This is a genomic window from Enterococcus sp. DIV2449a, from assembly GCF_051711225.1.
GTDB lineage: Bacteria > Bacillota > Bacilli > Lactobacillales > Enterococcaceae > Enterococcus_D > Enterococcus_D casseliflavus.
In genome coordinates this window covers 792781-850451 of the sequence record NZ_JBIOME010000001.1, presented here as the reverse complement: position 1 = coordinate 850451, position 57671 = coordinate 792781, and the positions used below count along the sequence as shown (strand labels likewise).

Genomic DNA, 57671 nt, shown 5'->3' with positions numbered 1-57671 from the left:
CAGATAGTTTGGATTATACCGTTTGTCTATTGCTGATTCGTCATTTGCTCGCCGAAAAACAACCTGTCCCTGCGTTACGCTATCTGTTTATCGATGAAGTCCAAGATTATACGCCAGCACAAATTCAGTTTCTATTATGTCTTTTTCCTATGACCTCTTTTACCCTCGTGGGGGATCAGCAACAGGCGATCTTTACAAGTGCCATCACCGTATCAGAAATCCAAACGTTGTTTCAACAACAGGCGAAATCCCTCGAAACGTATCAGCTGACTACGAGTTATCGGTCTAGCGGTGCAATCACGCGGTTATTTGCCCAAATGCTACCAAAAGAAACCAATTTAAACATCTCTGCCGTTCGACCAGAAGGAAAGTTGCCACAGTTTTATGCCAATCTGCCTGACGTTGCGTTAGTAGACATAGTAAAGGAACTTAAGCAACCAGTAACGATCATCACCAAAGATAGTCGATCCAGTGAGGAGCTCAAACAGTTCTTCGATAAACAGGCCGTGTCATTTCATGGAACGGTTTTACCGATTCATCTTGCCAAAGGATTGGAATTTAAGCAGGTCCTCTTATATGATGTCTCAGAAGAAAATTATCATACCGATCAAGACCGACGAATTCTCTACACGGCGATTTCTCGTGCAATGGAAGAACTGGTGGTAACTTCAAAAGGAACCTTTTCGCCGTTTCTCCCTCCTTGCTAGTAGAACGAAAAACCTCCTATTTTCTATAGAATCTTGATAAGATTTGAGAGAACCCTGTCTTGCCTCTCTGAGTAGTTCTCTTATCTGACTGATTTAGAAAGCTATCGATCAAATAAAAAAGCATCAACGCGATTGCGTTGATGCTTTGCTTTTGAATTGATTAGCGATGGATGTAAGTATATCCAGATGCGCTCATTGTTGCAGTGTTTGGTCCACCAGGACTGTCAAAGCCCATTCCGCCTTGAGAGATTGTGATGGTATTGTTTGATGGGTTGTATGATTCAACATAGGCTACGTGTCCATAAGTTGGATCAGCAGTCCATTCGCCACCAACTGATTGACCAGCGGCAAAGACTACAACGGCACCGGCTGCTGGTGTACCATTGACAGTGTATCCATCAGCTGCAGCTGACGCACCCCATTGTGCACCATTACCCCAGTAAGTACCTACCCAAGGAGCGCGGTTTTTCACGTACCAAGTACATTGACCCCAAGCATACATGTTACCTGAGCTTGAATGATCTTTTCCACCGCCAGTAGAAATACTTCCGGTAGAATTATTATTTGATGAAGAGTTTGAATCTGAGTTACTTGAGCTTGAATTGCTTGAACCAGTGTTTGAAGAGCCTGCGTTCGATGAACTTGAGCTGTTAGAACTGCTGGTATTGCTTGAGCTTGTGTTGCTTGAAGAACTACTTGTTGCTGTTTCAGTAGAAGCTGTTGTATTCTCTGTCGTGCTTTCAGTTGATTGAGCAGCAGCTTCTTGTTGTGCTTCTTTCAAAGCAGCAGCTTGTCTTTCTTCTTCTGCTTTTTGAGCAGCAGCAGCTTCTTGTTGTTCTTTCAAGATACGTGCTTTTTCAGCTTCCGCTTCTTGTTTTTTCTTATTCAATGCATCTTTGTCTTTTTCAGCAGTCGCTTGTTCTGCTGCTAAGTTTGCTTTCAAGACATTTAAGTCAGCTTGTTTTGCTGCGATGGCATCTCTTTGTTGGCTAAGTTCTGCTTGGTTCGCAGCAACTTCTTGGATTTTGCTTTCGTTTTCTTTGACTTTGTCTTCAACATCTTGTTTGTCTTGTTTTTGTTGTTCAACTAAATCATTGTTTGCATTGACGATCGTTGTCATCGCTTGTACGCGACCGATAACATCCGTTAAAGAATCTGCTTCTAAAACAGCATCAATGAAATTGGTGCTTTGACCGTTAACTTGCACATCACGGGCTTGCTTTTGGATTGCTTCTTCACGTTTGGCAATACGCAATTTCAATGTTGCGATTTTGTCTTGCAATTTCTCAGCTTCTTGACCTAACTCAACTTGTTTCGCTTCTAATGAAGCAACTTTTGCACTCACTGTTTCAATTTCTGCTTCTAGAGAATCGATTTGTGATTGGGCGTCAGCTTGCTGACCTTTAAGAGAATTGATTTTTTGGTCTTGCTGCTCGATTTGATCATCAATGGAATCTGCAAATGCTAATGCAGGTGCTGCAACTGCTGTTAATGTTAGTGAACACACCATTAATGCTGATAACAAACTATTCTTCACTCGTTTTTCCTCCGACTAGCTGGTTGATTTGACAGATGAACTGCCTTTATAAAAACTTAATTTTGTCTAAGAAAGTTTAATGTTCGATTTAACGACAAATGAATTCTACCATAATGATATGACACACAGATAAAGGAAATGTTACAAAAATGTTTCAATCTAACACTCCCTTTATCTCAACGATAAATAACAGGACAATTAAAGACCGTTAAATCAACGTTTCTGAATAAATTACCGCATTTTCTTTTCATTTTCATCATCTAAAATAAATTCAATTCATGTTATCTTTATCAAAAGTAAGGCTAATTATTCAAGGATTATAACTTGATCACAATTATTTTAATAAGAAAAACTATGAAAACAAGAAATCATTCAAAAAAAGACCATTTATGTGACAAGATCCCTATTCCTTTCTATAATAAATAAAACAAGCGAGGAGGGAATCGCGATTCGTACACACAAAAAATGGTTTTGGCCATTGGCACTACTTACACTTTTTGTCACCTGTTTCCTGTTATTCTTTCAATTTCGTAAGGTGCATGAAGCCGATACTCCATTGCAACAGGCGAGCAACAGTGAGTTTTGGCTCTTAAGTGATATTCATTTTCTTTCCTCCACGCTCCATGATAACGGCGCAGCCTTTCAGACCTTCACAAAGGGAGCTGCTGGCAAAGAGATGACGTATCAAGAACAATCGATCGAGGCCTTCATCGCTCAAGCCTTAAAAGAGAAACCCACGGGAATTATTTTGACCGGTGATATGACGCTCAATGGCGAGAAAGCAAGTGCTCAAGAGTTGGCAAGATTGCTTGAACCAATGCAAGAAGCTGACATTATGGTTTTAGCATTACCTGGCAACCACGAGATTTACAATGGTTGGGCGCGAGCATTTAAAGGTGAAAAGGAATACTACGCAGATCAAATCAGTCCTGAGGATTTTCAAACGATTTTTGCTGAAGGTTACGAAAAAGCCAACAGTATCGACAAGTCTTCCCTTAGCTACAGCATTCAGTTAAACGACAAGTATCGTCTCTTTTTGCTCGATTCATGTATCTACGATTCTGAGGTTAATTGGGATGATCCTACTACGAATGGTGAGTTGAAACCGGCTACTCTAACTTGGTTGGAGGAGCAATTAACCCTGACGAAAGAAGCGGAGCAAGTACCACTGGTCTTTTTGCACCATAACTTGTTTGGTCATAATGAACTCTTACAAGACGGTTATGTTCTCGACAACGCCTCTGAGACTGTCGCTTTGTTGGAACGCTTCAACGTGCCAGCCGTTTTCTCTGGTCATATCCACATTCAAGACATTAACGAAGGGAATGATTCGCTTTATGAAGCAGTTACTGGGTCTTATTCAACGGCAGAATTAGGCTACGGCGTCCTTTCTCTTTCTGACAAGGAAATCAACTATGAAGCTCGCCAGATTGATCTCGATGCTTGGGCGGCTGAAACGAAGCAAACTAATGAACAGTTGCTGAACTATCAAAACTACCAGAAAAGTATTTTTGAAAAAGACACCAACCAACTGGTCCGTGACCAATTGTCCGCAGTGTCTGAACTGTCAGATGCCCAGATGACAAAACTTTGCACGTTTGTCACGAAGTTGAACACTGCCCTTTTTACTGGCAATGATACTTACTCAGCCGAAGAAAAAGCTGCCATCAAAGACTCCGAGGAGTATCAGTGGTTAGCGACCTATTCTTACTTTTTGAAGCAATATGTCGATTCAATGCTGGACGATCAAACCGATGATCGCAAGCTGACGATCCCCCTCACAGCAGAATAAAGCCAAAAAGTGTCTTCTTCCTTTCTTTTAGGAAAAAGACACTTTTTCTTTTCTAATGAACGATAGCCCTCTCGTTTGGGTAAACGAGAAGGCTATCTGACGAGTCAATATTTATTCTTTGAAAGTGCAGCATACTATTACTACTATTATTTATTTCTCATTTAAACGATACAATCCCTAACCTCTATTGTATCCTTGTAACTCTGAAGTTACGCCAGGTTTGAATAAATTTCTTCAAAACAAGTAACGTGTGGTACAAAAATATTTGTCGCTTATCAATAACTATACCACGCAACTAGGCGCCGACGGAAGTAAACTAACTCATTCTTAATCATTACTTAAACAAAAGGTATTGTTTTCAAACAGTGTTGCTCCTTTAAGAATTCTACGTGAAGCGATCAACCTTCCTGTCATGCATATCTGCTAACCATTCCTATAAGGGAATTCCTTTTATTCAATAGGCAAGTCGTGCTGTTTTAAGAAAGATAATTTATCCCAGTAGCCTCTTTGAAATAAAATTTTATCATTTACTATTTGAAAAAAACCGCAACCTCTCAAACCTAAGGGGTCACGCCATTCTAAAATTGCCCATTGTCCATCTTCGAAAATGTTCTCAACGATACAAACCATTTTTGCGTTAGAAAAATCTTGCTCAAACATCTGCTTGATCGCTTGTTTCCCAACAACTGGCTCATTGGCAACCTGGTGGTTTATTGCATTCTCATCATATAATTCTGAAATAATTTCAACATCTGCCTGATTAAACGCATCAACCCATTGGCAAAGTATTTCTTTTGGCTTCATATAAATCCCCCTCGAAATGTAATCATCTTTGTTCCAATCGCAATAAAAAAAGTAGCTAATTTGTACCAATATATTCTACTTTTACAATTCATTCAAGACAATATCGATGAAACGAATAAGAAATATCGATCTTTCACATCGATTACTCTTGTATATGTACGGGGTACCTGAATCGTGGCATGTTCCGCTTTACCTGTTTCTTTATTCCATTCACGTGAGTCATGCCATTTGAATCACTAGTAATCATTGCTTTTAATGGTAGCAACGCTACTAAACCTATTCAACCACTTTATTAATTTATTGAATAAGGTATACAACCCCTCTTTCTTTTTATACGCTTATCATCGAATGACAAATCCTGGGTAAGTAAACCGCGACGCTTAGGGCTAGTTGAATAGTGAAATCAAAGATGTACTATTTACCATGTTAGGTCCTCAAAACCTGCAACTATTCTCTTGTAGCAGATCATCAACACCCGATCCATTTCAATATTTATATAAAATAAAACAAAAAAAGCGAGAACCCAATGGATTCTCGCTTGTTAACGTCAATTAACCTTTAACGATGTTTGTTGCTTGTAAGCCACGTTGGCCTTCTTCAACGTCGAAAGTCACTGCTTGACCTTCTTCTAAAGTTTTGAAGCCGTCGCCTTGGATAGCTGAGAAGTGAGCAAATACATCATTGCCGTCTTCACCTGTAATAAATCCAAAACCTTTATCTGCATTAAACCATTTTACTGTACCGTTATTCATAAACGTATACCTCCATATTACACATCGACTGTGTTTATTTGTTTGTAATAGAAAATGATGTGTAATTGAAGTGTGTATCAATAGAAAAGATAAACAAGTATTAACATATCAGAACTTTACCTATTCATCATAGCATGGTTAAAATAAAATAGCAAATAAAGTTGGCTTTTTTTCTTGATAAAAAGGTAAATTGTTAAGAAACCTTATGATTAAGCCCAGCAATTGCTTTATCTGGAAGAATCAAAAATCAAAGAGTTGCGCCGTTTGAAGCAATTACTTTTTTGTACCAATCAAATGACGCTTTCTTGATGCGTTTCTTTGTGCCATTGCCTTCATCGTCTTGGTCGACATAGATAAAACCATAGCGTTTCGACATTTGTGAGGTTGAGGCACTAATGATATCGATGCAGCCCCATGCCGTATAGCCAAAGACCTCGACGCCATCATGCAACGCTTCATTGATTTGTTCAATATGCTGACGCAGATAGTCGATTCGATAAAAATCATCGATGGTGCCATCTTCGTTTACGACATCTTCTGCTCCCAAACCGTTTTCGGCAATAAACAAAGGTTTTTGGTAGCGGTCATAGAGTTGATTCAATGCTGTTCGCAACCCTTTGGGATCGATCTGCCAGCCCCATTTGCTGCTTGGCAAATAGGGATTTTTAATCCCACCAGTGATCAGATTCCCGACAGCACTTTCCAAGCGTTCTGGATGCGCGCTGACTGCGCTGGACATATAGTAACTAAAGGAAACAAAATCAACAGGGTTTTCTCGGATGATTTCTAAGTCTCCTGGTTCGATCACCAATTCCACTCCTTTTTCTTCAAACATGCGGTTGGCATATGCTGGATAATAGCCTCTTGCCTGCACATCACTGAAAAAGAGTGAGGTTCGTTGACTTTCGACTGTTTTTTGGACATCGTCCGGATCACAGCTGTACGGCGTTAATAATTGATAGCTGATCATACAGCCGACCTTGGCATCGGGAATCAATCGATGGCAATAGTCAGTCACGATTGCGCTGGCGACAAATTGATGGTGCGCCCCTTGGTACTTGTCTTGTTCAATATTAGGATGACCTTCTTCAATGATCCCGACACTAACATATGGATGGTGTTTGACACAGTTGATTTCATTAAAAGTTACCCAGTATTTGACTTTCTTTTGGTATCGCTCAATCACCGTCTTGGCAAAACGGACATAAAAGTCGATCACTTGCCGGTTTGGCCATCCTCCATACTCAGTCACTAAATACAAAGGCATCTCATAATGGGATAGTGATACCACTGGTTCGATCCCATACTTCAAACACTCATCAAAGACTGCGTCGTAAAATGCCAATCCAGCTTCGTTTGGCTCTACCTCATCCCCCTTTGGAAAGATCCGTGTCCAGGCAATTGACATCCGATAGGCTTTGAAGCCCATCTCAGCAAATAAACGAATGTCTTCTTTAAAGTGATGATAAAAATCGATTCCCTGTCTTTTCGGATAGTATTTCGTGCTGTTTGGATCCTGTGCTTCTGCAACTTGCTGATGAGTCATCATATGCCATTGGTCAGTCCATCGTTCTTTCGGCATTGAGGAATCGAATAGATAGACATCAGAAACCGACAAGCCTTTTCCATCGATTCCAGAACCTCCTTCAACTTGGTTGGCAGCTGTTGCTCCTCCCCAGAGGAAATCTTTTGGAAAATAACTTTTCATTTTACTTGCCGCCTTTCAAAAATGATTCGTACGCCAACGCTTCCCCATTCGTGGCGATCACTTGCTGATAATACGCAAAACTAGCTTTTTTCTTGCGGGAAAGATCTCCGCTACCATCATTTTGCTTATCAACATAGATAAAGCCGTATCGTTTTTCCATCTCTCCTGTCCCCGCAGAAACGATATCGATCGGTCCCCACCATGTATAGCCTAGAATCGCTGCGCCATCTTTGATCGATTCCGCCATTGCTTCTACATGGTCTTTCAAATAGGCCATCCGTTCTTCATCGACGATCGATCCATCTTCATTGACAACATCCTTTAAACCAATTCCATTTTCAACGATAAATAATGGTTTTTGATAGCGATCAGTCAATTCGCTGCAAACATAGCGTAATGCCAGCGGATCGATCGGCCATCCCCAAGCAGTTTCTTTTAGGTAAGGATTCTTTTTCCCTAGTAATCCGCCAGTATTGCCTAAAATTTTCATGCCTGCTTCATGCAATGAGCTGCGGTAAAAACTAAAGCCTAAATAATCGCAGGTCCCCGCTTTAATGATCGCTAGATCTTCATCTGTAATGTCCAGCAACAGATGATTATCCTTCACGATGCGGTCGAAGTATTCCGGATATGCTCCTCGCAATTGCACATCACTATAGAACAAGGAACGACGGCGCAGTTGATACGATTCAAAAACATCTTGCGGGTTGCACGTTGCAGGGTAAATCGGACTCAGTGACAGCATACAGCCAATCTGATTGTTTTCATCTACTGCCTTCCCATTCAGAACTGCTTTGGCACTTGCAACAAACATATTATGACTTGCTTGATAAAGTGCCTGTAATTTTTCTTCTTCAGTCTCGAAAGAAAACACATCGATACCTGCTGCGAGTAACGGGATCGTATGGGTATGGTTGATTTCATTGAAAGTCATCCAATATTTCACTTTCCCTTTGTAGCGTGCAAAAACCACTTTTGTATACCGATCAAAAAAATCGATCAGTGCACGATTTTGCCAACCACCATATTTCGTCACCAAATGCAGTGGCGTCTCAAAATGAGCTAATGTAACAACTGGTTGGATCCCTTTTTCATTCAAGGCATCAAATAAATCATCATAAAATTGTAAACCTGCTTCATTGGGTTCCGTCTCATCCCCATTCGGAAAAATGCGACTCCAAGCAATTGAGGTACGCAAACACTTCAAGCCCATTTCCGCAAACAGTTCAATGTCTTCTGGGTACCGATGATAAAAGTCGATGGCTTCATGGCTCGGATAAAAGTTATCCTCTTCAAGCTGCAGTGAAACTTGCTCAATACGTTTTTCACCAACTGGTAAAATATCTGCTACACTTAATCCTTTTCCTCCTTCCAAATAAGCTCCTTCGGCTTGATTTGCGGCGATCGCGCCGCCCCATAGGAAATTTTTTGGAAATACACTCATGAAATCGCTCCTTTTAATAAATCATTTGCTACCAAAGCGGTAACGTCTTTTTTCGCTTGATCCACAACTGTCAATGCATCTTCTTTGATCACACTGGTAAAGACCAACATGGTTGTCGGATCATATCCTTTTTCGATAATTTTTGCTAAGTCAAAGGTGCCAATTTTTTGCCCCTTCACGACTTGATCCCCTTGTTTCACCGAAATCTCAAACACGCCTTTTGCTAAATCAACCGTGTCTAAGCCGATATGAACCAACACTTCCGTCCCAGCAGCTGATTGGATCCCAAAAGCATGTCCAGTTGGAAAAACTGTCACAACCGTACCAGTAAGTGGCGCATAAATATCGCCGGCTGATGGATAAACGGCTAATCCATCCCCCATTGCTCGAGAAGAAAATACTTCATCTTTGACATCATCAAGCGTGATCGCTTCACCAGCAACTGGTGTCATCACTTGCAGCCCTGCACCTTCTTCTAAAACAGGTTCTACCGTTTCTTCAAATCCTAATACATAGGTCAAAATAGCAGTACCGAAGAACGCAAAGGCAATGCCGATCAAATAGTACACAAAGGTGTCCCCAAAGAAAGCTGGCAATGTCGTCAATGCTGGGAAAACATAGACGATGGCCTTGGTTTGCATCATTCCCATAAACGCACCAGCAAGGGCACCAACGATGGTTTGAGCAATCAACGGCTTTTTAAATTTTACCGAAAGTCCATAGACGATTGGCTCTGTAATTCCTCCAAGCAATGCTGGAAGCAAAGAAGATAGCGCCAGGCCTTTGGTTTCTTTTCTGCGAGAGCGTAAAAACACACCTAAAGCAACCCCAGCACTCGCAAATGTTGCTGCTGCGATCATCGGGCGCAGCGTATCATAGCCATATACAGCTAGGTTATTGACCATAATCGGTACAACACCCCAATGGATCCCGATCATTACTAAGAATGTCCAACCGCCACCGATCAACAAGCCAGCCAACAGCCCGCTCTTGTCGCTGATAAAGTTCATGGCATTGCCTAAACCGTCCCCAAGCATTACACCGACCGGTCCAATGATCAAAACGGTCAAAGGCACCATGATCAAAAGAGCTACTAGTGATAGAGCAAAAATCTCGATACTCTTAGGAATGATCCGTTTGAGTAGTCGTTCCAAGTGCGAGTAGATATAGATCGAAACGATCGCTGGAATCACGGTACCCGAATACCCCATCAACACAGCTGGGATGCCAAAGAAATCGACCGTCACACCGTTTTCCGTCACCATTGCTGTAAAATTCGGCTCCAGCAACGCCCCAACGATTGCTAAAGCAATAAACATATTGACTTTGAAAATCCGCGCTGCACTGATCGCTAAAAATAAAGGCAAGAAATAAAAGACACTATTGCCAGCAGCAGCTAATATTTTATAGGTGCTTCCTTCCGCATCCATCAAATGATAGGTTGTAAAAACAACTAGCAAAGCTTTCAACATCCCTGCCCCTGCAAGAGCAACAATGATTGGATTAAAGATCGCAGACAATACATTGAAGAATCGGATAAATACATTGCCTTGTTTTTCTGTTGATTCTTCGGCATCCCCATCACTTTCCAAAGCATTTTGGATCGAATACTTACTCATGATCGTTTGAAAAACATCCGCTACATGATTACCGATCACGACTTGAAACTGGCCATTTCCTTCAATGACAGACAATACCCCATCAAGCTGCTGAATCTTATCCTTATTTTTTCGTGCCAACTCGACATCTTTCAACTTAAAACGCAATCTAGTGATGCAATGATACAGGCTAACGATATTTTGTTCCCCACCGACCTGTGCTATAATTTCACTAGCAAGTTTTGAATAATCTTTTGCCAAATGACTCACTCCCGTGTTTGATTTATAAAGCGCTTTATGGCGTTACTATAGCAGATTTTTTTCTCTCACCTGCGAAAGTTCGCAATTTGGAAACTGCTTACAAGAAAGGAAAGAAAATGGGCCTCTTAATCATTCGTTTATTGAATCTTTTAAATAATGCACCCACTGATTCCACCAACTACTATATCGGTTTGACCATGATCAACCATTATGATCAGATCCAAACTCTAAGCATTGGTGAATTCGCTGCTCTTTGCCATGTGTCAAAGTCAACCGTTTCAAAATTCGCTCGCACCTTGGGCTTTGATGATTATGGCGATCTAAAAGACAACGCTGCCTTTATCGAAAACCGCTTCAACAATCCCCTGAATTATCGTTCGAATATTTTGTCTGCCTTAGAGCAAGAGGGCGTAGACTCCTATTTTGACGCAGTTGTACAAGACATCGATTATCTGCGTCATCATCTTGATCTGCCAGCCATCGAACGGGTCGCAAAAGCCATTGTGACGCATAAAAATGTCTTTGCTTTTGGAATTTTATTCTCAGAATCGGCTGCTATTGATTTCCAGATCAAACTAGCATACAACGGCAAGTTCATTCGGACCTTCCAAGACGATCTCGTACAGGAAGAAATCATCAAGACCGCTGATGAAGAATCGCTGTTTATCATTTTTACCAACTCCGGTGACTACCTAACGAAACAGCAAATTCGAAATGGAACACCACGGAAAGATTTCTTCGATCGAACCAAAGCCAAAGTCATCGTGATCACCGCTAATCCACAGATCTCGGAACTGCCCTTTGTCCAAGAAGCAATCATCTTCCCTCACCAAACCCATTTTCAAACCCATGCTTTTATGTATCAGTTCATCATGGATTTGATCGTATCGAAGTTCAAGCAGTTGACGGATCGAAAGCGCATGTAGTAATGACCCTCCATTATAGAAGAAGGGCATTTCTTCCATAATGGAGGGTTCTTTGTGAATAAGATGTCTCATTCATTCGTAAGCGTCACTCATTTATTCCTAGTTTCTTTGAAATTTTTTTAATCCTAGGCTGCTATTTATTAAATTTCTCCTCATTTATGTTTTTTGTTTCACAAACTTCACCTCGGTATGGTATAATCATTTTGTTTTTAAGAAAACTATGGGAATACAAAGGAGAAGGAAACATGAAAAAAACTAAAATCACTTTAATCGCTGCATCATTGCTTATGGGAGGCACTCTTTTAGCTGCATGTAGTTCAGATAACGATACAGCTGCAAGCTCATCATCATCAACAGCAGCTTCAACTGCTGCATCAACTGAATCATCAGATGACGTTGTTTCAACTGCTTCTATCAGTGACCAAACTTCAGTGATCGAAAAAGCATTGAGCGCAGATGGTAACTGGATCGTTGCTGTAACTGGCGACATGACATTTGATAACGATGTAACCGTTGATGGCGAATTCCACGACAAAGGTGACGACTCTGCTGATATCTACCGTAAATTTGCATTGTACTCACAAGATGAAGACCGCAACGTAACAGCTGAATACACAGTAACTGTTCCTAAATTAATCGTTAACTCAGAAAACTTCAACATCGTTCACGGTGTAATCAAAGGTGACGTTGAAGTGAATGCTAACGGCTTTGTATTGAACGGTGCAAAAGTTGAAGGTAACGTAACATTCACTTCAAAAGAATTCCAAGATTCAGCAACACTTGACGAAGATGGCGCTTCTGTAACAGGTGACGTAACAGTTAGCGAATAATCTTTCACTGGATTTCTGTGAAATAGATGAACAAAAAACGAGGTTGGCAAGTCGATCGTTGATCCCTTGCCAACTTTTTTTGTTTTTTTATAAACAATTGCATCCGCTCTCATTACTAACATTGTGTAAGTAAGAACAAAGCCCAAGAAAAAAAAACTGGCTTGCTTACGCAAAACCAGTTTCTTCTTTAGGCGCTTATTCTTCAATAACTGCCCACTTGTAGTCATATTGCGCACCAGCACCGTGTGATACGACCCCTTTTACTTTTGGTGCACGTAAATGAGCTTCAACGTTTTGGTACACAGGGATGACCCCTTGTTGATCCATAATGATTTTCTCTGCATCTAACAAATCTTGCCAGCGAGCATCTGGATTGCCAGCGTTTGTCGTGGCAGACGATTTCACTGCTGCATCGTACGCCTCACTTGTCCAACGACCGCGGTTGTAGGAATTGTCGGTAACAAACAAATCAGTAAAGCTGCTAGCATCCGCATAGTCAGCTCCCCAACCACCCATGACGACATCAAAGTCACCTGAGTTTGAACGATCTAAACGAACGGAGAAAGGAACAGGACTTAGGCTAACTTTCACCCCATCCAGCGTGTCTTGAATCGCACTTTGAATATACTCAATGGCCTTTTTGGTTGAATCTGTATCAGAAGCCAAAATTTCAAAGCTCAAGGAATCGATTCCTAACGCCTCTTTGGCTTTTTCCCAATGTTCTTTGGCCTTTTCTTGATCGTATTCAATGACACTTTCCGCTTCATCGACAAAATCAGTATTATCAGTTGGGTTAAAGGTCATTCCTTTTGGTATCAATCCTGTGGAAGCCAATGAACCGTCCCCTAAAATCGATGTCACTAATGCATCACGATCGATGGCATAAGAGATTGCTTTACGCAGATCCTCATTGCGGAATGGCGAATCTTCTTCGCGCTGATTCAACTCGATATAGGAAGTACGGGCTAATGGTTCTGACACAAACGCTTCATCATTGGCCATTTGCTGTGCCAATTCTCCTGTTAAGATGACGTCGTCTGCTTGCCCATCTTGGAATAGATTCAAGGAGGTCGATGATTCTTTTACGACACTAACATTGATGGTATCAAGTTTCACCGTCTCTTTGTCCCAATATTGGTCGTTCTTTTCATATGACCATTCTGTATCGGTTCCTGGCCCATCAAAGCCAGCCAACACAAAGGGTCCATTGTAAACAGCATTGTCGCTCGTTGAAGCATATTGATCACCGTTGTCTTCTACGACTGCTTGGCTTTGTGGGAAGAAGGATGGAAATGCCAATAAGTATTGGAAGTATGGCGTAGGTGTCGTCAGCGTGATTTCTAATTCATAGTCACTGACTGCTTTGATCCCTAATTCTGAGGCATCTTTTTCACCTGCTGTTATCGCTTCGGCATTGGTTACGGGCGCAAATAAGTACGCATACTCAGAACCTGTTTCCGCACTTACGGTGCGTTGCCAACCAAACACATAATCCGCTGCCGTTACTGGTTCTCCATTTGACCATTTGGCATCTTCTCGTAGTTTCAATTTATAGGTCAGACCATCTTCACTGACTTCCGCTAATTCGGCGGCACCTGCTGGTTCGGGCTTACTATCAGCATCTAAGCGGTACAACCCTTCATACACATTATTTAAAGCACTGAAACTGATCGTATCGGTGGCTAAGGATAGATCGGCACTCGGCATTTCTTGTTGAACCACAACATTAAAAATTTGTTCGGCAGCTGCTGTCCCACTACCACTTGAACTTTCACCTGTACTTGATGTCCCTCCTGTTGAGCAACCTGCTAATACGATTCCACAAACAGCGACGACACCATATCCCCATTTTTTCTTCATCTTACCTACCCCTTATGAAAATCCAAAATTTTCAGAATTATTACAAAACTCTGAATGTAAATAAGATTTTAATAAATATTAATTATAAAAGCAAGCTATTTTTCTCATTTTATTATTATTTATTTTTTATGTTAACACTGCATGTTATTATTTATGACACAAAAACAAAAAACACAAAGCGAAAAAGATCTCGCTTTGTGTTTTTTTATCTTTGGATAGAAACGTGGATTACTCCATTTTATAGCTTTGACGCGTCACTTTCCCCTCTCGTACCGTAGCGATAATAGTTGGCACAGCCCCAATCGCCGTAAAGAGATAGACCAGACCTAAGTTCCCGTAATATTGACTCGCTTCCAAATATCCTTCACGAATCAAATCAGGTAAAATACGGAAGGCATAGAAGACATCAACGTCCGTGTAATAATTTGCTACACTGATCGACCAGTCGATACGATTCCCGACATAGACCATGATGATCATGACGATAATACTACTAATAATACCTTTTGTGCTGAGTTTTCCACCTAATAATTCATACCCTTTGATGGCACAGATCGCCATCGCGATCCCAGACAATGCAGCAACATACCCCAGTTGTCCTAATAAAATAATTGCGCCGGCACCAATCAGTGAGCCAAGAAACGCACCCACGGTTCCAGCTAACCAATTTTCTTTTTTCTGCCCTTTTTCCCGTTCTTGCGCAAGGACTGCTTCTTGTTGTTTCTTAAAGCAAGCTTCACAGGCAATGACGGGAGCGCCGCCAATAGCATACAGCGAAACCGGCTCAGTGACCGCGCCGCAGAAGGTACAAGCATTTTGGAAGCCTTTCGTCTTCAAAAAATTCGTCAACTGGTCCAACGCAGTACGTAACTTGTCCACGGTTTTCCCTGCAGTCATCGCTCCGCGTAATGTATAGGCAACTTGATATCCTTGGATCACACAGTCGATGATCTCTTTTGACTCACTTAGAACTTCTTTGACTTCTTCTTGGTTGGGAAGTTCGCCATCTTTGCTAAGTGAAAAATGAGCCACTAGAGAATAACTATTGTTATTCTCTTGAACTAAAAAAAGTTTATAACTATGATACGTTCCATAAATCACCCCAGTGGAAGTATCAACGGAGAGCCCCAACGGCTCGGCAAATTTGGTCAATGTCTTCTCGATCTTCTTATTCATTTTTCTCCTTCTTTCCAACAAACACTTACCTTTTTAGGTATAGCTAAAAGTTTAAGGAGAGTAGAAATGAAAGTCAATCAATTTGTTCAAAAAACCTAGTTTTTTTATCTATTCTGTGACAAATCGCCGCAATGCATCAGCAACCCCATGGTCTGTATTGCTAGCCGTCACAAAATCAGCTTTTGCTTTGACCAATTCGGGCGCATTCTCCATCGCAACACCAATACCAGCTGAAGCAATCATTGGCAGGTCGTTAAAATTATCGCCGATCGCTAAGGTTTGCGCCAGCGGCACTTGAAAATAGGCCGCCAATTCATTTAGCGCCTTATCTTTTCCCACAGCTTGATGAGTGACTTCCAAATAATTCTCTTTGGATAAGTAAAAGGCGCTTTCTAAAAATCCAGCTTTCTGGCAGGCAGCATGAAGCGCTTGGATTTCTGCCGTTGTGCCGATCAAAAGAAACTTATGAACCTCAAAAGCTTCTTGTGCCAACAGTTGTTCTAATGAAGTATCTACAGGAGTCTCTTTGGTGATCGCCGCTTCTGCTCGTGCCCATTGGTCCACTCTTTCGCAATACCACTGATCACCAGAGTAGACATTGATGGAAACACCAGGAAAATCAGCTTTGATGCGCGCAACCAAAGTTTTTGCTTCTGCTTTTTTGACCTCATGACTGAAAATCGGTACCAGTGTGCCCTTTTGATCGTACCCTCCAATCAGGGCACCGTTGTAACAAGCCAAGGGCCAGTCTTCTATCCCTAATTCTTGAGCTATCGGTAGCATTCCTTTCGGGGAGCGAGCGGAAGCCAAAACAAAAGGAATCGCTTGCTGCTTCAATCGTTTGATTTCTTCAATCAAATCCAGATCGATTTGATGCTTATGATCCAAGATCGTCCCATCAATATCACTTAAAATAAACCCTATCTGCTTTTTTTCCAAATAAACCATCCTTTCCCATTCCCCATCCTTTTTACGAAAGCGGGTTGAGCCATCGCTTTCGACCAAAATAAGCGCCGTTTCCATAAAACGAAAACAGCTTCCTTGACCTTCTTTGCTTCCAGTTTACCATACTAGCCAATGAAAAAAGAGTGCATCGCTGCACTCTTAGGAAGTATAGATATAAAACTCGATTTCCTTCTTAATCGGTTTTTTGATCCAGCGTTTCACAGCAGCTGCCCGCTTCAAGCCCATATGCTCATAAAAACCGAAATTACAGGTGGTATCGGTATAAAGGAAAAACGGAGCCGTTTTGTCCTGCTGGACCATCGCTAAAAAGGAAGTAAAGAGCTGCTTGCCTACACCCAATCCTTGTGTTTTGGGACTAACGGCAAACAAACCAACTTCGGTCTGAAAAGGAGTTTGTAAGTCTTTCAACATCGCTTGATTTAACTCAGCCACCTCCTTGGCATAATGCAGCAGCGTGTTTCTCCCTTCTTTCGTAAGCAGTAAGCAGCCAGCATGCCAAATCGTTTTCCCCCAATAGCGCGCTGGATGAAGCTTCTTCCCGCTTTTACTGTCTGCTAACAAGATGCCGACAGCTTCACCATTTAAAAGAGCCACCCGCGAATAGGTCGCACGGGCAAGTTCATAACACAAAAAGACATGAGCAAAGTGCTTGGCGGTCTTCTTGTCAAATTGCTTGTCGTAGTTCCAGCTATCAATAATTACTTGCACAAGCGCAGGCAGATCTTCTCGTTTAAATGGTCGATATGTTACTTTTTTATTCATTCTATCTTCCTCCCAGTAGTTGACTATCCTTAGTATAAAGTTTACAGTAACTGTAAAGTCAAGGAGGAGTTTCATGAAAACCAAATTAAAAGTATCGGAAATGGCACGCTTCGCGCGGATCAATCCTCGGACACTCCACTATTATGACGAGATTGGGCTATTTCAACCAAACAGCAAAGACGAGAACGGGTATCGGTATTATTCCCTTGATCAACTTTTGGATCTCGGATTGATCCTGTCATTGAAAGAATTATCGATGCCCTTAAAAGAGATCCAAACAGCGCTGCAGGGGGATGCCGAGACCATGAGAAACTTATTGGAAGCCAAGCGGCAAACCATCGATGAAAAAATTCAGCAGTTGACCAACATCAAAAAAATCATCGAACGAAAAGCTGCGGATTTGCGCCTGGCTGCAGAAAAAACTTCCCCCTTCACCTTGAAGGAACAGCCAGAGGAATATTTCTCCCTTAGTCCTAGATTAAACGGCAGCTCCATCCCAGAGATGATCACCCAAGCCTACGACCTTTTGATGGCACAGCCTTATCTTTTTTCGAATAACGAGTACGGTTTTATGATTCGGACGAACAAAGACGATACGCAAGACATCGACTACGTTTACGTGCGGCAAGAAGAGCCGCAAGGGACTTCCTTCGTGAAACCAGCAGGATGCTATTTAACCGCCATTTATCAGGGGGATGACGAAGGATTGAAGCAGTTCTATCAAAAACTCAAGCAGCTGATTGCGACGCACCACTGGCAAATCGATGACTACTTCTATGAACGATCGATCCACGAAACGACCCTTAGCAACGAGCAAGCTTATTTGACAGAGATCCAAGTTCGGATTTTATCCAAGGAATAATGATTCGTTCAAACTGCGCTAAAAAACAAATAAAAAACGCAACGACAACGAGCAGCTTCTTTCGCCTCGTTGTCGTTGCGTTTTATTTAAATCAAATGGTTTTCTTTCAACAGATCGCCAATGTAGGTATGTTCGGTTTTCTTAACGAAGCCTTCCAAGAGTTTCCGTTCGATAAACGGCAGCTCCATTTCTGTAATTTTTTTCTTATCGGTCAGATAATAGACAGCTTTGGCCAAAGTACGTAGATCATAAGCGGAAGCAAACACTTCTGGTACCCCACGTTCCACAGCTAATAGCTGATAAACAGCCTCCATTGCAGTCCGAACGGAATATTCTGTTGTAAAAACAGTGTCTCGTTCAGTCTCTGCGAAATTACCGATAAAAGCTAAGTTTTTGGAGCCATTTGGAATAACCAATGGCCGATCCCCTGGTTCACGCAGCATGAAGTAAGAAGTGATAAACGGCATGTAGACTGGAACTGCCACACTTGATTCTTTTGAAATGCGTTGGATTTCTGCTTCTGGCACGCCTAAATGGTAAAGCAGTTCTTGCACGATTTCTTGTCCAGAACATTGTTCAATTGGTTTTTTGATGTAGTTCCCTGGTGTATTTGACAACAAGCCATACACCCATGTGATCGTTTGTTGGTCTTTTTGTTCTTTAAAGTGCGGTTGGCGATGGGTCGCAAAGCTCATCATCCAATTGGAATCTTTGATGGTGATGATCCCGCCAGTGACGATTCTGCCTGTTCGTAACTTGCGATGGGTCAATTTTTCTAAATAAGGTTCCACATCAAAATTTTGCCAAGTCACGGTTGCCGAAACAAACCAGCTTTCTTCAGGTAAGTTTTCATAAAAGACTTCTGGATGACCAAACTCAGGCGATTGCGCCGCCAAGTTTTTCCATAAACGCCAGCTGCCACCAGGTGCTTTTGAGATAGGCGCTGGAGTATAATGGTCCCCTTGCGTGGAACTTTCAGTGATCGATCCGTTGGTAACAAAGACCAAGTCATCTTCTGATAAAGGAATTTCTTCGATTGCTCCCGCTTTTTCCAGCACAAGTTTTTGAGCAACTTTTTCCTCGCCCACGATCCGAACATCGATATTGCTGACGGTGCATTCATATTGGAAGTCAACTCCTTGTTCTTCCAAATAAGCAAGTAGTGGTTTGACCAATGACTCATATTGGTTGTAACGGGTAAATTTTAACGCAGTAAAATCAGGCAAGCCATCGATATGGTGCACAAAACGCAACACATAGCGGCGCATTTCAATCGCCGAATGCCATTTTTCAAAGGCGAACATCGTACACCAGTATAGCCAAAAATTAGATTCAAAGAATTCTTCGCCAAAAACATCTTCGATTTTTTTCCCGATCAATTGATCTTCTGAAGTCATAAATAATTGGGTTAATTCTTTTTGTGCTGTAGCAGACAAGGTAAATTCTCCATCATCTGCTGCTCGTTGGCCGCGATTGTGGATGATCCGACAGTTAGACGAATTTGGATCATCGTGGTCCAACCAGTAAAACTCATCTAGCACCGAAGAATCTTCCACCTCCAAAGATGGAATCGAGCGAAATAGATCCCACAGACACTCAAAATGATTTTCCATTTCTCGACCGCCGCGGGTCACAAATCCATCATGGGGAATGAATTTTCCGTCTAATGAACCGCCTGATAAAGAAAGTTCTTCAAGGACGTGGATTTTCTCACCCGCCATATGGCCGTCACGGATCAAGAAGACTGCCGCAGCAAGTCCTGCTAATCCCCCACCAACAATATAGGCTTCTTTCTTTTCGACATCTTTCGGTTTTCTGCTTCTTGCAAAAGCTTCGTAATTTCCGTTCGTATATCTCATGTAGATCCCTCCTAATATTGGTACGTTTTTATGGTATCAGTAACTATTTTTTTTGACAAAAATTTGTACTAGTAAAAACAAGTGATTTTGACAAATCGGCCTTTTTGTCAAAAAAACAGGGCAAAGGCCCACCTTTTAAAAAGATCTGCGCCCAACCCAAAAAGCGCCCCTAAGAAAACTGATGGCAGCTTTCTTAGGGGCGTTTCTAACAAAGGACAAACCCTTTGCTTTTTCAATGAAACATTTATTTCACTCGTAGAGCGAAGCTAGCAGTCGAAAAGCCTGATTGTGCTTCGGTGACTGTATAACCCGTGCTTGGCGCATGGATATAGCTTGTATTACTGGTAGCGATCGCTACGTGGTAGGTATTCCCTTTTTGACCCCAGAACAGCAAGTCGCCAGCTTGTGCTTGCGAGACAGGAATGATTGTCCCTGCGCTTTCTTGTGGGACTGTCCAATCACCGATGTTTTTGCCCGTCACTTTTAAGAAGACGTAGCGTGTAAACCCGGAACAGTCGAAGACATCTGGTCCTTTGCCTCCCCATTGATAAGGAGTGCCGATATGTTTTCTAGCTTCTGCAACGATCGCTGCTCCGTTCACGCTCATCGGAACATTGGTATTGCCTGCGTTGTTATTGTTGCCAGGAGTCGTTGCACTGACTTCCTTCACATACGCTGCAGATACCCAGCCACCCGTTGATAACTTATACCAAGTGGCATTGCCATTGACTGACGTTCCTTGTTTTTGAGCGACTGCTTTGAAGGTCGCATTGCTGCCCAAACTGCTGACTACACTTGCAGAAGTCGATGCATTTGAGCGGACATTCATACCAGTGGTTGTTTGGAACGTTTTATTGATGGCTTGCTCACTCGCATTGCTTGAGCCGTTTGATGAACCAGTGTTGCTTGAACCTGTGTTTGAATTATTGTTATTACTTGTATTTCCAGAACTAGACGTGACGTCACGTACATATGCCGCTGTGATCCAGCCACCAGTCGATACTTTGTACCAAACATTGGTGCCGCCAACGGATGTGCCATTTTTCTGGGCAACGACCTTCAGCGTCGTGCTGTTGCTTAGGCTGCCAACGACACTACCACTTGTTGAGGCACTCGAACGGACATTCAATGCAGCTGTTGTTTTCACGTTCTTGTTGATAGCCGTTTCTGCAGAAACACTTGTATTGCCGCCAGAAGAACTATTTCCTGTCGAACTGCTGGAAACATCTTTGACATAGGCCGCCGTGATCCAACCGCCTGTGGACAATTTGTACCAAGTGGTCGTGCCATTCACCGACGTTCCACTCTTTTGTGCAACGACTTTCACCGTCGCATTGCTGCTTAGTCCACGTACGACACTAGAACTAGTCGTTGCATTTGAACGGACGTTCAATGCAGTGGTCGTTTTCACTGATTTCGAAATTGCTTTTTCCGATGAAGACGACGAATTGGACGAGCCTGTATTGGCAGAAGAAGAGCCTGAAGTGCTTTTCACATAAGCCCCTGAGATCCAGCCGCCTGTTGATAGCTTATACCATGTTGTATTGCCATTCACTGAGGTACCGTTCTTTTGAGCCACCGCAGTGATTGTTGTATTTGCTCCTACACCACTTACGATAGAGGCACTTGTTGAAGCATTTGAACGAACATTCAGTGAAGCTGTTGTTTTAAATTGTCGATTGATCGCCGTTTCAGCTGACGATCTGGCAAGAGTAGCAGTTGTGTTGGTTGATGACGAAGCGTTTGTCGTTTCGGTCGCATGAGCAAGAGACGTAAAGACACCTGAAGTCGATGCTAACGCTGCTGTGATACCCAATCCTTTTTGTACGAAAAGGGACCGTTTTTGTTTCACTAAACGCTTACGTTTGATTTTCCGAGATTCCAATAAAACACCCCCTGTACCCCATTTTAACAAAAATTAATATTTTTTGATATTGTTTTCGTTTTGTATTTTTTTACTTTACGTTTAATAAAACGTGTCATTTATTTTCCTGCGTTATTCTTTTTGATCACTTTCTCTTTGGTGTTGCTCAATGGCACTCTATTTACAAAGATTTCTATAAACTACAGAAAAACGCTATTTCATTCAACGTTATTTTAATTCGCGAATAAAAACAGGATTTTTTTTTGCAAACAAACCCACTTTTTGAAAAACAAGACTGTTATTTGAATAACATTTCTTTCCTGATTCCCTTTTTCAAAAATCGATACTAAAACCACCCATTTATCATTCCTTTTTTACACGAGGGATTCTGTGAAAAAATTGTTTCAAAAAGAACGCTGCTTTCACCTGTGTGATCGACGCTTAGATGAAATCCTGTTACATCGCTTCCAACCGGATGCGAATTTCTTAATAGAGAAGTCCCTCATCTCTGCCAAAAGAAATATTTTCACAATGTATTTTACAAGAAAGATTATAACACCAAGGAGAAAACCAAGGATTTGCATAAGTTTGTGAAATCATGCTATACTTAAAAAAAGGAAGAGGTGACCGAGTATGAAAACAAAGACGAAAGAAAAAGTGTATGCTGAACGACAACATAACTATAAAACGAAAAAAGAAGAGATTTTCAAAAAAGCCCTAGATTCCGTACCGACCACAGACAAGAAAAAAGAAGAACAGAAAAAGAAAGCGTAGACTCCTGCGTTTTCTTTTTCTGTTGATTTATAAAAAAGACGAGACTTCACCGATTTTGGCGAATCTCGTCTTTTTTGACAATTACTATTTTTGTCTAAAAAATACTTAGTCCGATCACTTTTTTTGAACTTTGTTGGGTTCGATATAGATTGTAGGATTACCCAATGCAGAGTGGGAATCCATGAAAGCTAAGATTATTATAGCGATAAAATTTTCATGCCAGCTCTTCACCATTGGTCGCTATCACTTTTTGATACCAATAAAAAGAGTCTTTACGAATTCTTTCCAAGGTTCCTTTTCCATCATCATCAAGATCCACGTATATAAACCCATAACGCTTCGACATTTCACTTGTACTAGCACTGACTAAGTCGATGCATCCCCAAGGAGTATAGCCCATCACCTCAACTCCTTCTTGAATCGCTATACCGATTTGCTCGATATGGTCACGTAAATAATCAATTCGATACGCATCATGAATCCGTTTATCCTCTGTCACCACATCCTCAGCACCTAAACCATTCTCAACGATAAAGAGAGGGACTTGATAACGCTGATACATTTTTTTCATGGTGATTCGTAAACCTACTGGATCGATCTGCCAGCCCCAATCACTTGCTTTTAAGTAAGGATTCTTGATGGATCCAAAAAGATTCCCGCCAGTTTCTTCTTTTGATTCTCCTACAACCATTGACATATAATAACTAAAGGAAAGAAAATCCACTGTTCCTTCTCTCAAAATATCACGATCGCCTTCCTGAACGTCGATCACAATTCCATTCTCTTCAAAAAATGAATCCATATATGCTGGATATTCTCCACGTATTTGAACGTCAGTATAAAAGAAATTCATTTCATCTGCTTTTACAGAAGCCAAAACATCTTGCGGATTACATGTTTCAGGATATGCCTCCATTCGAGCCAACATACAACCGATTTTGGCATCTGGGATAATTTCATGGCATTTCTTTACAGCCAAAGCACTTGCAAGGAACTGATGATGTCCTGCTTGATATTGTGCTGCTAACATATTGTCAATTCCGTCTGCCAAAATCCCTCCACTCAGATAACCAATCATCCCAATTATATTGATTTCATTAAACGTCAACCAATATTTGACTTTATCCTTGTAACGGTTAAACAGCGTTTCTGCATAGCGAACAAAATGATCAATAGTATCCCGTGAGAGCCAGCCATTTTGAGTCAGCGCTAAGTGCAATGGGAACTCGTAATGTGAGATCGTCACCAACGGTTCGATTCCATGCTTTAGACACTCATCAAAGACTGCATCGTAAAAGGCTAAACCAGCTTCATTGGGTTCTTGGTCATTGCCATTTGGAAAGATCCTTGGCCAAGAGATTGATAAACGAAATGTTTTAAACCCCATCTCTGCCATAAGCGCGATGTCTTCTTTGTATCGATGATAAAAATCGATACCATGCCTTTTTGGATAATGTCCCTTTTTATCCTTCATAGCAAATTCGACTTGGTCTCTAGTCATAGGTTCCCCTAACAGCATTTTTGTCCGTGCCTCTTTTCCAATGTAAAGGGCAGTATCCGCAGTTGACCATCCTTTTCCATCCTCAAGAAATGCTCCTTCTAATTGATTCGCAGCAGTTGCGCCACCCCATAAAAAATTATCTGGAAATCGTTTATTCATTCTGTTCGCTCCTTTATTCTTGTTCTGCTACTACACCAAATTGTTCCTCTTGTTCCGCTAACGCTTCTTTGGCGATCAATTGTTTTTCATATGCTTTGAAAAATGGATAATAAATTAAGCCTGCAGGAATCAACATTAGATAATCCCAGATAGCATTTTGCCATTTGAGCGTACTGAGATAACTTGCCATCCCCATTGGCAGCAAAGCAGAAATGGAAATCCAACCAGGTGTTAGAAAACCGATTCGATAGCCAATTAATGTCAGTAACATCACCACAGGAATATTTAGCACATATGGAATACAAATGATTGGATTGTACATAATCGGCATACCAAAAGTCAGCGGTTCATTGATGTTAAACCATCCTGGCACAGCTGCGATTTTTGATATCGCGCTGATTTGTTTCGATTTTGATTTTAAACCCATTAAAGCTAGTGGTAACGTGTTCCCTGTTCCTCCGGCAATTGCCATCCCACCAAACAAAGCCACGGGATAAAAAACGAGTGGCTCGCCTGCAGCAGCAGCAGCGCCATTTGCGGTTGCGGCTTGGATTCCAAGAGGCATAATAATCGGCACTAAGATCATCGTGCCATGAATCCCAAAACACCATAATAACGCTGCAAATACACACATGATAAACATCCCAACGGTGGAAGACAATGCAGACAATGGAATGCCTAAAAGCGCCATAAAACCAGAGGCAATCGTGTAATTGCCGTTGGTAAAGATATCTACCGCAGCACTGCACGCTAAGAAAAAGCAGGCGCTAATTGCTAACGGTACGATCGAGGCAAAGCCATCTTGTAAAAATGGCGGTACTACGTCTGGCATTTTGATGCGAATATTATGATCCGCACAATATTTTTCAATTTGAACAGAAAGGAAGACAACAACAAATCCGATAAACATACCAGTCGATCCTAAGTAAGTCATATCGATACTAGTAACTCCTGCTTCACTGATCATTGACGTGCCAGCAACCAAGAAAAAACAAATCAATGCATCAACTGCATTCATGATGGGCGACTTCATTTTTAAGTTTTTGGCATAATTAAAAGAAAATAGAATGACGACCCATACAGATAAAAGGTCCATTGTGAACTTATAAGGCAGATAAATAATTTCGTAGAGCTGACTTTCCGCAGCGATCACATGAAACATCGTAGGACCTAAAACCGAAACAGTGATTTGAGAGATTGCCCCAACCATAATGATGCCCATCAAAGACATCATACATGCTTGCAAAGCTGCTAGAAACTTATTACTCCCGAGTTTCTGTCCAAAATCTTGTAATTTTATCATCACTGGACTATCAAAAAGTTTTTCCATATTATGATCCACACTCCTTTTATTATTGTGTCTTACTTTTGACCATACAATTTCGTTGCGAGCTTCATAATATTCGAGCAATTTGCCATTGCATAATCAAAAGATGGAATGGCTTCAGTTGGCAAACCAGTATTTTCCACGATTTCTTTCAAACGATAAGAGACCTGTGGTCCCACCATCACTACATCATACTCTTGATAAACATCCTGATATTCCGATAGTCCGACGGCCTTAATGTCTAACTCCATATCATTTTCTTTCCAGTACTTACTCATTTTTTGCATCAAAATACTGGTAGACATACCTCCAGCACAAACCAATAAAATTTTCATCTTCTTCATGAATTCCCCTTCTTTCCATTTTATTTTTGATAGAATCGAATGATTTCTTTGATCAATTCATTGGCTAACATACTTGTCATAAAATGATCCTGTGAGTGTATCAATAGGACATTGATTTCTTGCTTTTCCCCCCTTGCTTCTGAAAATAATAGCTCTGTTTGTGCCTGATGGGCTTTTTTGATCGCATCATCCGATTTTCTCAATAAAAGATTACATTCTTCCAAATTGCCGTTACGCGCTTCCTCTAATGCTTGGAATGCATAGGAACGCCCATCTCCTGAGTTAGCAATCAAGTTCATGGCTGCCGACTCTGTATTGTTTATTTTTTCCATAGCGACTCTTCCTTCCCAATTTTTTTCTCACTTACAAAATCAAAACTATCATAAACACCTTTTTAATCAAGCGCTTACATTTTGCGCAAAAAATTTTTTTATACACTAAGTTTCACAAAAACAACCTTTAAAATCTGAAAAAATCAAAATAATACCTTCATTCATCCATTTCTATAACTAGTGTATAAAGAAGTAAATCAATTTCTTCCTACTGTATAATCCTATAAAATAGTTGTATAAAATTTGTAAATTTCTAGAAAATACCGTCGGTTGCACCCTCAATTAATTCCCCCTATAATACACTCATGAAAATCAAACGAACGTTACAAATAAGCGAAAACGAATTCTATGACTATCTTGAAAGTGAACTCATTCGCGAATGTCAGCTCACGAAAACAAAGATTGAGAAAGGACTGAATTACAAAAAAACTGATTCCAAAACCCAAATGGAAATTTCAGTTTTCGTGATCAACTATATTCGTGGCACACTTTATGAAGTCAAAATCTCCTCTTCCTATGAGACATATTTTCTTAAGTACACAACACAAGAAAATGAAAACGGTTTAGAGATTCAATTCGAACAGCACATCGAAAGTTTTGAAATGAAAAAACAAAACCGACTGATGCGGCTCTTTAGCGAAGGTGTCTATTTAGGAAGAATGTCTGATACTCTATTCGATATCCAAAAAAAAATCCATGAGAAGAGGAGGACTAATTTGTCCTGATGAATTGACATAGAATGGGGATAGGCGATTTCTAAGCCAATACATTGAGAATGTTTCAAAGGAGTAAAACTATGAGTAGAATGAAAGCTATCGTATTTGACTTTATCCAAAATCAAATCTACACCAATCAAGAACAAGTGAATGGTCTGACTACAAAGCAGGTTGCTGAGGCATTGAATCTACAAAGATCGAATGCCAGCACCCTTCTTAATCAACTTGTTCAAGAAAAGAAGTTAGTGAAATCCACATCGAGACCTGTTCTCTATTCTTTAGCAGAACCAATCGCTGAAAAGGATGCATTTGACGTCATCATTGGTGCCAATCAAAGTCTTAAAAATGCGATTCAATTGGCAAAAGCCGCCGTCTTATATCCAAAAAATCCATTAAATGTGCTGATTCAAGCCAAGCCAGGCTGTGGTACTAGTTACTTTGTTGATACACTAGTAGATTTTGCCAAACAGCGACAGGTGCTGACTAAAGAAGCTCCTTATATAAAAATTAATTGTCGAAATTATTCCAAAGATCCTCATTTGCTTGATGAGGATCTTTTCGGAACCAACGAGGATTATGCCAATAGCGTATTTGAGAAAGCTTGGTCTGGTATTCTTTTTCTAGAGGCATACGATTCATTAAACACGAAGCAGCAAAACAAAATTTTAGATTTTTTAAACAACAAAATCCCCCTATTTCAAGAAAAAAAGCAATCTCAGCCGAATAATGTGATGGTGATCTTATCAATCATGCCTTCAAAGGAACTTTTAATTAATCAAGCGATTCCACTGACGATCGAATTGCCTGAAATAGAGAAGCGCTCCTATAAAGAACGTTTTGACTTGATCAATCATTTCTTTTCCAGAGAAGCCGTTCATTCTAGACGTACAATCGTTGTTCCCTCAGAAGTGATCCGAGGTCTATTGTTAGCAAATTTTTCTTATCAAGTAAAAGAGCTGAAAATGGATATTACAGCTGCTTGTGCCAAAGGGTATGTTCGCGTAATCAATGAGGGTGACCAAGATATTGCTCTTTCCCTCGCTGATTTCAAACCAGAAATCAAACAGAGCTTGTTACGGGTGAAAGAAAATGCGATGGTTTTCGACGAGCTATTCGGAAATGTTGAGCATATTATTTATGATAAGAATGAGGGTTACTTAAAAGAATTTGGAAAAAATGAACGCTTATACCTTTATGAGGAGATTCGCAATCAATATCAATCACTTTCGGAGAGCGGCATCAATGAATTAACGATCACTCCCCTAATGAACAAGTATGTGCAAAATCTTTTTAATAAGTACAACTATTACAATGTCTTTGATGATCAATATAACATTACTCAATTAGCAAAAATCGTCGATGCTAAAGTCATTCAAATTGTTGATTTCTGGCTAAAAACCTGTAAAAAGGAACTCAACAGAGAATTTAAATCAAGCGTATTTTATGGGCTTTGTCTTCATATCAACTCCTTATTGACACTGGCTTCCAATCGACAAACCCTCTCGCAAGAGGAAGTCACTCAATTTATTCAACAATACCCTGAGGAATATGCGCTAAGTGTTCAGCTTTCGATTGAATTAAAAAAGCAGCTTAACTTGAATTTACCAAAAGATGAGATCATTCTGATTTTACTTTTTCTGATTAACCAAGAGCAGACTCAATTAATCGGTCATCCAGTATTGTTATATATCATGCATGGAAATCGAACAGCTTCTTCATTAGCTGAAACAACAAACATGCTGACTCAGACAAATAACATTTATAGCTACGACATGAAACTTGATAGCACACCTCGCCAGTCGATGATCGAAATTAAACAAGTCATCAAACGAATTGATCAAGGACAGGGTGTGATCGTTCTTTATGATATGGGTTCAATAAAAACGATTGTTGAAACGATCGCTGAGGAATTAAATTGTAAGCTTCGACTGATTTACTTACCTATAACTCTTATCGGCATCGAAGCAGCTCGAAAAAGTGCAATGGAAACCGATATTGATTATGTCTATCACACGGTCAGTATGAGTATGAACGACTTGTTACAAAAAGCGGAAAAAGGATATGAATTGATCATTACTTTATGCCATACCGGAGAAGGAGGCGCAGAACAACTAAAACGGTACATCGAAAGTTACTCGAAACTTGGTATGAAAGTTAAAGCACTGGCTATCTCTTCGAGAAATGAACTAATCAAAGAAGTGAGTAACTTAAAGAAAGTCTATAAAGTACATGCTTTTGTCGGGACTTATGATCCTAACATTTTCGGTATTCCCTTTATCTCAATTGGGAAAGTATTTGAGACACCAAAGGAAACACTCGATCGCTTACTTTTATTTGAGCCCGTAAAGACGCAATTCTTTGATTACACAGAAGTCTATAATTACTTAGCTGATTCGTTCAAGTATACCGACATTGGCAAATTAAAAATGGTCTTGCCAGAAGTCATTGATGAGATTTGCACCCTTTATCCTCTTTCCCTTGATCAATCCATTGGCTTATTCATGCACTTAGCTTGTCTGATCGAACGGTTATTAGAAAATCGTTCACCCAACATTGCCAAAGCAAATCTCGCTGTAATGAAAACATTTAAGCAAGATGCTTTGATTATTGCAAAGATCTTAAGAAAATTAGAAAAAAGCTTCGATGTTTTGATCAACGATTTGGAACTTTCCACTATCCTTCTCATCATCAAAAAACTTTAAACATACAATATTTAGTAGGCGAAAATAAGTTCTCCTAATATTTGGTGGGTAACCCTTTTGATATGGGTATAACAAAAAAAAACTCTCTATGATCCTTCATTGATAAAGGATCATAGAGAGATTTCATTATTCTATTACTTCATTACTTAACTCACTCCATATTTTTTTGTAAACACATGATGCTCCCTATAACTGCCATAAATCCTACTAGCTCCACCACTGTGAAGTGATCATGAAAAACAATGATCGATAAGAAAGTAGCCAGCAGTGGCTCAACTGCTGTTAAAACTGTTGCAAGTGTTGAGGATAAATAGCGTAAACTTGTTAAAAAAATCAAGTACGCTAGTGCTGTTCCAAATAAAATGACCACCAGCAAATAAAGAATTACTTGAACGTTCAGTTGACTATCGATCTGCCACATTGGATGAACCACATTCCCCAAGCCTCCACCAATCAACATCCCCCAGCCGACAATTGGTAAACTCCCATATTTTTGCAAGAGTTTACGCGGCTGTATAGAATAAAAAGCTAGTGATATCGCTGATACTAACCCCCAGCCTAGTGCAGATTGGGAAGTCGCTAATTGCTCAATCTGTCCTTTTGATGCCACAGTCGTCACACCAAGTAAGGTTACCAATAACCAGAAACATGTCTTTAAAGAGGGGAGCTGCCTTTTGGCTATCGCGGCATAGAGTAAAACAAAGAAAGGTCCTGTATATTGAATAATCGTTGCAAACGAAGCATTGCTTTGCTCAATCGTTTTAAAGTAGGTAAATTGAACGAGAAACATGCCTAAGAAAGAAAACAAGAGCAGCTGAATGAAGTCCTTTTTCTCCCGAAATGGGGAAATCAATCGGGCGCGATCCTTTAACCCAATACTTAGCAACAAACACCCTGAAAGAACCAATCGTGTTGAAACGAGCCAATTTGCTGAAATACCATATTTTGTAAATAAAATTTGTCCAGCGATGCCAGAAACTGCCCACAAAGCTGCTGCTGAACAAGCATAAACAATCCCAACTGTTTTTTTCATAAAAACACCTTTTGTCTTTCACTTTACTTTGTTAGTATTATACCGAATCAGATAGTGAACTTTTGTCAATATCCTGATTGTTTTTAACACTATTCTGTAAAAAGGTGGTGCGGTATGTACTTTGAACGCACAGAAGAAAACGAAGAAACGACCAAACATACAACTACAAATCGCTCCTTCGCAATTTATCAACGTTGCTTGCAACAAAAGCGTGGCGACCAATTGCCTCTGCATTGGCACGACGAGCTGCAAATTGTATGGGTCGAAGAAGGTAGCTTCGTGTATACGATAGACGACGAACAAATTTTGCTAAGCAAGAATGAGGCGATCATTATTAATAGCCGTGTACTCCATGGTGCTGTTTTAGCTTCAGAAAACCTCCGATATTGCTGCTTTGATTTTTCTTCAGGCTTTATTGCTGACCCTGTTTTTAAAGAAGTGATCGAACAATTAGTCCACGATCGCACCCGCAGCTATCGGCGCTTAACCTTAACCGCCCAACATCAAGCATTTGTTCAAACCGTGCGTCTGCCTCTGCTTATTGAACAACGATTTACTCTCTATGAATTGTTTTTAGCTGCCCTTTCACAGCTAATGGCTGCAAGACCTGCTTCACCAAAGAAAGAAACTATCTACTTAATGCTGGCATTTGTCCATGAGCATTATCAAGAACCATTAACGGTTCCTGCGATCGCTAAAGCTGCTGCCATCAATACACGTACTTGTACCGCCCTTTTTCGGCAATACACGACATTGACCCCAATCAACTATCTGATTGATTATCGATTGTCTCAAGCCAAAAACCTATTGATCGAAACGGATGAGCCGATCTCAACCATCTGCTACCACGTTGGCTTCAATCACTTGAGCTACTTTAGCAAAAGATTTCAGCGTAAATTTGGTTTAACGCCGCTACAGTATCGCAAAACCTATCGCGAAGATGATAGAAATTAGCTGATCGGTACCAACAGAGCCTCTCATCTAGATAAATTTTGCTATATTCTATAAGCGTTTCAGTACTTTTTTCACTTTTACGCTCATTGGTCCATAAGAATCTCTTTGAAATCCTTTTCTAAAAACCACACACCCAATATTTAGTAGGCGAAAACATGTTCCTACAACATATTGTGGATAAACCTGTTGAAACTGTGCATAACTAAAAAGCCTGCGATTTTTTCGCAGACTTTTTTATTTATTGACAAGCTTGGATTAATCTAGAGATAAATAATAGCTCACATTATCTGGTAGCGGTTTAAAGCCATTCTTTTTGTAAAAATCCGCTGCTGGCATACTTTCTTCGGTATCTAACAGGATCGTTGGAATCTCTTTCTTGAGCAGATCCTCTTTGATCCTTTCTAAAAAAGTGGAACCCAAGCCTTTTCCTTGGTGCGTGCCAGTAATTAAAAAAGTATCGATCACATACTCTTTTCCTTGATACCAGGGCTTGATAAAGCCTAATGAAAGACCAATCAATTCATTCGATGCTCGGTCTGTTAGTCGATAACCAATAAAAGTATTCATTGCCATCATTGATGATACATAGTCGGTGATTTGCGGCACTGTCAATTGGTCATTCCATGGTTCTGCTGAAAATACAGCAATATAGTGGTCCACGACTTCTGCTAAATCCGCCGTGGTTAATTCACGCATGCTTACATTCTTTTCCATCCTATCTCCTGCTTCCATTTCTATTTCGGTAAGGGCCTATACTCGAGGAATCTACTAGTTTTTGTGCGTGTATCAATTATCGATTCGTTTGGCATAGCCATTGCCATAACTCGTATAACGACGCTTTTGGTTGACGGCCATTTTTTTATGAATCTCTGCTTCAAGATCGATGGAAAGGATTTCCGCTAACCCAAGAAGATAAATCGCCACATCCGCCAATTCTTCTCCTACCTCTTGTTGCTTCCGATACGCGTCAAAGGCTTCCCCTACTTCACCATATAAAGCCAAAAACTCTTTTTCAATATTTGTGACATTGAATTGGTGATCGATTTTGTTTTGATAAATCGCTTTTTGCATTTCTGAAAGTTTCATAGTCGCTCCTTTTGGGATAGTATACCATTTAATTAAAATTCAAAATAGAAACTTAGTAAAAAAATCACCTCAAAAAATAGTGACCCCCAAAACGTTAGAATGTTGTTCTAACTTTTGTAGGTCACTCTAGTATAGGATTCATCCTGTTTTGTTTATTCTGCCCGCTCCAATTCAGCAGATTTGATTGCAACCCGTTGAGCGATTTTTAAAAATGGAAAATAGATTGCTACACAAACGACGATGATGATCACTTGAACCAAAACAACTTTAAAATCCCCTTTTGATGCCAACAATGCACTAAGAATTGGTGGTGTCGTCCAAGGAACCATCACAGAAAGCGGCTCAATGAATCCTACTGCGGTAGCAAAGTAGCCAATCAACGTCGCAACAATTGGACTTGCAACGAAGGGAATGATCATGGGTAAATTGAAGACGATCGGTAAACCAAAGATGATTGGCTCGTTGATATTAAAAATACCCGGAGCTAGGGATAGATTGACGACATCCCGAAAAGGTTGGTAATTGCGGACGAATAAGAGTACTGCAATGATCAAGCTGATCGTAAATCCAGTCCCGCCTAGTTGAGCAAAAACCGTCACGAATGCTGAATTTAAGATATTGGGTGGCGTAGCGCCTTCTTGCACGGCTTGCATGTTTTCATTCATATTGACTAACAGCAATGGATCTAACAAGGTGCCATTGATGACGGTTTGGTGAATGCCTAAAGTAAACAGAAAATTGCCCGTTGAATAGATGATCAAGAACCCAAAAATCGATGTGTTCAACAAACGCAGTGGTTCTTGGATCACTGTTGAAATGATTTGAATCAGGTCGGTATCAAAGGCTGCTAGCACGGTCGCAACTACGGCAAAGAAGGAAATCACCAAAATAGCAGGGATCAACGTGCTGAAGGATTTGCTGACGGCAGGAGGAACTTGATCCCCTAAATTGATTTTTAGGTGCTTGTTTTCTGACAGTCGAATAAATAATTCCGTGGCAACTAACCCACAAATGATTCCAGAAAACATCCCCTTGGTCCCGACATCGTCAAATAGCATCACACCACTGATGGTCACTTCTGCTTGAGCGCCTTCTGGCATCACGGCATGAGCCATCGCCAACATGACCACTAAGCAAGTCGTTGCCACAAAGGTTGCATTGATGGCGCTCGGATTGTTTTTGTTGCGGCAAAGAAAATAAGCGATCATCGGGGCGATCAGCAGACCGGCGATATTCAATGTTCCATTGGTGATGGAATTGCCAAACACTTGCATTCGCGCCAAGGCAGCCCCTTCTAAAAACCATGGAAAGAAGACATTATTAAACAACACAGCGATCCCTGCGATAATAAAGGCAGGCATTAAGGTCGCAAACGCATCACGAAGACTTTTGAGATGAACCTGATTGCCGAGACGGACCGAAAACTCTGTAAATTTATCTAAAAACGTGCGCTTTTCTGCTGCCATTTTTGTTCCTCCTATTCTGTATATGGGTTTGTATAGATCGTACCACCATTCGTTTTGATCACTTCTTTGAACCATTCATACGATTTTTTCGGTACACGTTTCATATCTCGCAACTCATGGTTGCCGCGATTGACATACACGAGTCCGTATCGTTTCTCCATATCACCTTGCGAGCTCAAAATGTCGATCAGCCCCCAACCAAGATAACCAAGACAGACCACTCCATCTTCCACCATCGCTTCAAACATCGCTCGAATATGCTCTTGATGATAGGCAATACGGTAATCATCTTGAATCGGTTCTTTGCCATTCCAATGCTCTCTGACACCAATCCCGTTTTCAATCGGAAACACTGGCAACCGGTACCGCTGATAGACTTTATTTAAGACATCACGGAAGCCGAGCGGATCAATTTGCCAATTCCATTCCGTCGTTTCAATATAAGGATTGTCTTGTTTTCCAAAAGTCATGTACCGATTCGGCGGCGTTCCTTCAGGAATTTTTTCAGCATTCAAGGTAGAAGAAGCATAATAGCTAAAGGCAATGTAATCATTTTTCTGCGCTGCGATCGCTTCTAATTCCCCAGGTAAAATATTCATATTGAGTTGATGATTTTTCACGTATCGGTCTTGTGCTGTCGAATACTTGCCGTGCACATAGCAATCTAATAAAGTAAAATTCGCAAATTCATCAAACTCTCTTGCTGCTTTGATGTCTTGTGGACGACAAGTCGCTGGATACGCCTCAGAATACGCCAGCATGCCGCCGATCTTCGCATTTGTTGTTTCATGAAGATAATTACAGAGTTCTGCATGGCAAACCATGACATTGTGGAAAATCTGATACAATTCTTCTGTTGTTTCTTCCCCTTCTAAATAACCGCTGATCTTAAAACCATGGTCTTGGTGGAAAAGATTTTGTTCGTTAAAGGTTAACCAATAATGGACTTTATCCGCAAAACGATCCACCATTTCTTTTCCAAAACGAATGAATGCGTCCTTCACTTCTTTGCTGATGAACCCGTTATAGGTTTTCGCCAGATGCAGAGGCATATCAAAATGGTACAAACAAATCATAGGCTCGATCCCTCGAGCTAACAGATCATCAATAAAACGATCGTAATAGGCGATCCCTTCTTCATTAAAGGCACCATCTCCATCGTGAACGACCCTTGACCAAGAAATTTGGAAACGATACATGTTCATCCCCAAATCTTGCATATAATCAAAATCTTCTGTATACGTATGATAGTTATCATTTGCTACATGCCAATCGCTAGCCTGTTCCGAAGCTTCCCGTATATCATAAACAGATAAGCTTTTACCGCCTTCATTCCAACCGCCTTCTGTCTGCATACTGCTGACACTGTTCCCCCAATAAAATTTTGTCATATTGATTCCTCCATCGTTTGTATTCGCTTACAAAACCTATTATAATTAGGTGAAATAGGCATGTAAATTTTTCAAAAACACATGTAAAGCTTTTTCTATACATGTGAATTTCAGCTGATTCTTTAGTGATAGACCTTGTTTTTATCCCCTTCAAACAAAACTCAAGTCCATTAATTTCTTTACATAAGGAGTGATGACTATGACAAAATACAAAGAGATCGTTGATCAGTTGCGGACGAATATTTATGAAGGTGTTTTTCCAGCTTTATCAAAACTACCGGAACAAACGGCGTTAGCCAAACGATTTCAAACCTCACGAATGACGATCCAAAAAGCGCTAAATCAATTGAAGCAAGAAGGCCTGATTTCTACCAAAAGAGGTCATGGCACCTATGTCAATTCAGCGACCTACCAAGGACAGATCAATGAGTATATCGGTCTAGTCAACCGATATGGCGGGCGGCATAAAGTGCAAAGTAAAATCATTAGTTTCAATGTTCGTTTTCCAGAAGCCAACGAAATGGATTACTTGTCCTTGCGAGAAAACGAACCTGTTTATGATATCGTACGACTGCGCTATGTTGATAACGAACCCTTTGAATTGGAGTACACGATCATGCCCATCAAAACCATTCCCGATATTGATATGGCGATCCTTGAACACTCGATCTATCGATATATCACTGATTCCTTACATCTCAAAATAGGTCCCGCCATACGTAAAATCCGTGCCGACAAAGCAGATTCCTATGATATCAAATATTTAGAAGTCGATCCCAATGATCCGATCTTAGAATTAGAACAAGTTGCTCGTCTCTCCGACGGACGACCTTTCGAATTTTCGCAAACTCGTTATCCATACCAAAATCGTGAGATTTACTATCTTTCTGAACCTTAATGGCAAAAAAACAAGTCTGAAGAAAACTCAGACTTGTTTTTTTATTATCCAGGGAAGGTGAATTCATTAAGATTCTTCGGTTTTTTTCGCCGTTCGCTCAGGGCTGACCCAAACGCCGCTGCCGTAGCCAAGGATGGTCTTGACGGCTGGAATAAAGGTAGTGACGATCGTTATGGCATTGATCATCCAGTAAAACAGCATGTAAAAAGGGGCAAAACGGAAATACTTCAGCTTGCTGCGGTTATCATCCGCCAAGAGGCTGGTAAATAGCTGCATGACCCCCGCAATCATCTCGAAACAAACGAAGAGAAAGGCCATCGTAAACATATGATAGATCCGTTCGTAATTCCCAGTTGCACCATAATAGATCAGATAGAAGACAAACAAGGCAGATGAAAGCCAGAAAAAGAATGACCAGATGATACTTAATGTTTGATCGACAAACATAGCGGTTCGACCAATGTTTTCAAAAGGATACAAAAAGACCTTTTTGAAAATACGCATCGGTGACCAACCGTTCTTTGACTTCTTCCCGTGTCACTCGTTGTTTCATTTTACTCACTCCTTAAAAAATATTTTTTATTTGCTGTGAAGAAAAAGAAGCAACAAAAGCAAGTCGTCTGGACCTGCTTCGTTCTTCTTCTGTTTGTCTCACTTAGATTTCTTGCCAACTTTCAACGCATTGAACAGCGTGTGAAATTGGCCTTTAAAGGACATCACTTGCTCAAACACATCTTCCCCATCATTCAGCATCTTGACCGTCACCCAGCCTAATGCTTCGGTGATACCACTAGCCACACTGGCATTGATTGCAGCTCCAGCAACGGTGCCAACTGCTGGAACAAATTTCAAGATATTGCCAACGGCACTGCGACCAAAACTCACAACGACTAGCTCTTTCGAAATACTTTTCGCTAACCCTTCACGCCATGTTCGCCCAAAAATACGATACAAACGGGCCATCATCGTCATTTGAACTGGCACAAGTAACACTGCATCTGAAAAGGGAATCGGTGAACAGCCGATGATCGCCGCCGTCAAAGAAGCCGCATGGATCGTACGGTGGGCTTTTTTCCGCGTTTCATCATCTACGCCAACCAAAAACTCCTCAAACACCTGATCAAATTGATCCTTGCTTTTCGCTAACACTTTTTCCGCCTGGGCTTTTGATCCGTCATAGCCTTTCATCACCAGGGCAGCCGATTTTTTCGGCATTCGCTTCATGACATCCGCAAAAAAAGAAGTAAACTCCGCTTCTTCTTGCAACTCTTCTCCCATTTGACTTTGCTCGACTTGAACGGACTGTTCCGTTAATAATTCATTTTCGTTTTGCTTCTTTTTGCGTTTTATCCATGGTTTTTTCAAAGAAATGTCTCCTTCTTTCGACTCGTTGTTCATTTAATAATCAAAGTGAGCCATGATTTTGTTCCTCTTTCTATTTTAGCTCAGGTTTTTCAAGATAGCGAAAATGTAGCTTGAGAGAGCTTACACTTGCTGAAAAATGCAAATTTGCATCTTTAGATTATTTATTTATATTATCGTTTTTTTATGCTATGATACACAAAAGGAGTGGATCGAATGAAAAAGAAATTGAATTGGAAAGTCCTTTTTTATCTAGGCTTATTGACTTACTTTCTTTTAAGCGGGATCTTCGCATTCTTTGGCGTCGAAATACCGTTTCTTTATAAACGTTGATCTTCACGTTTTCTCAGAACCATTTCATTCAACTCTTTGTTCTATGTTGAGAGAATCCATCATTCTATCGTCCATTCAATCTAATCAGAAAAGGTGATTGTCTTGTCCATTTTATTTGATCTATTGCAGCTGCTTGCCGTTATCTGTATCGCGTATTTATTGTTCACAAAAAACCATTTCCTCAAACAATTAACTGCTGTTCAGAAAATGGTCTTTGTCGTTTTATGTATTTCGGTGATACTGCCGGCTCTCTACGAATTTATTACTGGTTTTGCGCAGGGATTTTGGGAACGGTTGTAACAAATCCTTCATTAACTAAAAATTATATAGAGCGCTAGCAAGTCTCTAGCCTATGAAAAATAGCCAACTAACAGGAACAATCATTTGAAAGGAATATCCTGTTCGCACACCTGCTGCTTTTTCATTGCTGTTGCGAAGAAAGAGTAGAAAAAGAGATAGCAGAACCAGTTGGTTCTGTTATCTCTTTTTGCTTAAACAACTACTTCTCTCTTACAGATCCCTTCAATCGGAATCGGGATGTAAGCTGTACGAGTCACCACAGCTAATTCTACTTCATGAGTACCTGCGGGTAAACCGCCTGCTTGCTGAACATAAATGTATAAAGGCTCGCCATACTCCCACTTATAGGTGGTAACCGTCGTCATCTCATCTAGTGTGAACCAATCTTTTTGGTCAACACTGCAACGAATAGCTTCTCTTGCTACTTCTTCACCGTCTACAGTAACGCGAATATCATTGACCATTGATAAAGGAACACCACGATAATACGTGATGTGCGTCTGTAATTCAAACCCAGCCGTCTCTCCTTCAACGACTTTATTTTTGCAAGATCCTTTAATAAACACATTGTTATCAAACATTGCTCGTCGCCCCTTCCAATTCAGTGATTATCGACTTAATCAATTTCTGATGGGCAATCACTTGTTCTTTTTCGACCATTGGGTGCCCTGGCAAAATCCAACGGTTGCCTTCATATTCTGTCGCCACATAACCATCGTAGCCATGTTCATGCAAGTAAGTCAAAATCTTACGATAATCGATGGAATACTCTTCTCCTTCGTCTGTCATTTCCCACAGTTTAAAATGGAAATGTTTGATATACGGAAAAACGTCCTCTAAAACTGAGAGAGGTGTATTCTCATAACCGTCAGCCAACATAATGTAAGGCATGTCTTTTGGTTCAGCCATCGCAGCCAATTCTGGTTTTAATTGGTGAGCTTCATCAAAGGCTTGCGAGCCATCCAATCCTTGATCAAAAAAGGCATTGAAATAGTCGATAATAGCTGGATTGACTCCCAAAACTTGCTTATTGAATTCATTAAAGACACGGGGAATTCGATCACAGAAAATACCGGTATCAATCACCAAACCGCAATAGGGTGAATTGACTCGTTTCATTTCATCGATAAATGCTTTTGTTTCGGGAATATCAAAGCTCATCCCCGCGTGGATCTCCAGCGCGAAAGCCACATCATACTTTTTTGCATACGGTAGCAACGGTTCAATCACAAAACTTGGAACCATCGAGACCAGTCGAATGAGTTTGAAGCCTAAGCGAGAGGCAAGCTTGATTTCTTCGATTAAAAGGTCCAGGCATTCTTTTTGCGTCAACTCACGATTGTTATACAAATTTGTATTAAGAAAGACATCTGCGCAAACCGGCTTGACCTGTGCTTTACTCATGATGCGATCCCAATCAGCCAGCGTTTCTTTACTTGGATGAGGTGTGTTATGGAGCATTTGATCCGGTAAGATTTCAAACCCCTCAACGTCATGTTCATCTAAAAATGCGATGATTTCTGCAAGGGTCATTCGTTTGTTCATATATTCGTCTTGCAAGCTGTATAAGCTTACACCTGATTTTATTCCCATACTAACTTCTCCTTTACTATTTTTATTATTGTCTTATTCTTTCAGCCAGCAGTGTTTCTAATTTTGACTAAATAAGCTGCACCGAAGATACCAGCATCTTTACCTAATGATGCCCTTTTGAGTTTCGTTGTCTTGCGAACTGCTGGGAAATTCCCTTGTTCGAATCGTGCACGAACACGGTCCATTAAAAAGTCCTTAGCTTCTGCTACTCCGCCGCCAATGATGATCGAATGGGGATTTAGCAGATTGGCAATCATACTACAGGCTTGTCCCAAATAGTTGGCAGCTTCATTCACCACTTTTAATGCAAGCAAATCCCCTTTCTCGGCTTCAGCAAAGATGATTGCACTGGTCAATTTAGGGCAATCATTCAACGTAGTCGCAGTGGTAAGCCGATAACTTTCTGCTAACTTGACGATACCGGTAGCACTGACTAACGTCTCTAAACAACTGCTGTTACCGCACGAACAATCAAACGAATGAGGATTTGTCACAGGAAAATGTCCGATCTCACCACCGGCACCGCCGACTCCAGTAACTAGTTGATCGTTCAAAATGACACCTCCACCGACTCCAGTTCCTAGTGTCAAAAAAACTACATCCTTTTCGCCATCCCCAGACCCCTGCCATTTCTCTCCTAAAGCCGCCGCGTTGGCATCATTTTCAAGAAAGAAAGGCAGACACAAACTTTGTTCAAAGGCCGCACGAATCGGTTGCGCATGCGTCCATCCTAGGTTAAAGGCATTACTGACCGTTCCATGGACCCGGTCAACGGCGCCAGGGCAGCCCATCCCGATACCTAAAATCCTTTTTTGCTTCAGTTCTGATGCCAGCTCTTTTTGAATACTTGCCAGACAGTCAGGAATGATCCGTGTTCCGTTCTGACGACAGTCTGTCGGAATCCACCATTCTTTTTTCAATCTGCCTTCGGTGGTGACCAACCCGAATTTAGTCGTAGTACCGCCTAAATCAATGCCAAGATAATAGTTTTCCATAGCAGCTTCTCCTAAACAAAATTTCGCAAGTAATGGGTACTTAGGGCAACTGATTTCTTGACGGCCTCATAACTATTCTCAAAGGCTTTGTCCTCGATCTCAATACAGCTGTATCCGTCAAAGCCGATATCTGTTAATGCCGAGACGTACTTGCCCCAATCCACATCGCCGAGACCAGGTAATTTAGGACTCATATAACTCAGAGGCACAGCCATCGTACCAACATCGTTTAGCTTTTCCTGATACACCTTGATGTCCTTATAATGAACATGAAAAATCTTTTCCTTAAATTCATATAAAGGTTGAATATAATCGATCTGCTGCCAAACAAAATGGGATGGATCATAGTTTAGACCAAGGTATTCGCTGTCGAGCAGCTGAAAAACCTGACGCCAAATCGTTGGTGTGGTCATCAGATTTTGTCCTCCCGGCCATTCATCTTCTGTAAAAAGCATCGGACAATTTTCGATGGCGATTCTCACTTTCTGCTTTTCGGCATAAGCAAGAATCGGTTGCCAGACGTTGACCGCTTCCTCAAGGTTCTCTCGGATATTTTTCGTTGGCATTCTTCCTAAAAACGTTGTGACAAGATTGATTCCCATGCGTTTGGAAGCATCAATCAGCGTATACAAATGGTCAATCGCTTCTTGCCTTTTATTCAGGTTTTCGTCTAAAGGATTGGGATAATACGCCAATGCAGAAATTTCCACTCCCTTTATTTGGCAATAGTGTTGGATTTCTCGAATGCGTTCATCCGTCAACTGTTTCGTATCGATATGCGATACCCCTGCATAACGCCTTTGGGCTTTTCCTTGCGGCCAGCAAGCGACTTCCACGCACTCCAAGCCGTTAGCAGCAACGATATCGATCATTTCTTCAAAATTGCTTTGATCAAATATGGCACTTACAACACCAAGTTTCATCCTTATCTGCTCCTTCTTTTTTCCACCTGTTCAAGTGGGTTTTTCTCGTTTCAATTATTTTCCTTCTGTAGCTACTGTCTGAAATTTGTCTGATAAAACGACCAAGCGACTAGGCCAGCGCAACTGCCTGCTTCGCTTCGGCAGATACGCGAATAGCATCCAGTACTTTCATCAAGAAAAAGATTTGATTTGGTTTAACAGCCAACTCTTCTTCTCCTTGGACAAAGCGATAATAATTATCAAAAAACATTTCATGATTCACATGAACCTTTGGCAGCGGTTCGCTGATGATTCGGCCTTCCGGCGGTGGGCCAAATGAACGGGTCGGACCTGCTGGGGTCATGGTTACTTTGCCACTAACACTTTGCAGCAGCTCAGAAGTACGAGTGATCGTACCTTGTGGATCAAACCCATCGATAACCGCACTTCCTTTGTTCCCGCCGATAAACCAGTGGCGCTCAAACCAATGCTCTTTCTCACTCAGCATATAGGTGCCTAGCTCGACTTGCCCGGTCACTCCATTGTCAAAGCGAAGCATAATCGAAAAATAATCATCAACATTCTTATTAATGACGTTTTGCACATCGGCGTAAACAGATGTTAACCGACTCGGTGAGAGCATCGTCAACATTTGATCGATCAAATGAACGCCCCAATCATAAAGCATGCCACCACCAAATTCTGGATAAATATGCCAATCATGCATGTTGCCATTAAACCCATAGAGACTGTTTTTGACCGTAAAGATTCTTCCTAACGTCTGGCTTTGGTAAATTTCCTTGGCAATACAGAAATCTTTGTCCCAGCGACGTTGATGATGAATCGTAAAGCGGACATTGGCAGCTTGAGTGATCTGCATCATCTCGGAAAATTCTGCGGCATTCATAGCAGCTGGTTTTTCGCAAATAATGTCTTTACCGGCTTCGGCTGCTTTTTTGACCATTTCTAAATGCAGGTGATTCGGAACTGCGATAATGACTGTGTTGATTTCAGGGACAGCCAACAACTCATCTGCTTTTAAAAAGGTTAAAATAGGATCGCTTGCTTCTTTAAACTGCAGTGCATTGGTATCACATACTGCAAGCAGTTCTGCATAGTCCAATGTCTCGATCGTCTTTGCGTGGGTCTGGCCCATAAAACCAAAACCGATGATTCCAAATTTTAGCATCGTCTATTCCCCTCTTCTATAATTCCACGACTTGCCCGGTTTCTGCTGATTGATAAATTGCTTCTAAAATCTGTGTCACAACGATTGCCTGCTCCGGTTTTACCAACGGCTCAGTGTCATTTAAGATTGCTTCGACCCATTGTTTCGCTTCCGCATCTCTTTGTTCCAACGAAGCCCCTTCAAAACCGAAGACACCGCCAGCATCAGAAGGTTGTGTTTGCTCTAATTGATTATGATCGGCTTTATTGAAAACGACGTAGCCCTGATCAAGAAAGGCTTTGCCAAACATTTCCGCACCTGCCTTATCTCCGCATAAGGTAACTTGTGCTTCTTTCGGATTCACCATATTTAAGGCCCAAGCAGCTTCTAAAAAGATCGTGGCACCATTTTCCATTTTGATTAAACCGAACGCTGAATCTTCGGTTTCAAATGTTTCAGGATCCCAAGGACCAAACATATTCGCCATTGGATTATCCTTTAGTTTTTGATAGGTTGACCCTAAGACCATTTTTGGTTTGTAATTATCCATGCACCATAAAGTAAGGTCTAATGCGTGTGTCCCGATATCAATCAGCGGTCCGCCGCCTTGTTTTTCTTTGTCCGGAAACACGCCCCAGGTTGGTACTCCTTTGCGTCTTACCGCGTGAGCTTTAGCAAAATAAATGTCTCCCAATTCCCCTTTGGCGCAGGCATCATGGGTAGCTAATGAATCCGAACGGAAGCGATTTTGATAGCCGATCGTTAATTTTTTACCTGTTCTTTTGGCTGCTTCCAACATTTTTTTTGCCTCTTCATAATTGATAGCCATTGGCTTTTCACACATCACGTGTTTGCCAGCCTCCAGCGCTGCCACTGTGATTTCCGCATGAGAAACATTCGGTGTCAAGACGTGAATCACATCAATGTCTGGGCGTTGGGTCAATTCCTGATAGTCTGTCGTAACGAAAGCACCACCGATTCCATAGGTTTCCGCCGCTTGAACAGCTCGTTCTTCGATAATGTCACAAAAGGCGACTAGCTCTACTTGGTCAGCTAACTTAGCTAGTGCTGGAAAATGTTTTGTATTCGCAATTCCTCCGCATCCGATAAATCCAAAGCGTAATTTTGTCATGTTGGTTCCTCCTTGTTTTGTTTTACATTTATAGATTAACCGTTTTCAAAAAAATCCACTTCCTTATTTCAATAAATTTGCACACACAAATTTAACTAAAAAAAACTTCATCTCGATCCGAAGCAAAAAAACACCATACTTTTCATACTGCATTACCGCTGTTGGCCTATCAATAAAAAAAACCGGACATATCCTTCATTTGAAGAACGTCCGGTACGTTAGGAAACACAGATTAAGTTGATTTTGCACAAAATACCTTAGAACACGCAAAGAGCAATGATTAAGCATCTATGCTTCGTCTTGCTCGATCCGTTGGTGGATCGCAATGATTTCTTTCGCTAAATCACAAAACGCAATCGCTGTCATCAGATGATCCTGACTATGGATGGTCAGCAGCGTAATCTCTGCTGCGATTCCTTGGGCTTCATTTGTCAGCATAGTGGTTTGGGCATGATGCGCTTCTACAATCGCAGCTTCTGCGCTTTTCATCCGTTCTTTCGCCTGCTTAAAGTCGCTGTTTTTTGCCGCACTGATAGCTTCCATCGCGTCACTTTTTGCGTTACCGCTATGGATGATCAATCCCATCACTGCTTCTAACTGTTCTTGATTCATCGGTTGATTCTCCTTTGCATAGAAGGAATAAATCCCTTCTATGTGCTGTTTTTTAAGGTTTCCTGCTGTCTATCGCAAATTTTCGCATTGCTTGATTGGCAACAACGTGACTGACGAGTCTTCGAAAATTGGGGTAGCCTCCAGCTGATACATTGTTGATTTTACTAATCCTGTATTCGCAACTCGCTTTTTCTTTTCTTAACACTCGGTTACTGTGCTTGCGATACCAATCCTAATGCTTGTTGTAGTACTTTTTCTCCGTTCATCGTTCCGTATGCAGACATATCGATCACCGAAACCGGAATCTGATCTTCTACCATTGCGCGAATCTGTTTTTCCTTAAATCGAACTTGTGGACCTAACAGAATCACCTCTTTGCCGGTAAGATAACTTTTGATGTCTTCGATTGGTCGCGCATCAACACTAGCGTCAATTCCCTTGGCCACCCCGGCTTTCTCCATTTTTTCAATTAGAAGGCTAGTACTCATTCCCGCATTACAGACTAATAAAATGTTGATTTTTTTCATTTTCATTCGCTCCTTTATGTTTATTCCGTTACGACAGCACCTAAATTGACTGCTTTTTCTGCCGCTTGTTCTTTTTCTTCTGCTTGCTCCCGCTTGTATTCAAGATTGTCGGCTGCTTTGAAAAACGGGAAATAAATTGCAGTGGCAACAATGACACAAATGACTTGTGCTAGCATCATTTTCCAGCCACCGACCACTATTGCATTAAAGAAAGTTGGAAACCCTGTTGGAAGATGGACCCCTTGCGGTCTAGGTACCAATCCGCTGACAATCGAGAAGTAGCCAATTAAACCAGTCACTAACGGCGTTACTAGGGTCGGTACAAGAAATATCGGATTCAAGCAAACCGGTGTTCCAAAAGTAATGGGTTCATTGATGCTAAAGAAGGTTGGAATACTGGTGATCCGACCGATGTTTTTGTACTGACTGCTTTTAGCAAAAAGAATAAAACAAACCGCAAGTCCTAAAACACAGGCTCCCCCGCCAATTTCCAAAAAGACATAAGTAAAACCAAGATCAATCACATTAGGCGGTACCTCACCAGCTGCTGCTGCAATCATGTTCTCGGTCGTCATCGCTTGTAAGATCGGCGCATATACTCCGAAAATAATCGCTTTGCCGTGCAGACCAAACCACCAGAACAAGCCAATCAATGAATAGGCGACTAAGACACCGGCAACCGACCCGCCAATCGATTGAATCGGCGCTTGAACCACTGTATAAATCATATTGTGAACGCTACCATAACTTGTGAAAGCAAACCCCCAAGAAATAACCGCCATCAATAAAGCGATCGAAAAACACGGGATGATGGAACTAAACGATTTTTCTACAAAACTCGGCACACTTTCTGGCATTCGGATGGTAATATTATTTTCAATAAACCAACTGTATAACTTTGCTACGACTAAGCCGACAATGATTCCTACAAACATCCCTCTGGAACCGATAAAATCAAAGCTAATAAAATCGACTGGTTGCATGGCTCCGCGTACTTCTTGATCAATCGTTGCTAAAGGGGTCAGTAACAAGAAGGAAACGATTGCTAAGAAACCGGGAACCATTCCGTCAAGTTTAAACGATTTTGCCAAATTGAAGGCAATAAAGTACACCACAATGACCCCCATGATATTGCTAGTAAACATTCCTGGAAGCAGCAACAATGTTCTTAACCCATTCGCATCAATAAAATTTTGGTAACCATCAAAAGGTATATTTGCCAACAAAGTCAGCATCGATCCTGTGATACTGAAAGGAATTGTCATGACCATCCCTTTACTGACTGCCTTGAAATAACGATTATTCGACATTCCTTCTGCCGCTATTTGCAGCTTTTCAAGCTTATTTATAAAATTCATTTTTGAAACCTCCCCATTCGTTTCTCTAATTTAACCCACTCTTCGATGACTTACTTTAAATTTATGAGTCACTCATCGCTTTAGTGTCTGCATAATACGTACTACAAATTCCTTCCCATTGTGATCGTCTTTTCTCGTTCTCGATAAAACTATACTTATAAATTCACGCTCTGGTTATAAAAGAGCAGTTTTTTTTCATGCTTTGTCAGTGCTATCTTTGTGATTGCTGCATTCAAGACAACTTCCGCACAATCTATCTGCGGATCAATTAAATAGGCGAGATTTCGAATCGTATTGCCGTGAGTCACGACTAAAATCTTGCTGTCAGAAGAAAACGTATTTTCGAGTTTTTCCAACCCAACTTTGATTCGAGTGATAAAAGTTTCGTAACCCTCTGCGTCTTTTTGCGGATCAGCTTCATGAAAAGCATTCATCACCTCGTTGATTTTTAAATTTGCATAAAACTCGTTGACGGTCTCAAAGCCTTTTGACTTTGCAACTTTGGGCCAAACGTTTTGGTTCAATTCACCTTCAAAATAACCGAAAAATGTTTCGCGGAACTCTGGCATGAGATAGAGCTCCTTTGTTATGTTTAACTGAGTTCTAATGATTTTGCTGGTTTCAATCGTTCTGCCTAAATCACTTGAAACAATCTGGCTGATTCCTTTAGAAGCCAAATAAGCTCCGCATTTTTCAGCACTTATTCTCCCCTGATGTGTCAGCGGGGTATCCGCCCATCCTTGCATACGATCGTATTTATTCAAATACGTTTCACCATGTCGAACAAAATAAATTTCCATCTTCACTCGCCTCGTTTTCTGTCATCACATCTGCTTACTTCTATAATCTAAAAATCTTGTAATCGATTACAATTGAATCATATCAAGTTCTCCTTGTGGTTACTTCGCAGGTTTCTCCTTATCTCTTGTATGTGTATGACACTACTATGTTTCGAAAATAAAACAAACAGGAAAGTGTGATACTTTCCTGTTTGTTTTACTTATTATTCTTCGATTACAATACGTTTAAAAAGCAAATCATGGGTTTCCATCGCAAATTCGATCGTCAGCTGTTCCCCTAGCGGCAAATGTTCGATCCACATTTTTGGCAGACTTTGCGCTTGTAAATACGCCTCTTCTTCTCTTGTACTAAGAGTCTCAATCGCAATTTTTGCCATTTCTTCTAAGTGAGTCCCGTTTTTTAAGCCAATCTGCTGCGTAGTGATTTTGGCTTGTTGCCTTTTGTTAATCTCCGGCAAATCAATCGTCACGCGAAATTTTTTATCTGGCATATTATTGAAAACTGCATAGACATTTTCTTTGCGGAAGGTTCCTTGAGAATTGTAATAGTATGCTGAATTTAAATGGGCATAACTGATCGCCAGAATATTGATCGTATACGGATCAGGCATTGTAACTAACAGCTCTTCATTATAGTAGAGGGTTCGCCCTGTCATTTTCGCTAAAAATAAGAACGCATAGTAACCGATTTTCGGAATCGCATGACGGGTTAGGAGACCTGCCCCGCCAAATACTTCCTTCTCCTGGCAATCAACAGCAACAGCTGAGGTATCTGAAAGCAGCCAATAGCCGATCACTTTACAGTACGGACTGACTTCTACCGCATTTTTAATGATATAACTGCCTTTATAAGCTGTATCATTGATCAGATCTCGATTTGCGATCGTGACATTAAACTCAGTGATATAAATTGGGATATCAGCTTGAAGGCGATTAAATATCTTTTTGACGGCTTTTACGTGGCGCGACATAAAGTACATATCCGGTGATATTGGATTACTTCTTCTTTGTTCAGTAAAATCACTTTTGATCTCATCCATCGGATAAACCGCTAGACTAAAGAAGTCCGGTTGCTGTTTTTGTTCTAGCCATAACTCGATAAATGTAGGGAAATTTTCGTCACTATTTTTGATATCGACACTAATGCCGCAACCACCCACCTTCATGTTCGGAAGGATTTTCTTGATTTGCTCACTTATCTTGGTAAAAAAGCAATAGAAGTCCTTGGCTCGCGTAATTTTTAACCGCGTATCATCATAAAAGACTTCACCAAGAAATGGAGCTTGGATTGCTTGTAGGACGATGGGATGCGGTTTCCATACCTCGACCTGCCATTTTTCAACTGCGATCCGACCATAGCGGCTGATGCAGTGCTTCAAAAACAGAGCAATGGTTTTTAGGTACGCTTCTAAGTGAAGGCTGTTTTTACTGAAAACTTGATTCGCCAAAATCGAAGTGTAATCTTTGTAGATTGTTTTCCCTTTAAAGCCAAGTTCCAGAAATGGAATTAAATCAGCATCAAGGATCGCATCAAGGATTTGGTCTGTCTGTGAAAAGTCCAGCTGATCTGGGTCACAACCGATAATTTCCGGCGACAATAGACCCCAAATCCGTCCGTAAGTAAATGGTCCATCCTTCTTTACACGTGCTAGCGCTACATGAAAATCCTTTCTTAACAAGTCCTGTGCAAACCCCAAATTTATCAAAAAAGTCGGTGCATAGCTTTCAAAACTTTTCTCATTGCTGATTTGGATGGCATAAGTGTCGGTTCCTTCATGGGAAGTTGTCGTATCGATCAGCTTCTTTAAATCCGCCAGATCTGTCTCCTCCTCTTCCACAGGATTCGATAAGACAACGATTGATTGCTTTACTTCTTTCCGATAATCAGTCGGCGTCAGGCCTTGATACTTTTTAAATATTCGATTGAAAGAATTGATATTGGAAAAACCGGCATCATAAGCAATTTCAATCACTGATTTTTCCGTATGAAGCAGTTCATTTCTGACTTTTTCCAGACGTTTCTGCACTAAATAATCACTGATCGAAAGCCAAACTTCTTTAGAAAAGACTCGAGAAATATATTGTTCAGACAAGTACAGATTATTGGCGATATCCGCTAATTTGATATCCTTTTGAAAATTATTGTCGATGTAAAACTTGATTTCTTCAATTTTTTTCGTTGTACTTTTTTTACGGTCCATGGTCTCTTTTTTTCGAAAATGCTTTTCCAGATTTCCGATCAGCGCAAAATAATTTTGAAAGGCAAACGCATTCTGGTTATATTCTTTATAAACAAATAATTGCAACAAGCGATGAATGTATTTACGAATCTCATTGTTAACAGTACTTTGCTTTTCAATAGAGTTGCCTTGGAAGATATACTCAATATCAGTATCCTTTGTGTTCATGGGAAAATCATAAGACAAAGTCAGTGTGAACACTTCCGCATTGTTGTTCTGGATCAAAATTTTTTCTCCTTTAGGAACAACTAAAAAATCGTCTTTTTGCAAAACAAATAGCTGATCACTGTCTTGAATCGAAACATCGCCGATCAGAACGAACAGCAGATGAATATCATTATCAAAATAATAGAGCTCTGAAGTATTTAGTTTTTCTATCTTTATATTTTCCCAAGGGTTTACCAGCTGCACAAAATCACCTTCTTCAAATTTTTTTTAGTATACCATGAAAAGAAATGATTATTGTTACCGCTTTCTAAAAAATCTTGGGATTTTCGAACCGAATCGATGCCTTAATCTGTTCAGCTATCAGAAATCAGAGCCCTCGCTGAGTAGGTATTTCTCGCTTTAAAAAACAATTTGCTTTTTCTTGCCCCTAGTCACTAAACTTTTTCCACAAATAAAAAAAGAACCCCTCAAAAGAGGAGTTCTCAAGGCTTGCTTACATCATGCCGCCCATCTAAGGTTGTCTGACACACTCATTTACACTAATATAAAAATGCCTATATAACAGCCTTTTTAACAATTTCAATTATAAAAATAAATCAACTAGTTCGAACTAATAAAGTTATTTTGCCCCTTTTTTGCCCCCTATTCTTTATTTAAGTCCTTTACAAAACGAACAAACGTTCGTATACTGAAGATGAAATAGACAAGAGGAGTGGTCAAAATGAAATATAATGATTTTAAAAACCTTTTGGAAAACCGTCTATCTGGTTACGAAGTATTTATGCAAAAAGCCGAGGACTTCCAAAGCGCCAAAAATAAATTACGGTCTGGAAAGGCTAAGTGGAACGATAAAAAATTAAACAGAGCAATCGAGGGTATGTGGGATCAAGCTGCAAAAAATATCTATCAGTCTGTTAAAAGGATGGACAAAGCTCCTAATAGCAGGGCCTTGGATCCATACAATGACTGGCTAAGGTTCATGGAAAAGGAAAATTTATTTGATACACTATCCGAATCCTTAGCAGAAGTTGAAATGGAATAGGAGTGATTGATATGCAAATACCACTTGCGCACCAACGGACCTATGCATTAGAAAGATATTACTACGAGTTTATAGAAAGAATGGGTCCAGCACACTTACTTTACGATCAGTTTGTTCGGACGATGGAGAACTTCGGGAAACCCTATTTTACTGTACCCATCAGCTATAGTCATTATTCTGAAGAGTTGGCTTTTGTATTTAAAATAGACGGTGAAAATTATCTGTTCGATCACGTCAGGACTCAAGACAAAATTCTCCGAAAATACGAACCGAATATAAAATATAAGCCCGGCGGTAACTGATATGAACATAATCAGTCAATATGAGCAGGATTACCTATCCTTCTCTAAGTTTATAAATGAATTTCCGAATTCGATTTCTGAATCTCAGGAAGCTTTATACGGATCAAAATGTATCGAGTTTTATGTTGCTGTCACTATAGGTAAAACGGATTGTCGCTATTATGTACAAGCTTACGGAGGCGATTGTTATGAAAACGATGAAAGGCAATGTATCGAAGATACGAGTGTTGAAGATGAGCAAGACCCCTTTGGTGCGATTCTCGCTTGATGGAGTGAACTGTTTGATTGCAGCGCATAGTTTGAACTTCTTGGCAGATGTTGATGAGAACATGCAGGTTGTAGTTGCTGGTGAGCTTAACGATCGGAAGCAGTTTGTCGTGAAGAAGTATTCAGTGATTGGCAAAACGAAGATTATGGTTGAATTCGAAGCATTAAAAAAGCGCCTTAGTAAAAGCTTAGGCGCTTAATTATCATAACATATCGTTAATTCTATATTGTAATAACATTAATTTTATACACGATCCCATTAACATTATTGATGAAATCAAAGAAAACAAGAAAGTATAACTGTTTATAAGAAGAAATATTAATGACAAAATAAAATTGAAATTTTCTGGCAACAATAAAATTATATAAGAAACAAGGTGAATAATAGTTGTGATTCCTAATACAGCTCCAATATAATAGAAACGAAATACAATACCTAATAGCTCTGAAAATTGTTCTTGACTACTAATAAAGTCTATCATTTTTTTACCTATTGACCCTACGATTAAAGCAAGACCACCAATAACAAAACCTAATAGTCCGACCAATGATCCAATTAAAATTCCTAATAAGTCGCGTAACTGTTCGCTAGTTTGCTCTGTTGGCGAGATACTGATAAGAGAATACAGCATATAAGTGACCAAGCAAGAAAGTATTAAGCAAAATAAAGCTTCTTTAGACCAATAAATATCTTTATATGTGTCAGTATTCTTCAAGAAATCAAAAAAACTATTTTTGGTGTAATAATAATCAATTTTACCTTTATTATTTTTGGGATTCTCCATTCTTATTTTTCTCCCTTAAATTAGCTTTATATGCTAACAAGTCTACTATTCCAGCTCTTCCTTTGTCAGCAATAATCAATTTATTTTTGTTTTGAGCGTTGTCAACATGTTTAGCATATGGAGTATTATCTTCTGTATGAATTTCTACTTTTTCACCTTGTTCATTTTTCCCATGAAATACTCCCTCAGCATACCCCAATGCAATACCTGTTGTAGCATCTTCAATTAAATTGCTGTCCTTTTTTAACCCTTCCTTACTTCTGTTACTATATTCTTGTTTAATTAATGTAGCCCCTGCTTCTCCTACTTTTTCTGCAGTTAAACTAAACAAGTTAGCAAACTGATTTTTGTCTCCGTTAGGAGGAACAAGGTTCAAAGTAACTTTGCTCAAAACCTTAACTTTCTTTAATTGTATTTTTAATTCAGTAATATCTGATTCTAACATAAAAATCACACCTATATCTGACTCTTTTTTTATAAGATCTTCAAAATATTTTAGAACTTTTTTCTTGGTCAGACTTGGAGTAACTGTAAAAGCTAACATTTCTTTATAGACATCAAAATAAAAAGTAATGTATTCGATTTTGTTTTCATCGGGAGTATCAATAGCAGTATCTTTTTCAGGATCATATGAAGAATGAACCCCCTTTTTAATATAGCCTAATCGGCCATGGATAATTGAATTATCCTCAAATTTATCTATGTCAAAAAATTTAAACCTACCACCTTGTTCATCATAAATAACAGTTTTAGTATTTACATTTAAATAAATACTTTGTAAAAGATTATTTAAACTTTTTTTATTATTATATACTTCGTAAATATCTTCATTTATATTCATTTTTGCAAAAAAAATTTTTGACATAATACCACTCCTCATAATAATAATATCTGCTTAATTAATTAAACCAAAAGGAAGCCCGAAAAACAAGCGTTTTCCTAGGCTTCCTATAGCAGATATAATCGTTTGAGGATTATAAAGAAATTATACCAAACATCAGTTCTTATTTCAACAACAAACAACCACTCCCGGGGAGGAGTGGCACAATTAGATGAAAAAGTTTTTATAAGGTAAATTAATTATATTAGCTATTTCCATATCGTTCAAACCATTTGCTCAAAAATAACCCACCCTCAAGGAGAGTGGGCCTGAAAAAAGATATAAAATGAAATAGCCCCGGTCAAGGCTATGATTCCATTCTACAAGAACATAGTTTTTATTTCAATAAAAAATCCACTCTATCCTGCGTAGAGTGGACTAAAAGAAAAGTAAACAAATGAAAAATTGGATTGGTTGGTATGAATCTATGATACATCTTTTATTAATTAAACTGAACCAATTTATGACGATTTTCTAATCAATAATATCTATTAAAATGAAATAATGATAAAATAAAAATCGAAGAGTATTAGGCACACTTCCCCAAGTTTCCACCGCCTAACTACTCTTCATAAAATATTGCACGCACCTACTAATTTATAGTATAAACTTATTTACTGCAAGTAAAATGAATATGATCTATGTACAAGCCCGCCGAAGCGGGCTATTTTTTATGCTTCTGTTGCTACTTTGCGGAGATACGCAACTTGAACTGGATCTGTGTGAATCCAAGTGTCGTAGCCTGCTTTTTCCATCATCGCTTGAATTTTCTTCAAGTCTCCTTCTGTTTTCACATGAGTAAATTTGTTTCCTGTCAAAAAGTAAACTTTCGGATCATTTTGATTTCTAAATAGTAACATGGTTTCTCCTACTTTCTTTGGTTGAATTTGTGGTGTGTTTTCTTGTGTGTTGTTGCTTGTATTGCTGAAAACTGCGTTCTTGAATCGTTCGAATTCGCTTGGTTTTGCCACCCAAGGAGCTGGACAGTTTTTGCCTGTTACGTCAAAGTGGCGCCAAATCTTCTCTCTCGTAATATGAGGATAAATGGCGATCAATTCTTTAACGACCTTCACAGCATTTTGGAATGTCTTTTCCGTAATGTTTCCATTCTTGTCTAGGCACATTTCAATACCGATCGTTGAATAGTTGGCGTTGCCTATCTTAGAATACAGCGGACGATAGCGTGAACCATCTGCATTGTATTTGCTGATTTCGTTAGCGTGATACGCAACTTCATTTAAGGGAATGATACAGAGTGCTTCAATATCATCTATAAACAGTTGAGCGGAAGCATAGTTTCCTTTTAGATTATTAAAATAGTTCTTGTGATTACGTGTGGTGCCACCGTTGTTGGCTGTGTAGTGCATAACGATACCATCAATACCGGTATTCCTGATACCTGGTCTTGAGTACTCATTAATATTGATATACTCGTATTTGATGAAACTCATATCAATCATCCTTTCTAAAAAAAGAAGCAGCCATCGGCTACTCCTTCTTTTCTGTAAATTCTTGGCCATCGCCATGGTCTGGAAAATTTTTACTATTCAGAGCTTGGGTTTCAGATTGACCATCACCATAATCGATTTTGATTTCTGTTACTTTAGGTTTTGGATTTTCAGTACTATCTTGTAATTTAGTTAGTCTTTCTTTTACCCAGTTTGGAATTGGAATCCCCAGTTGTCCAAGATTTTCAATAATTGAGATTCCATAAACTGCGATATAGAAAAAGACGAATGCGGTCGCAAACGTCTCGAGATTCATAATCTTTAGGTACGGATAAGCAATGATCACTAAGCACACAACTAGCATATGCTTAACAATGCCAAGTAATCCTTTTGTACTATTAGCGTCTTTGATAAATACCCCTTTGCAAAGTCCTGTCACGATATCTCCCACCACTACCCACAAGAACAGCTGCACATAACCATTTGTCAGCAACCCTCGAAATTCATTTAGTAACACTCCATTATCAATAATCACCATATTTACCACCTTTTCTATTATTTAAACAAAGTCCGCGTTCCAAAAACTCTTTCATTCTGTTTTCCCCAACTGAACATACGCCACCTACTTTCCTAAAATATAATCCACAACACGATTAGCCAAAAAAGCAGACAACCAAGAATGATTGTCTGCTTTTATTTAAAAATATGATTAAATCGCTAGTGTAGAGATCACTTGATTTGCAATATATACCATTCCGTTATCTCCCGGATGACTTGCTTCACCTGAAGATTCCACTGTCCAACTGACACCGTCTATCCCAGTACGTGTAGCACCAATATAGGACCGTTTGTCTCCAGTTGTATCCGTGATATCGACAAATTCTCCCCCACCTGCTATACAACCACGTTTAATCTTACCAACTTTTGTTTCATCTCCATACCAGCATGCCACAAATAGGACACGCGCTTTTGGTGCGTGATTTTTTATATTGAGAATCAAAGTAGCTACATCATCCTCTAATGTGGCTTCTCTTTCTTCAGTGTTGACGTTATCACCCAGCTGCAGAATCACTAAGTCAGCCTCATTAGGTACAAGTGTAGTTCCAATTCTATCCCACCAGAATTGTCTACGATCAGAGATAGTGTCTCCTGTACTAACAGCACCGCTTTCCCATACTGTAATGTTCTTACGATCAGTAAATACAGCTTGAGGATTCTTAGAAGTGATAAATTGTCTGGTTAAATAATACCAGTCATGATATTGATCACTGGCAGCCATTCCGATCCCGCCTTTTTCAGAAGTGATACTATTTCCCATCATGACCACATTTTGTGGAATCAAGCTGACAGCTGTCAACTGACCGTTGTCAGTCACTTGTAAGCGAAACTTTGATCCATCAGGAGAAGTAAGGATTGTTTGTTTCTCACCTGAAGAAATATCCTCTATTTTCTTTTCAAGAGCACTAATTGTGTCTTCTGCTTTTTGAATTCGGCTTTGCTCTTTTACTTCATAGAACAAAGGCGATTGCAACTGACTTTGGTAAAATGTATACCCTTCGTATCCAGATTCAGAGATTGAATGGTCTGTGTCTTGAATCAATGATGAGACGCGCAGCGAGGGATTTGTAAACAATTGTAAAACGGCGCTCTTTACGATTACGTATTGACCTTTATCAATTTTAAGATTATGCATAGAAACATCAAAAACATTTATCCCAACCTCAAGTGCTGGCAACAAAGAGGTAATATCTTGCTCATTGACAAGTAGATTTCTTTGATCAAGATTTGCAATGCTCACGCTATAATCGGCATTGCGAACAGAAGAATAAATCACAATTTTTGTTAAGACCATGCCATCATACTGAACTGGAGAATTATTTGTAAATGCCAAAATATTTTTAGGTACAGTTGGTGCGTATACGGTACTCATCTTTGGTACAGGATAATCTCCAATTAATTCACTTGTTGAATCTAAAAAGTCTATGTTTTCAATGGCTTCCGGTAAATCCTTCTCAAAAGGCACATCAGACACACGCATATTTCTGATTTCTCCTTTTTGACCAACTGATCCATGTGTCCAAAACGATAGCCAAAAACCACTATTTCCATCAAATTCTTCTCTTTTTACTGCCGGAACTTTAAATTTGTAACGTCTAAAGTTTACTTTATCTGGTCCAAAGCGAAATAATCTCGGTTGTCTTAATACACCACCGATTGATATATAATAAAATTCCCATTGCGATTGAGAAAGTCTATCACCAGAAACCTCAAAACTTACATATAGTTCTTTACCCATTTGTGATTCGCTTAATGTTACCGGAAAATAAAAATAATTATCTCCTGCACTAATCTTTTCAAATGATACTCCTTGATTTTTGCTTATTAAGGAATAAGCGTTTGTTGGTGCTGTAGCAGTTGTTGGATCAAGGAAATTTGGGCAAATAGATCTTGCAGGCATATTGGAATCAAGTTTTTCTTCGGTCACTACATCATCCCCTAACTGATATGTTTGTATATTATCAACTTTTTCTCTCACGTGGTTTAAGGATACTTTATATTCATTTTCGTTAGCATACCAGTATCGACCTTCAATTAATCCAGCACCCCCAGAAAAGAGTAATGTGATATAACAAAACTGATCCTCGCCTACTCCTTTGCTGACAAGCGTTTCTGAAGGGATTTCAAGTGTTCTTTCAATCCACTCACCTGTGTCAGCCATATTATTAACAGCTCCAATTGCCCCAGAAGTCAAAACTTTATCTTTGGTACTTATAAAAATGCGATCTAAAGTATCGATAGGGGTAGAAGGAATGCTTGAAATTTTCTTATATTGAAAATACAACTTAAGTGTAGATAAATTCTTCAAAGCTTTTCCATTCGGTGCTTGAAGTTTCACACGGAATCCAGCATCTCCCGCATTCTTTATAAATTTAAAGGTATCAGCAATACTGCTTATCGTCAACCCGTTATACAAAATAGAATTGGCATTTAACGATTGCAGATTAGTGTATCCATCCATGAATGCTTGTTCAGAAACAGATTCTACTTTTTCGCTAGTCACAGAAC

Annotated in this window: 52 protein-coding genes and 2 pseudogenes (2 of these 54 only partly in view); 15 read left to right on the top strand and 39 right to left on the bottom strand. The window is 40.1% G+C overall.

All coding sequences use genetic code 11. The features are described 5' to 3' along the window. On the top strand, positions 1-707 hold the end of the coding sequence (locus IGI76_RS04135; RefSeq protein WP_194193193.1) for a HelD family protein. The gene continues 1435 nt to the left of window position 1, outside the view; only the last 707 of its 2142 coding nucleotides appear in the window; its start codon lies beyond the left edge, outside the window; its stop codon occupies positions 705-707. Between the two features lie 160 nt (positions 708-867). Here the strand turns inward: IGI76_RS04135 and IGI76_RS04130 are convergent, their stop codons facing one another. Then, positions 868-2244 carry a CHAP domain-containing protein gene (locus tag IGI76_RS04130; protein WP_060792881.1) on the bottom strand — a complete coding sequence of 459 codons (1377 nt, stop codon included), beginning with the start codon at positions 2242-2244 and terminating at the stop codon, positions 868-870. 391 nt (positions 2245-2635) lie between these two features. Between IGI76_RS04130 and IGI76_RS04125 the strand changes: the two genes are divergently transcribed. Continuing rightward, positions 2636-4036 carry a metallophosphoesterase gene (locus IGI76_RS04125; RefSeq protein ID WP_194193194.1) on the top strand — a complete coding sequence of 467 codons (1401 nt, stop codon included), beginning with the start codon at positions 2636-2638 and terminating at the stop codon, positions 4034-4036. A gap of 450 nt (positions 4037-4486) precedes the next feature. Here the strand turns inward: IGI76_RS04125 and IGI76_RS04120 are convergent, their stop codons facing one another. The 5 genes from IGI76_RS04120 to IGI76_RS04100 form a co-directional block, all read right to left on the bottom strand. Then, positions 4487-4840, bottom strand: coding sequence for a nuclear transport factor 2 family protein (locus tag IGI76_RS04120; RefSeq protein ID WP_087664402.1), 354 nt, complete (start codon positions 4838-4840; stop codon positions 4487-4489). A 551-nt stretch (positions 4841-5391) separates the two neighbouring features. Next, complete coding sequence (locus IGI76_RS04115) at positions 5392-5592, bottom strand: cold-shock protein (protein WP_005225331.1); 201 nt, start codon at positions 5590-5592, stop codon at positions 5392-5394. A 247-nt stretch (positions 5593-5839) separates the two neighbouring features. Then, entirely contained in the window at positions 5840-7300 is a 1461-nt protein-coding gene (locus tag IGI76_RS04110) for a glycoside hydrolase family 1 protein (protein WP_016610580.1), read from the bottom strand. Position 7301: 1 nt separating this feature from the next. Next, positions 7302-8744 (bottom strand): glycoside hydrolase family 1 protein, encoded by a 1443-nt coding sequence (locus tag IGI76_RS04105; RefSeq protein ID WP_194193195.1) that lies wholly within the window; start codon positions 8742-8744, stop codon positions 7302-7304. Continuing rightward, positions 8741-10612: a beta-glucoside-specific PTS transporter subunit IIABC gene (locus IGI76_RS04100; RefSeq protein ID WP_005225328.1), complete on the bottom strand. Its 1872-nt coding sequence runs from the start codon at positions 10610-10612 to the stop codon at positions 8741-8743. Before IGI76_RS04100 ends, IGI76_RS04105 begins: the two co-directional genes overlap by 4 nt. 107 nt (positions 10613-10719) lie before the next feature. Between IGI76_RS04100 and IGI76_RS04095 the strand changes: the two genes are divergently transcribed. Together IGI76_RS04095 and IGI76_RS04090 are read left to right on the top strand one after the other, a co-directional pair. Continuing rightward, entirely contained in the window at positions 10720-11529 is an 810-nt protein-coding gene (locus IGI76_RS04095; RefSeq protein WP_015509153.1) for a MurR/RpiR family transcriptional regulator, read from the top strand. A gap of 245 nt (positions 11530-11774) precedes the next feature. Further along, the gene (locus IGI76_RS04090; RefSeq protein WP_010747631.1) at positions 11775-12359 is read left to right on the top strand and encodes a polymer-forming cytoskeletal protein; all 585 of its coding nucleotides are present in this window, start codon (positions 11775-11777) and stop codon (positions 12357-12359) included. Between the two features lie 195 nt (positions 12360-12554). Here IGI76_RS04090 and IGI76_RS04085 read toward each other — a convergent pair whose 3' ends face one another. The 4 genes from IGI76_RS04085 to IGI76_RS04070 form a co-directional block, all read right to left on the bottom strand. Further along, positions 12555-14219 carry a peptide ABC transporter substrate-binding protein gene (locus tag IGI76_RS04085; RefSeq protein WP_010747630.1) on the bottom strand — a complete coding sequence of 555 codons (1665 nt, stop codon included), beginning with the start codon at positions 14217-14219 and terminating at the stop codon, positions 12555-12557. A gap of 228 nt (positions 14220-14447) precedes the next feature. Next, positions 14448-15395 (bottom strand): hypothetical protein, encoded by a 948-nt coding sequence (locus IGI76_RS04080; protein ID WP_060792887.1) that lies wholly within the window; start codon positions 15393-15395, stop codon positions 14448-14450. A gap of 108 nt (positions 15396-15503) precedes the next feature. Next, on the bottom strand, positions 15504-16343 hold the full coding sequence (locus tag IGI76_RS04075) for a Cof-type HAD-IIB family hydrolase (RefSeq protein WP_194193196.1): 840 nt from the start codon (positions 16341-16343) through the stop codon (positions 15504-15506). 156 nt (positions 16344-16499) lie between these two features. Continuing rightward, complete coding sequence (locus IGI76_RS04070; RefSeq protein ID WP_159161275.1) at positions 16500-17123, bottom strand: GNAT family N-acetyltransferase; 624 nt, start codon at positions 17121-17123, stop codon at positions 16500-16502. Between the two features lie 73 nt (positions 17124-17196). Between IGI76_RS04070 and IGI76_RS04065 the strand changes: the two genes are divergently transcribed. After that, entirely contained in the window at positions 17197-17985 is a 789-nt protein-coding gene (locus IGI76_RS04065) for a MerR family transcriptional regulator (RefSeq protein ID WP_194193197.1), read from the top strand. Positions 17986-18071: 86 nt separating this feature from the next. Here the strand turns inward: IGI76_RS04065 and IGI76_RS04060 are convergent, their stop codons facing one another. Both IGI76_RS04060 and IGI76_RS04055 read right to left on the bottom strand, forming a co-directional pair. Beyond that, positions 18072-19844 (bottom strand): oleate hydratase, encoded by a 1773-nt coding sequence (locus IGI76_RS04060; RefSeq protein ID WP_194193198.1) that lies wholly within the window; start codon positions 19842-19844, stop codon positions 18072-18074. 244 nt (positions 19845-20088) lie between these two features. After that, positions 20089-21729, bottom strand: a complete 1641-nt coding sequence (locus IGI76_RS04055; RefSeq protein WP_194193199.1) for an SH3 domain-containing protein — start codon at positions 21727-21729, stop codon at positions 20089-20091. Between the two features lie 612 nt (positions 21730-22341). Between IGI76_RS04055 and IGI76_RS04050 the strand changes: the two genes are divergently transcribed. Continuing rightward, on the top strand, positions 22342-22482 hold the full coding sequence (locus tag IGI76_RS04050; protein WP_005237363.1) for a hypothetical protein: 141 nt from the start codon (positions 22342-22344) through the stop codon (positions 22480-22482). A gap of 214 nt (positions 22483-22696) precedes the next feature. On the opposite strand, the gene IGI76_RS04045 is transcribed toward IGI76_RS04050, so the two are convergent. From IGI76_RS04045 to IGI76_RS04030, 4 genes are read right to left on the bottom strand one after another with little or no spacing between them, the layout of a single operon-like run. Further along, positions 22697-24142, bottom strand: a complete 1446-nt coding sequence (locus tag IGI76_RS04045; RefSeq protein ID WP_270267222.1) for a glycoside hydrolase family 1 protein — start codon at positions 24140-24142, stop codon at positions 22697-22699. A gap of 13 nt (positions 24143-24155) precedes the next feature. Continuing rightward, entirely contained in the window at positions 24156-25472 is a 1317-nt protein-coding gene (locus tag IGI76_RS04040) for a PTS sugar transporter subunit IIC (RefSeq protein ID WP_438781113.1), read from the bottom strand. A gap of 32 nt (positions 25473-25504) precedes the next feature. Next, positions 25505-25813 carry a PTS sugar transporter subunit IIB gene (locus IGI76_RS04035; RefSeq protein ID WP_005225316.1) on the bottom strand — a complete coding sequence of 103 codons (309 nt, stop codon included), beginning with the start codon at positions 25811-25813 and terminating at the stop codon, positions 25505-25507. Positions 25814-25833: 20 nt separating this feature from the next. Beyond that, positions 25834-26145 carry a PTS lactose/cellobiose transporter subunit IIA gene (locus tag IGI76_RS04030; protein WP_005225315.1) on the bottom strand — a complete coding sequence of 104 codons (312 nt, stop codon included), beginning with the start codon at positions 26143-26145 and terminating at the stop codon, positions 25834-25836. A gap of 305 nt (positions 26146-26450) precedes the next feature. Here IGI76_RS04030 and IGI76_RS04025 point away from each other — a divergent pair, with 305 nt between their 5' ends. Next, positions 26451-26870, top strand: coding sequence for a DUF3284 domain-containing protein (locus IGI76_RS04025; protein ID WP_005225314.1), 420 nt, complete (start codon positions 26451-26453; stop codon positions 26868-26870). A 71-nt stretch (positions 26871-26941) separates the two neighbouring features. After that, entirely contained in the window at positions 26942-29563 is a 2622-nt protein-coding gene (locus IGI76_RS04020) for a PRD domain-containing protein (protein WP_194193945.1), read from the top strand. A 151-nt stretch (positions 29564-29714) separates the two neighbouring features. Here the strand turns inward: IGI76_RS04020 and IGI76_RS04015 are convergent, their stop codons facing one another. After that, entirely contained in the window at positions 29715-30596 is an 882-nt protein-coding gene (locus IGI76_RS04015; RefSeq protein WP_194193944.1) for a DMT family transporter, read from the bottom strand. Positions 30597-30710: 114 nt separating this feature from the next. Between IGI76_RS04015 and IGI76_RS04010 the strand changes: the two genes are divergently transcribed. Continuing rightward, the gene (locus tag IGI76_RS04010) at positions 30711-31550 is read left to right on the top strand and encodes an AraC family transcriptional regulator (protein ID WP_270267212.1); all 840 of its coding nucleotides are present in this window, start codon (positions 30711-30713) and stop codon (positions 31548-31550) included. A gap of 255 nt (positions 31551-31805) precedes the next feature. Here the strand turns inward: IGI76_RS04010 and IGI76_RS04005 are convergent, their stop codons facing one another. The 4 genes from IGI76_RS04005 to IGI76_RS03990 form a co-directional block, all read right to left on the bottom strand. Beyond that, positions 31806-32264, bottom strand: a complete 459-nt coding sequence (locus IGI76_RS04005) for a GNAT family N-acetyltransferase (protein ID WP_081118375.1) — start codon at positions 32262-32264, stop codon at positions 31806-31808. A 72-nt stretch (positions 32265-32336) separates the two neighbouring features. Continuing rightward, positions 32337-32636, bottom strand: coding sequence for a MazG-like family protein (locus tag IGI76_RS04000; RefSeq protein WP_016610558.1), 300 nt, complete (start codon positions 32634-32636; stop codon positions 32337-32339). A 152-nt stretch (positions 32637-32788) separates the two neighbouring features. Next, positions 32789-34102, bottom strand: coding sequence for a PTS sugar transporter subunit IIC (locus tag IGI76_RS03995; RefSeq protein ID WP_016620624.1), 1314 nt, complete (start codon positions 34100-34102; stop codon positions 32789-32791). 11 nt (positions 34103-34113) lie between these two features. Continuing rightward, entirely contained in the window at positions 34114-35493 is a 1380-nt protein-coding gene (locus IGI76_RS03990) for a glycoside hydrolase family 1 protein (protein WP_194193942.1), read from the bottom strand. Positions 35494-35692: 199 nt separating this feature from the next. On the opposite strand from IGI76_RS03990, the gene IGI76_RS03985 reads away from it, so the two are divergent. Next, positions 35693-36391, top strand: a complete 699-nt coding sequence (locus IGI76_RS03985; RefSeq protein ID WP_034868333.1) for a GntR family transcriptional regulator — start codon at positions 35693-35695, stop codon at positions 36389-36391. 66 nt (positions 36392-36457) lie between these two features. Here IGI76_RS03985 and IGI76_RS03980 read toward each other — a convergent pair. Together IGI76_RS03980 and IGI76_RS03975 are read right to left on the bottom strand one after the other, a co-directional pair. Beyond that, positions 36458-36886: pseudogene (locus IGI76_RS03980) on the bottom strand (glycosyl transferase); the annotation flags it as partial. A 156-nt stretch (positions 36887-37042) separates the two neighbouring features. Further along, on the bottom strand, positions 37043-37789 hold the full coding sequence (locus tag IGI76_RS03975; RefSeq protein ID WP_034695380.1) for a YcjF family protein: 747 nt from the start codon (positions 37787-37789) through the stop codon (positions 37043-37045). A gap of 399 nt (positions 37790-38188) precedes the next feature. On the opposite strand from IGI76_RS03975, the gene IGI76_RS03970 reads away from it, so the two are divergent. Continuing rightward, positions 38189-38386 (top strand): hypothetical protein, encoded by a 198-nt coding sequence (locus IGI76_RS03970; RefSeq protein ID WP_016610551.1) that lies wholly within the window; start codon positions 38189-38191, stop codon positions 38384-38386. Positions 38387-38577: 191 nt separating this feature from the next. On the opposite strand, the gene IGI76_RS03965 is transcribed toward IGI76_RS03970, so the two are convergent. From IGI76_RS03965 to IGI76_RS03915, 11 genes are all read right to left on the bottom strand, one after another. Then, the gene (locus IGI76_RS03965) at positions 38578-38967 is read right to left on the bottom strand and encodes a C-glycoside deglycosidase beta subunit domain-containing protein (RefSeq protein ID WP_153883417.1); all 390 of its coding nucleotides are present in this window, start codon (positions 38965-38967) and stop codon (positions 38578-38580) included. Continuing rightward, a complete protein-coding gene (locus IGI76_RS03960) occupies positions 38960-39979 on the bottom strand; it encodes a sugar phosphate isomerase/epimerase family protein (protein ID WP_194193941.1) in 1020 nt (339 codons plus the stop codon). The genes IGI76_RS03965 and IGI76_RS03960 overlap by 8 nt, the downstream gene beginning before the upstream one ends. Positions 39980-40020: 41 nt before the next feature. After that, the gene (locus tag IGI76_RS03955; RefSeq protein WP_142967007.1) at positions 40021-40974 is read right to left on the bottom strand and encodes an ROK family glucokinase; all 954 of its coding nucleotides are present in this window, start codon (positions 40972-40974) and stop codon (positions 40021-40023) included. An 11-nt stretch (positions 40975-40985) separates the two neighbouring features. Next, positions 40986-41897, bottom strand: a complete 912-nt coding sequence (locus tag IGI76_RS03950; RefSeq protein ID WP_194193940.1) for a sugar phosphate isomerase/epimerase family protein — start codon at positions 41895-41897, stop codon at positions 40986-40988. Between the two features lie 109 nt (positions 41898-42006). Beyond that, positions 42007-43065 (bottom strand): Gfo/Idh/MocA family protein, encoded by a 1059-nt coding sequence (locus tag IGI76_RS03945; RefSeq protein WP_194193939.1) that lies wholly within the window; start codon positions 43063-43065, stop codon positions 42007-42009. 16 nt (positions 43066-43081) lie between these two features. Beyond that, positions 43082-44176, bottom strand: coding sequence for a Gfo/Idh/MocA family protein (locus IGI76_RS03940; RefSeq protein ID WP_153883422.1), 1095 nt, complete (start codon positions 44174-44176; stop codon positions 43082-43084). A 288-nt stretch (positions 44177-44464) separates the two neighbouring features. Beyond that, entirely contained in the window at positions 44465-44788 is a 324-nt protein-coding gene (locus IGI76_RS03935; protein WP_153883423.1) for a PTS lactose/cellobiose transporter subunit IIA, read from the bottom strand. Positions 44789-44997: 209 nt separating this feature from the next. After that, complete coding sequence (locus IGI76_RS03930) at positions 44998-45315, bottom strand: PTS sugar transporter subunit IIB (RefSeq protein ID WP_142967003.1); 318 nt, start codon at positions 45313-45315, stop codon at positions 44998-45000. Between the two features lie 20 nt (positions 45316-45335). Beyond that, a complete protein-coding gene (locus IGI76_RS03925; RefSeq protein WP_140965710.1) occupies positions 45336-46673 on the bottom strand; it encodes a PTS sugar transporter subunit IIC in 1338 nt (445 codons plus the stop codon). Positions 46674-46828: 155 nt separating this feature from the next. Next, positions 46829-47473 carry a histidine phosphatase family protein gene (locus tag IGI76_RS03920; protein ID WP_194193938.1) on the bottom strand — a complete coding sequence of 215 codons (645 nt, stop codon included), beginning with the start codon at positions 47471-47473 and terminating at the stop codon, positions 46829-46831. A gap of 203 nt (positions 47474-47676) precedes the next feature. After that, positions 47677-50124 carry a GH39 family glycosyl hydrolase gene (locus tag IGI76_RS03915; protein WP_438781107.1) on the bottom strand — a complete coding sequence of 816 codons (2448 nt, stop codon included), beginning with the start codon at positions 50122-50124 and terminating at the stop codon, positions 47677-47679. A gap of 478 nt (positions 50125-50602) precedes the next feature. On the opposite strand from IGI76_RS03915, the gene IGI76_RS03910 reads away from it, so the two are divergent. From IGI76_RS03910 to IGI76_RS03895, 4 genes are read left to right on the top strand one after another with little or no spacing between them, the layout of a single operon-like run. Continuing rightward, positions 50603-50923, top strand: coding sequence for a hypothetical protein (locus tag IGI76_RS03910; RefSeq protein ID WP_252704455.1), 321 nt, complete (start codon positions 50603-50605; stop codon positions 50921-50923). 11 nt (positions 50924-50934) lie between these two features. Further along, positions 50935-51225 carry a DUF5960 family protein gene (locus IGI76_RS03905; RefSeq protein WP_252704454.1) on the top strand — a complete coding sequence of 97 codons (291 nt, stop codon included), beginning with the start codon at positions 50935-50937 and terminating at the stop codon, positions 51223-51225. Position 51226: 1 nt separating this feature from the next. Continuing rightward, a complete protein-coding gene (locus IGI76_RS03900; RefSeq protein ID WP_438781104.1) occupies positions 51227-51493 on the top strand; it encodes a hypothetical protein in 267 nt (88 codons plus the stop codon). After that, positions 51414-51692 carry a hypothetical protein gene (locus tag IGI76_RS03895; RefSeq protein ID WP_413139702.1) on the top strand — a complete coding sequence of 93 codons (279 nt, stop codon included), beginning with the start codon at positions 51414-51416 and terminating at the stop codon, positions 51690-51692. The genes IGI76_RS03900 and IGI76_RS03895 overlap by 80 nt, the downstream gene beginning before the upstream one ends. Positions 51693-51695: 3 nt before the next feature. Here IGI76_RS03895 and IGI76_RS03890 read toward each other — a convergent pair whose 3' ends face one another. The 5 genes and pseudogenes from IGI76_RS03890 to IGI76_RS03870 all read right to left on the bottom strand — a co-directional run. Then, positions 51696-52277, bottom strand: coding sequence for a hypothetical protein (locus IGI76_RS03890; RefSeq protein WP_081117200.1), 582 nt, complete (start codon positions 52275-52277; stop codon positions 51696-51698). Further along, a complete protein-coding gene (locus IGI76_RS03885; RefSeq protein ID WP_081117201.1) occupies positions 52258-53142 on the bottom strand; it encodes a DUF4747 family protein in 885 nt (294 codons plus the stop codon). Before IGI76_RS03885 ends, IGI76_RS03890 begins: the two co-directional genes overlap by 20 nt. Before the next feature lie 686 nt (positions 53143-53828). Further along, positions 53829-54608 (bottom strand): peptidoglycan recognition protein family protein, encoded by a 780-nt coding sequence (locus IGI76_RS03880; protein WP_438781103.1) that lies wholly within the window; start codon positions 54606-54608, stop codon positions 53829-53831. A gap of 166 nt (positions 54609-54774) precedes the next feature. Then, positions 54775-55143 (bottom strand): annotated as a pseudogene (locus IGI76_RS03875) (phage holin family protein); the annotation flags it as partial. A 171-nt stretch (positions 55144-55314) separates the two neighbouring features. Then, a protein-coding gene (locus IGI76_RS03870) for an SGNH/GDSL hydrolase family protein (RefSeq protein ID WP_375826695.1) crosses the window boundary here: on the bottom strand, positions 55315-57671 show its 3' portion. 409 nt of this gene lie beyond the right edge of the window; the window shows 2357 of its 2766 coding nt (coding positions 410-2766); its start codon lies off the right edge, out of view — the gene reads right to left on this strand; the stop codon is at positions 55315-55317.

Coding starts and splice junctions, on each gene's coding strand:
- IGI76_RS04120 (WP_087664402.1), bottom strand. CDS start 4,840: ATGAAGCCAAAAGAAATACTTTGCCAATGGGTTGATGCGTTTAATCAG.
- IGI76_RS04115 (WP_005225331.1), bottom strand. CDS start 5,592: ATGAATAACGGTACAGTAAAATGGTTTAATGCAGATAAAGGTTTTGGA.
- IGI76_RS04110 (WP_016610580.1), bottom strand. CDS start 7,300: ATGAAAAGTTATTTTCCAAAAGATTTCCTCTGGGGAGGAGCAACAGCT.
- IGI76_RS04105 (WP_194193195.1), bottom strand. CDS start 8,744: ATGAGTGTATTTCCAAAAAATTTCCTATGGGGCGGCGCGATCGCCGCA.
- IGI76_RS04095 (WP_015509153.1), top strand. CDS start 10,720: ATGGGCCTCTTAATCATTCGTTTATTGAATCTTTTAAATAATGCACCC.
- IGI76_RS04090 (WP_010747631.1), top strand. CDS start 11,775: ATGAAAAAAACTAAAATCACTTTAATCGCTGCATCATTGCTTATGGGA.
- IGI76_RS04085 (WP_010747630.1), bottom strand. CDS start 14,219: ATGAAGAAAAAATGGGGATATGGTGTCGTCGCTGTTTGTGGAATCGTA.
- IGI76_RS04080 (WP_060792887.1), bottom strand. CDS start 15,395: ATGAATAAGAAGATCGAGAAGACATTGACCAAATTTGCCGAGCCGTTG.
- IGI76_RS04075 (WP_194193196.1), bottom strand. CDS start 16,343: ATGGTTTATTTGGAAAAAAAGCAGATAGGGTTTATTTTAAGTGATATT.
- IGI76_RS04070 (WP_159161275.1), bottom strand. CDS start 17,123: ATGAATAAAAAAGTAACATATCGACCATTTAAACGAGAAGATCTGCCT.
- IGI76_RS04065 (WP_194193197.1), top strand. CDS start 17,197: ATGAAAACCAAATTAAAAGTATCGGAAATGGCACGCTTCGCGCGGATC.
- IGI76_RS04060 (WP_194193198.1), bottom strand. CDS start 19,844: ATGAGATATACGAACGGAAATTACGAAGCTTTTGCAAGAAGCAGAAAA.
- IGI76_RS04050 (WP_005237363.1), top strand. CDS start 22,342: ATGAAAACAAAGACGAAAGAAAAAGTGTATGCTGAACGACAACATAAC.
- IGI76_RS04045 (WP_270267222.1), bottom strand. CDS start 24,142: ATGAATAAACGATTTCCAGATAATTTTTTATGGGGTGGCGCAACTGCT.
- IGI76_RS04040 (WP_438781113.1), bottom strand. CDS start 25,472: ATGGAAAAACTTTTTGATAGTCCAGTGATGATAAAATTACAAGATTTT.
- IGI76_RS04035 (WP_005225316.1), bottom strand. CDS start 25,813: ATGAAGAAGATGAAAATTTTATTGGTTTGTGCTGGAGGTATGTCTACC.
- IGI76_RS04030 (WP_005225315.1), bottom strand. CDS start 26,145: ATGGAAAAAATAAACAATACAGAGTCGGCAGCCATGAACTTGATTGCT.
- IGI76_RS04025 (WP_005225314.1), top strand. CDS start 26,451: ATGAAAATCAAACGAACGTTACAAATAAGCGAAAACGAATTCTATGAC.
- IGI76_RS04020 (WP_194193945.1), top strand. CDS start 26,942: ATGAGTAGAATGAAAGCTATCGTATTTGACTTTATCCAAAATCAAATC.
- IGI76_RS04015 (WP_194193944.1), bottom strand. CDS start 30,596: ATGAAAAAAACAGTTGGGATTGTTTATGCTTGTTCAGCAGCAGCTTTG.
- IGI76_RS04010 (WP_270267212.1), top strand. CDS start 30,711: ATGTACTTTGAACGCACAGAAGAAAACGAAGAAACGACCAAACATACA.
- IGI76_RS04005 (WP_081118375.1), bottom strand. CDS start 32,264: ATGGAAAAGAATGTAAGCATGCGTGAATTAACCACGGCGGATTTAGCA.
- IGI76_RS04000 (WP_016610558.1), bottom strand. CDS start 32,636: ATGAAACTTTCAGAAATGCAAAAAGCGATTTATCAAAACAAAATCGAT.
- IGI76_RS03995 (WP_016620624.1), bottom strand. CDS start 34,102: ATGGCAGCAGAAAAGCGCACGTTTTTAGATAAATTTACAGAGTTTTCG.
- IGI76_RS03990 (WP_194193942.1), bottom strand. CDS start 35,493: ATGACAAAATTTTATTGGGGGAACAGTGTCAGCAGTATGCAGACAGAA.
- IGI76_RS03985 (WP_034868333.1), top strand. CDS start 35,693: ATGACAAAATACAAAGAGATCGTTGATCAGTTGCGGACGAATATTTAT.
- IGI76_RS03975 (WP_034695380.1), bottom strand. CDS start 37,789: ATGAACAACGAGTCGAAAGAAGGAGACATTTCTTTGAAAAAACCATGG.
- IGI76_RS03965 (WP_153883417.1), bottom strand. CDS start 38,967: ATGTTTGATAACAATGTGTTTATTAAAGGATCTTGCAAAAATAAAGTC.
- IGI76_RS03960 (WP_194193941.1), bottom strand. CDS start 39,979: ATGGGAATAAAATCAGGTGTAAGCTTATACAGCTTGCAAGACGAATAT.
- IGI76_RS03955 (WP_142967007.1), bottom strand. CDS start 40,974: ATGGAAAACTATTATCTTGGCATTGATTTAGGCGGTACTACGACTAAA.
- IGI76_RS03950 (WP_194193940.1), bottom strand. CDS start 41,897: ATGAAACTTGGTGTTGTAAGTGCCATATTTGATCAAAGCAATTTTGAA.
- IGI76_RS03945 (WP_194193939.1), bottom strand. CDS start 43,065: ATGCTAAAATTTGGAATCATCGGTTTTGGTTTTATGGGCCAGACCCAC.
- IGI76_RS03940 (WP_153883422.1), bottom strand. CDS start 44,176: ATGACAAAATTACGCTTTGGATTTATCGGATGCGGAGGAATTGCGAAT.
- IGI76_RS03935 (WP_153883423.1), bottom strand. CDS start 44,788: ATGAATCAAGAACAGTTAGAAGCAGTGATGGGATTGATCATCCATAGC.
- IGI76_RS03930 (WP_142967003.1), bottom strand. CDS start 45,315: ATGAAAAAAATCAACATTTTATTAGTCTGTAATGCGGGAATGAGTACT.
- IGI76_RS03925 (WP_140965710.1), bottom strand. CDS start 46,673: ATGAATTTTATAAATAAGCTTGAAAAGCTGCAAATAGCGGCAGAAGGA.
- IGI76_RS03920 (WP_194193938.1), bottom strand. CDS start 47,473: ATGGAAATTTATTTTGTTCGACATGGTGAAACGTATTTGAATAAATAC.
- IGI76_RS03910 (WP_252704455.1), top strand. CDS start 50,603: ATGAAATATAATGATTTTAAAAACCTTTTGGAAAACCGTCTATCTGGT.
- IGI76_RS03905 (WP_252704454.1), top strand. CDS start 50,935: ATGCAAATACCACTTGCGCACCAACGGACCTATGCATTAGAAAGATAT.
- IGI76_RS03900 (WP_438781104.1), top strand. CDS start 51,227: ATGAACATAATCAGTCAATATGAGCAGGATTACCTATCCTTCTCTAAG.
- IGI76_RS03895 (WP_413139702.1), top strand. CDS start 51,414: ATGAAAACGATGAAAGGCAATGTATCGAAGATACGAGTGTTGAAGATG.
- IGI76_RS03890 (WP_081117200.1), bottom strand. CDS start 52,277: ATGGAGAATCCCAAAAATAATAAAGGTAAAATTGATTATTATTACACC.
- IGI76_RS03885 (WP_081117201.1), bottom strand. CDS start 53,142: ATGTCAAAAATTTTTTTTGCAAAAATGAATATAAATGAAGATATTTAC.
- IGI76_RS03880 (WP_438781103.1), bottom strand. CDS start 54,608: ATGAGTTTCATCAAATACGAGTATATCAATATTAATGAGTACTCAAGA.